Annotated in this window: 40 protein-coding genes, 1 other RNA gene and 1 pseudogene (1 of these 42 only partly in view); 26 read left to right on the forward strand and 16 right to left on the reverse strand. The window is 40.6% G+C overall.

Annotation, left to right across the window (positions count from 1 at the left end):
- Positions 1–71: 71 nt before the first annotated feature.
- Positions 72–419, reverse strand: a complete 348-nt coding sequence (locus LC608_RS21920) for a translation initiation factor (protein ID WP_109009060.1) — start codon at positions 417–419, stop codon at positions 72–74.
- Between the two features lie 232 nt (positions 420–651).
- Between LC608_RS21920 and trpB the strand changes: the two genes are divergently transcribed.
- From trpB to LC608_RS21940, 4 genes are all read left to right on the forward strand, one after another.
- Positions 652–1,887 carry a tryptophan synthase subunit beta gene (gene trpB / locus LC608_RS21925; protein WP_229555522.1) on the forward strand — a complete coding sequence of 412 codons (1,236 nt, stop codon included), beginning with the start codon at positions 652–654 and terminating at the stop codon, positions 1,885–1,887.
- Between the two features lie 846 nt (positions 1,888–2,733).
- Positions 2,734–3,258 (forward strand): CAP domain-containing protein, encoded by a 525-nt coding sequence (locus LC608_RS21930; RefSeq protein WP_229555523.1) that lies wholly within the window; start codon positions 2,734–2,736, stop codon positions 3,256–3,258.
- Between the two features lie 347 nt (positions 3,259–3,605).
- A complete protein-coding gene (locus LC608_RS21935; RefSeq protein ID WP_229555524.1) occupies positions 3,606–4,154 on the forward strand; it encodes a CAP domain-containing protein in 549 nt (182 codons plus the stop codon).
- A gap of 89 nt (positions 4,155–4,243) precedes the next feature.
- Positions 4,244–4,873, forward strand: coding sequence for a ribonuclease H-like domain-containing protein (locus LC608_RS21940; protein ID WP_229555525.1), 630 nt, complete (start codon positions 4,244–4,246; stop codon positions 4,871–4,873).
- A 443-nt stretch (positions 4,874–5,316) separates the two neighbouring features.
- On the opposite strand, the pseudogene LC608_RS21945 reads toward LC608_RS21940, so the two are convergent.
- Positions 5,317–5,763: pseudogene (locus LC608_RS21945) on the reverse strand (rhodanese-like domain-containing protein); the annotation flags it as partial.
- A 940-nt stretch (positions 5,764–6,703) separates the two neighbouring features.
- Between LC608_RS21945 and LC608_RS21950 the strand changes: the two are divergent.
- Positions 6,704–7,423, forward strand: coding sequence for a response regulator transcription factor (locus LC608_RS21950; RefSeq protein ID WP_229555602.1), 720 nt, complete (start codon positions 6,704–6,706; stop codon positions 7,421–7,423).
- A gap of 585 nt (positions 7,424–8,008) precedes the next feature.
- Here the strand turns inward: LC608_RS21950 and LC608_RS21955 are convergent.
- Together LC608_RS21955 and LC608_RS21960 are read right to left on the reverse strand one after the other, a co-directional pair.
- On the reverse strand, positions 8,009–8,605 hold the full coding sequence (locus tag LC608_RS21955) for a hypothetical protein (RefSeq protein ID WP_229555526.1): 597 nt from the start codon (positions 8,603–8,605) through the stop codon (positions 8,009–8,011).
- A 202-nt stretch (positions 8,606–8,807) separates the two neighbouring features.
- Entirely contained in the window at positions 8,808–10,157 is a 1,350-nt protein-coding gene (locus LC608_RS21960) for an OB-fold nucleic acid binding domain-containing protein (RefSeq protein WP_229555527.1), read from the reverse strand.
- A gap of 472 nt (positions 10,158–10,629) precedes the next feature.
- On the opposite strand from LC608_RS21960, the gene LC608_RS21965 reads away from it, so the two are divergent.
- Positions 10,630–11,601 (forward strand): SGNH/GDSL hydrolase family protein, encoded by a 972-nt coding sequence (locus LC608_RS21965; RefSeq protein ID WP_229555528.1) that lies wholly within the window; start codon positions 10,630–10,632, stop codon positions 11,599–11,601.
- Between the two features lie 358 nt (positions 11,602–11,959).
- On the opposite strand, the gene LC608_RS21970 is transcribed toward LC608_RS21965, so the two are convergent.
- Both LC608_RS21970 and LC608_RS21975 read right to left on the reverse strand, forming a co-directional pair.
- A complete protein-coding gene (locus tag LC608_RS21970) occupies positions 11,960–13,042 on the reverse strand; it encodes a response regulator (protein ID WP_229555529.1) in 1,083 nt (360 codons plus the stop codon).
- Positions 13,043–14,500: 1,458 nt separating this feature from the next.
- Positions 14,501–14,989: a hypothetical protein gene (locus LC608_RS21975; protein WP_229555530.1), complete on the reverse strand. Its 489-nt coding sequence runs from the start codon at positions 14,987–14,989 to the stop codon at positions 14,501–14,503.
- Between the two features lie 625 nt (positions 14,990–15,614).
- Between LC608_RS21975 and LC608_RS21980 the strand changes: the two genes are divergently transcribed.
- The 6 genes from LC608_RS21980 (at position 15,615) to LC608_RS22005 (ending at position 23,262) form a co-directional block, all read left to right on the forward strand.
- Positions 15,615–15,755 carry a hypothetical protein gene (locus LC608_RS21980; protein WP_229555531.1) on the forward strand — a complete coding sequence of 47 codons (141 nt, stop codon included), beginning with the start codon at positions 15,615–15,617 and terminating at the stop codon, positions 15,753–15,755.
- Positions 15,756–16,950: 1,195 nt separating this feature from the next.
- The gene (locus LC608_RS21985) at positions 16,951–18,180 is read left to right on the forward strand and encodes a sedoheptulose 7-phosphate cyclase (RefSeq protein WP_229555532.1); all 1,230 of its coding nucleotides are present in this window, start codon (positions 16,951–16,953) and stop codon (positions 18,178–18,180) included.
- A 4-nt stretch (positions 18,181–18,184) separates the two neighbouring features.
- Complete coding sequence (locus tag LC608_RS21990; protein ID WP_229555533.1) at positions 18,185–19,018, forward strand: O-methyltransferase; 834 nt, start codon at positions 18,185–18,187, stop codon at positions 19,016–19,018.
- 180 nt (positions 19,019–19,198) lie between these two features.
- Positions 19,199–20,227, forward strand: a complete 1,029-nt coding sequence (locus LC608_RS21995; protein ID WP_229555534.1) for a D-alanine--D-alanine ligase — start codon at positions 19,199–19,201, stop codon at positions 20,225–20,227.
- A 199-nt stretch (positions 20,228–20,426) separates the two neighbouring features.
- A complete protein-coding gene (locus LC608_RS22000) occupies positions 20,427–21,806 on the forward strand; it encodes an ATP-grasp enzyme (protein WP_229555535.1) in 1,380 nt (459 codons plus the stop codon).
- Positions 21,807–21,933: 127 nt separating this feature from the next.
- Positions 21,934–23,262 carry an ATP-grasp domain-containing protein gene (locus tag LC608_RS22005; protein WP_229555536.1) on the forward strand — a complete coding sequence of 443 codons (1,329 nt, stop codon included), beginning with the start codon at positions 21,934–21,936 and terminating at the stop codon, positions 23,260–23,262.
- A gap of 220 nt (positions 23,263–23,482) precedes the next feature.
- On the opposite strand, the gene LC608_RS22010 is transcribed toward LC608_RS22005, so the two are convergent.
- Entirely contained in the window at positions 23,483–26,068 is a 2,586-nt protein-coding gene (locus LC608_RS22010) for a GAF domain-containing protein (RefSeq protein ID WP_229555537.1), read from the reverse strand.
- A gap of 877 nt (positions 26,069–26,945) precedes the next feature.
- Between LC608_RS22010 and LC608_RS22015 the strand changes: the two genes are divergently transcribed.
- Entirely contained in the window at positions 26,946–28,289 is a 1,344-nt protein-coding gene (locus LC608_RS22015) for a calcium-binding protein (RefSeq protein ID WP_229555538.1), read from the forward strand.
- Positions 28,290–28,578: 289 nt separating this feature from the next.
- Positions 28,579–30,024: a sorbosone dehydrogenase family protein gene (locus LC608_RS22020; RefSeq protein WP_229555539.1), complete on the forward strand. Its 1,446-nt coding sequence runs from the start codon at positions 28,579–28,581 to the stop codon at positions 30,022–30,024.
- 168 nt (positions 30,025–30,192) lie between these two features.
- Here LC608_RS22020 and LC608_RS22025 read toward each other — a convergent pair whose 3' ends face one another.
- Complete coding sequence (locus LC608_RS22025) at positions 30,193–30,711, reverse strand: HAD-IIIA family hydrolase (protein ID WP_229555540.1); 519 nt, start codon at positions 30,709–30,711, stop codon at positions 30,193–30,195.
- 322 nt (positions 30,712–31,033) lie between these two features.
- Between LC608_RS22025 and gorA the strand changes: the two genes are divergently transcribed.
- The 7 genes from gorA to queF all read left to right on the forward strand — a co-directional run bounded on the left by gorA (position 31,034) and on the right by queF (position 36,201).
- Positions 31,034–32,476, forward strand: a complete 1,443-nt coding sequence (gene gorA, locus LC608_RS22030; protein WP_229555541.1) for a glutathione-disulfide reductase — start codon at positions 31,034–31,036, stop codon at positions 32,474–32,476.
- Positions 32,477–32,724: 248 nt separating this feature from the next.
- A complete protein-coding gene (locus LC608_RS22035; RefSeq protein ID WP_229555542.1) occupies positions 32,725–34,071 on the forward strand; it encodes an erythromycin esterase family protein in 1,347 nt (448 codons plus the stop codon).
- Positions 34,072–34,279: 208 nt separating this feature from the next.
- A complete protein-coding gene (locus tag LC608_RS22040; RefSeq protein WP_012412163.1) occupies positions 34,280–34,546 on the forward strand; it encodes a YciI family protein in 267 nt (88 codons plus the stop codon).
- A 38-nt stretch (positions 34,547–34,584) separates the two neighbouring features.
- Positions 34,585–34,681: signal recognition particle sRNA small type (gene ffs / locus LC608_RS22045), an RNA gene on the forward strand.
- Positions 34,682–34,706: 25 nt separating this feature from the next.
- Positions 34,707–35,093: a phasin family protein gene (locus LC608_RS22050; protein WP_229555543.1), complete on the forward strand. Its 387-nt coding sequence runs from the start codon at positions 34,707–34,709 to the stop codon at positions 35,091–35,093.
- Positions 35,094–35,249: 156 nt separating this feature from the next.
- Positions 35,250–35,648, forward strand: a complete 399-nt coding sequence (locus LC608_RS22055) for a hypothetical protein (RefSeq protein WP_229555544.1) — start codon at positions 35,250–35,252, stop codon at positions 35,646–35,648.
- 139 nt (positions 35,649–35,787) lie between these two features.
- Positions 35,788–36,201 (forward strand): preQ(1) synthase, encoded by a 414-nt coding sequence (gene queF, locus LC608_RS22060; RefSeq protein WP_229555545.1) that lies wholly within the window; start codon positions 35,788–35,790, stop codon positions 36,199–36,201.
- A gap of 285 nt (positions 36,202–36,486) precedes the next feature.
- Here queF and pstS read toward each other — a convergent pair whose 3' ends face one another.
- The 3 genes from pstS to LC608_RS22075 all read right to left on the reverse strand — a co-directional run bounded on the left by pstS (position 36,487) and on the right by LC608_RS22075 (position 39,914).
- The gene (pstS, locus tag LC608_RS22065; protein ID WP_229555546.1) at positions 36,487–37,566 is read right to left on the reverse strand and encodes a phosphate ABC transporter substrate-binding protein PstS; all 1,080 of its coding nucleotides are present in this window, start codon (positions 37,564–37,566) and stop codon (positions 36,487–36,489) included.
- Between the two features lie 179 nt (positions 37,567–37,745).
- Positions 37,746–39,143, reverse strand: a complete 1,398-nt coding sequence (locus tag LC608_RS22070; RefSeq protein WP_229555547.1) for a cytochrome c biogenesis protein — start codon at positions 39,141–39,143, stop codon at positions 37,746–37,748.
- A gap of 30 nt (positions 39,144–39,173) precedes the next feature.
- Positions 39,174–39,914: a cytochrome c biogenesis protein CcdA gene (locus LC608_RS22075; RefSeq protein WP_229555548.1), complete on the reverse strand. Its 741-nt coding sequence runs from the start codon at positions 39,912–39,914 to the stop codon at positions 39,174–39,176.
- Positions 39,915–40,097: 183 nt separating this feature from the next.
- On the opposite strand from LC608_RS22075, the gene LC608_RS22080 reads away from it, so the two are divergent.
- Positions 40,098–47,285, forward strand: coding sequence for an AAA family ATPase (locus LC608_RS22080; RefSeq protein ID WP_229555549.1), 7,188 nt, complete (start codon positions 40,098–40,100; stop codon positions 47,283–47,285).
- 199 nt (positions 47,286–47,484) lie between these two features.
- Here the strand turns inward: LC608_RS22080 and LC608_RS22085 are convergent, their stop codons facing one another.
- Positions 47,485–48,291 (reverse strand): pentapeptide repeat-containing protein, encoded by an 807-nt coding sequence (locus LC608_RS22085; RefSeq protein WP_229555550.1) that lies wholly within the window; start codon positions 48,289–48,291, stop codon positions 47,485–47,487.
- A gap of 10 nt (positions 48,292–48,301) precedes the next feature.
- Positions 48,302–48,943 carry a hypothetical protein gene (locus LC608_RS22090; protein ID WP_229555551.1) on the reverse strand — a complete coding sequence of 214 codons (642 nt, stop codon included), beginning with the start codon at positions 48,941–48,943 and terminating at the stop codon, positions 48,302–48,304.
- A gap of 480 nt (positions 48,944–49,423) precedes the next feature.
- Between LC608_RS22090 and LC608_RS22095 the strand changes: the two genes are divergently transcribed.
- A complete protein-coding gene (locus tag LC608_RS22095) occupies positions 49,424–50,419 on the forward strand; it encodes a DUF1350 family protein (protein ID WP_229555552.1) in 996 nt (331 codons plus the stop codon).
- Positions 50,420–50,622: 203 nt separating this feature from the next.
- On the opposite strand, the gene argC is transcribed toward LC608_RS22095, so the two are convergent.
- Positions 50,623–51,615 carry an N-acetyl-gamma-glutamyl-phosphate reductase gene (gene argC, locus LC608_RS22100; protein ID WP_229555603.1) on the reverse strand — a complete coding sequence of 331 codons (993 nt, stop codon included), beginning with the start codon at positions 51,613–51,615 and terminating at the stop codon, positions 50,623–50,625.
- A 969-nt stretch (positions 51,616–52,584) separates the two neighbouring features.
- Between argC and LC608_RS22105 the strand changes: the two genes are divergently transcribed.
- Both LC608_RS22105 and LC608_RS22110 read left to right on the forward strand, forming a co-directional pair.
- Entirely contained in the window at positions 52,585–53,751 is a 1,167-nt protein-coding gene (locus LC608_RS22105) for a choice-of-anchor tandem repeat GloVer-containing protein (RefSeq protein WP_229555553.1), read from the forward strand.
- A 319-nt stretch (positions 53,752–54,070) separates the two neighbouring features.
- Positions 54,071–54,271 carry a hypothetical protein gene (locus LC608_RS22110; RefSeq protein ID WP_229555554.1) on the forward strand — a complete coding sequence of 67 codons (201 nt, stop codon included), beginning with the start codon at positions 54,071–54,073 and terminating at the stop codon, positions 54,269–54,271.
- A gap of 113 nt (positions 54,272–54,384) precedes the next feature.
- Here the strand turns inward: LC608_RS22110 and glpK are convergent, their stop codons facing one another.
- The gene (gene glpK / locus LC608_RS22115; RefSeq protein ID WP_229555555.1) at positions 54,385–55,899 is read right to left on the reverse strand and encodes a glycerol kinase GlpK; all 1,515 of its coding nucleotides are present in this window, start codon (positions 55,897–55,899) and stop codon (positions 54,385–54,387) included.
- 366 nt (positions 55,900–56,265) lie between these two features.
- Between glpK and LC608_RS22120 the strand changes: the two genes are divergently transcribed.
- Positions 56,266–56,955 carry a CPBP family intramembrane glutamic endopeptidase gene (locus tag LC608_RS22120; RefSeq protein ID WP_229555556.1) on the forward strand — a complete coding sequence of 230 codons (690 nt, stop codon included), beginning with the start codon at positions 56,266–56,268 and terminating at the stop codon, positions 56,953–56,955.
- A gap of 30 nt (positions 56,956–56,985) precedes the next feature.
- On the opposite strand, the gene LC608_RS22125 is transcribed toward LC608_RS22120, so the two are convergent.
- On the reverse strand, positions 56,986–57,671 hold the 3' portion of the coding sequence (locus LC608_RS22125) for a PAS domain S-box protein (RefSeq protein ID WP_229555557.1). The gene runs 484 nt beyond the window's last position; 686 of the gene's 1,170 nt are visible here — the last part of the coding sequence; its start codon lies off the right edge, out of view; the stop codon is at positions 56,986–56,988.

Below are 57,671 nucleotides of genomic sequence, written 5' to 3' on the forward strand. Positions count from 1 at the left end.
AAGCATATTTGTACCTTTCAAAGATAACATTATCTAGATCACGGTTGAGATACGGTAAACCGCACTCAAGATTAGCCACCGCTAATTTTAGCTTTGTAACCTAGTTTGCTCAAAATCTCGACAATTTTTTGCTTGTGTTCGCCCTGAATTTCAATTTCGTTATCTTTAACTGTCCCACCTGTGCCGCACTGGGTTTTCAACTGCTTCACCAAATCAGCCAAGGTTTCTGGTTTGGCTTGAAAACCGCTAATCACTGTAACGGTTTTGCCTTTGCGTCCTTTGCGGGAAGCTTGTACTTTAAGATTTTGTTGTTGTGCGGGGAGTTCTGGAATTGGTCTTTCTGTGGCGGCGGAGTTGTCGTTGCCAAATTCGCGGTAGACAAAGCTTTTGTCAGAAGATTTGGGATTTGAAGAAGACATAAAATGAATGTTTAAGAAAAATTTCAAAGGCAGTGGAAACTTCTACGCAACCATTCTGCTGGGATATCAATTTCTAGGCTAACATCACAAATCCATTGCCAGGGATTCAAAGTAATTGGGCATTTGGCATTGGGTATCGAAGAAGAATCTAGCTTCCAGTCTCCAGATATAACCTAGATATGCCCCAGACTTTCTATAATAATTAAGTCATTCCCGTCATTGAAAACAGCCTGTGACTACTACTCCCCTATCTCCAAATTCAACTGCTCAGGTTCCAGACACGCTAGGTCGCTTTGGACGCTTCGGCGGTAAGTATGTACCTGAAACGCTGATGCCTGCTCTTACTGAACTAGAAACAGCTTATCAGCAATATCGTAATGACCCTGGTTTTCAAGCAGAATTACAGCAGTTGTTACGGGACTATGTAGGACGTGCTACACCATTATATTTCGCTGAACGTCTGACTGCTCATTACGCCCGACCCGATGGCACGGGGCCACAAATTTACTTAAAACGCGAGGATTTAAATCATACTGGCGCTCATAAAATTAATAATGCCCTTGGTCAGGTATTGTTGGCAAAGCGCATGGGTAAGCAACGGATTATTGCCGAAACGGGTGCTGGCCAACATGGAGTTGCCACAGCTACAGTTTGTGCTCGTTTTGGGCTGGAATGCGTAATATACATGGGCGTTCATGACATGGAACGTCAAGCTTTAAATGTGTTCAGAATGCGATTGATGGGGGCAGAAGTGCGTCCGGTGGAAGCGGGAACTGGAACCCTCAAGGATGCTACTTCTGAAGCAATCCGCGATTGGGTGACAAATGTAGAAACAACTCACTACATTCTCGGTTCAGTAGCAGGCCCCCATCCTTACCCGATGATGGTACGTGATTTCCATGCAGTAATCGGCCAAGAAACTCGCGCCCAAGCAATGGAAAAGTGGGGTGTATTGCCTGAGATTCTCTTGGCTTGTGTGGGTGGTGGTTCCAATGCTATGGGACTATTTTATGAGTTTATGAATGAGCCTTCTATACGGTTCATTGGGATTGAGGCAGCAGGAGAAGGTGTTAATACTGAAAAACACGCAGCAACCTTGACAAAAGGACGAGTTGGTGTATTGCATGGAGCCATGAGCTATCTTCTGCAAGATGAGGATGGGCAAATCATTGAGGCACACTCAATTAGTGCAGGTTTAGATTATCCCGGTGTGGGGCCAGAACATAGCTATTTGAAAGATATCGGTCGCGCTGAATACTATAGTGTGACGGATGCAGAAGCTTTAGCGGCATTCCAGCGATTGTCAAAATTGGAGGGGATTATCCCGGCATTAGAAACAGCCCATGCGATCGCCTACCTCGAAACCCTGTGTCCCCAACTAACCGACAGTCCTCGGATTGTAATTAACTGCTCTGGGCGTGGTGATAAGGATGTACAAACAGTAGCCAAGTTATTAATGGATGCGTAAATATACGTTAGCGACGTAGGAGTATCTGACTCACGAACGCTAACGTAATTCATAATTCGTAATGAGAAAGTCAGATTTCCTCTGGGTTTCTTTCTTTGTTATGTCCAGTCTTATTTTGGGAGAATTGGTCTTAGATGGCAAAAATAGCTAAGGGGAAACGACCTACTTAGATAATCCGCAAATTGATAAATTGTTAGCGATCGTCATGGCTTTGACTGATGAGGTGTCCGTGCTGCATGAGCGGGTAGACACCATTGAACGGTTGTTAGAGGAAAGGTATTTTATCACCTTCTGAGATTGAAGCTTACGAGCCGGATGCCAAAGTAATCAAGGAAGGGGAAGAGTGGTGTGCAGAATATATTGCGCGAGTGTTGCCTGTGGTACAGGAAGAGTTAGAAACCTTTAGCCAAGGCTAGTTGAAATCACGCAGAAATTTTACTGAATAGATCCGTGCAATCTATATCTTACACTTTGCAGCCTCAAATTTAACGATCGGTTTTTACTGTGTTTTAGACAAAAATAAAGCTATTGAATATACCTATAAACAGTAAAATAGCTGAAGTTTGAAGACAGATAAGCATAATTTAGAACAAAAAAACTCAAAAAACCTAGTAATTACACTCTGTAAGTACTTAAGTACGATATGTGGTTATCTAAAAACAATAATACTAGTGGTAGAAAATAGTTAGCCATTAAATAGTAGTATTTGTTCGTAAAATCATGAAATCAACCGCTTACTGGTAGTTTTTGCACATATAAAGGTATAATTAAAGCTATATAGACTTATAATCAATTTGTCACATTGATATTAGTTAGTTAGATTGTCTAAAAGTTTACTTTAGGCAAATGATTAAAACAATTTTTTACACTGTTGCTTTAGGCACTATGATTCTTGGTAGTGGAGCGATCGCTACTCCTGTAACAAATCCAGCTTTTATGCCAGAATCTTCAAATGTATTAAATAATACTGGCTATATTGCAGCTAGCATCAATACTGCTGCTCTAGAACAGTCAATTTTCAACAAAATTAATGATTACAGAGCTTCCCAAGGGCTAGCAAAGCTGACTCTTAATTCTGCGATCGATAATCAAGCCAGGATTCACAGTCAGAATATGGCTAATGGTAAAGTTCCCTTTGGACATACAGGATTTTCAGAACGTGTTAAAGCAATCGGTATTCCTTACAGTTCAGCTGGTGAAAATGTCGCTTACAACCAAGGATATAGCGATCCTGCGACGATAGCTGTTCAAGGCTGGCTCAAAAGTCCAGGGCATCTAGCCAATATCAGAGGTAATTTTAATAAAACGGGGATTGGTGTCGCTAGCAACAGTAGAGGCGAAATCTACTTCACACAAATTTTCCTTCGTTGATAGATGTGGTGAAATTTAGGTTTTTTCTTAAATTCCCCAGGCTTCAGCCTGCTAGCAAAGCTTTTGCTAGATGTTGAATAATGTAGTTTCAATGACATTTATCTGCTGAATACTACATTATTTTTTACTAATTCATGAAAATCCCAAATTATCAGCAAAAATAACCGTGATTTTACGATGCTGACCTATTGAAGTATTGACAATTGGAAACGATTTTTTATACTTCCTATATAAGGATGTAGCCACATTGCCAAAATTCATCAATCCTTAATAGTATCGTGCTATATATCGTCGGAACAATAGGGTAGAGTATAAGTCTTATATCTCTACATATTACGTAATTCTCCATGTTCCGACAAACTGCTTTTGGCATCGCTTTAAGTGCGCTTGTCCTTGCTAGTGGGTTAACGGCTGTTCCGATACCAAATCATCCTTCTACGAATACATCCACCCGTAATAAGCTGTTGTCGCTTTTTTCGAGTCAGGTTGCAATATCGACTCCTACTTTTAAAACTACGGAGCTAGAAAAATCCGTTTTTAAGGAAATTAATCGATATCGGGCTTCTAAAGGACTGCCAAAGTTGACCCTAAATGCAAATATCACTCGACAGGCAAGAATTCATAGTCAGAATATGGCTAAAGGTAAAACCCCATTTAGCCATCAGGGATTTGAACGGCGAGTCAATGCTATCCCTATTCGCTACAGCAGTGCGGCGGAAAATGTTGCTTTCAATCAGGGATATAGTAACCCTGTGGATGAAGCTGTTACTGGTTGGATCAAGAGTCCCGGACATCTAAAGAACCTTAAAGGAAATTACAACCTGACTGGAATTGGCGTTGCTACTAATAATCAAGGCGAAGTCTACCTTACACAGCTTTTTTTTCGCACTAGGTAGATTTAATTTCTGATTGTTTTGCACAATAATAATGTAGTGTCTGACAAGACTTATATTTGCTGGACACTGTTATTATTTTTGAACAATTCATGACATTACAAGATTTTCAGGTGAGCGATCGCGATCTGGGCGACGCAGCCCTAGTAGAGTATTTAGAATCTACAGCGATCGCAGTTGATACAGAAACGATGGGATTGCTGCCACAGCGCGATAGGTTGTGTCTTGTCCAGTTGTGCAACGAATTCGGGAAAGTGACTGCAATCCGCATAGCTAAGGGACAAGCTAATGCTCCAAACTTACAAAAACTCTTGTCGGCGACGAATGTCGTAAAAGTGTTTCACTTTGCTCGCTTTGACCTTGCCACTTTGCGAGCTAATCTGGGGATTCAGGTTAGACCTGTTTTTTGTACCAAAATTGCCAGTAAATTAGCCCGTACTTACACAAATCGCCACGGACTTAAAGATGTGGTGCAAGAGTTAGAACAAGTAGAACTGGATAAAAGTTCTCAAAGTTCTGATTGGGGTAACGCTGCTAGTTTGTCTGAAGCTCAACTGAGTTATGCTGCCAATGATGTGCGCTATTTACTTAGTGTGCAACATAAGCTAACAGAAATGCTCAAACGAGAAGAACGTTGGCAAATTGCTCAAGAATGTTTTGAATTTCTGCCAACAATAGTTTCGTTGGATTTATTGCAGTTTAAAGATTTGTTTGAACATTGAGTCAACACTAAACCTCTTGTAAAAGTTTTTGCTCTGGAGTACAAGCATTACAAGAGGAAATATTGTATCTTTTAATTCCTGAATTGTGACTTCTGTAACCATAAGAAATCAAGATTAGACCTCTTGGAAAAATTCTTTAACACCCATCCCTAAAGTTTCCCCACAAGCAAGGAGGGGAGATTTTAATATAAGCCAAAGGTAGAGTGGGGTTCTCATTATTGATTTATGCAAGAGGTCTATTGCTAATTTTCTAAGTTATTTTTCGCCTACGATCCAATATTGGAATCATCGCTGCCTTTAGGGGCCTTAGATTCACTAATGCCTTCTTTGACATTATTGACTCCCTCTTGAATGCCTTCCTTGAGATTACTGGCTCCCTCTTGAATATTATCCTTGAGGTCACTAGCTCCTTTTTTAATGGCTTCCGTCGCGCTAGGGCCTCCCTTTGGCAGATTTTCTTGGTGACTTTTTAGCCGATCTACAACATTGTACTCATCTGCACCTGGGGGAGTTGTTGATTCAATAACGCCTTCTGTTGGGCCACCGATAGCCTTCCATGCAGCAAGACCACCTTTGAGTTGCGAGACATGCTCAAATCCATTAGAACGCAGTTGTTGTGCGGCTTGGGCAGATTGTTCTTCGTTAGCACCGTAAACGTAAATATCACGGCTTTTATCTAAAGAAGGGACTGCACGCTGTACCAATTCATCTACTGGCATTGGCATAGCTCCCATAATATGGCCTTCGTTGAAGGTGTTGCGATCGCGCACATCCAGTATTGTAAAAGCTGGTTCGCCCCATTCTAGACGAGACTTCAATGTATGAGCATCAGACTGTCCTTCTACTGGTGGCTGGGGGGGAATTATGCCGCCGACTAAATTGTTAACCATAAGTATTCCTGACTTGACGATATTGATAGCAATTTAACGGACTAAACATATTGAATTACTCTTTCTTTGGGCTGAATTCACTTAAAATCACTCTTGAGGTAGAGTACCTAATTAAAATATTTTCTACCATTGAATACATTGCAAAATCAGTCATATTAGACTATTAAAAGAAAGTTGTTTTTATATTAATTATATTAAACATATTTAAAATTCGATTTGTGATATTTCATTTTTAAAAAAGATTGTGAATAAAATTGAAATATTCAGCTATTAGTACAGGAACTACGTGTATTTTCAATATCTGCGATCGCTAAGAATAACGCCTTATAGCTTTTCATAATCAAATGAGTTACATCAGAGCAAACTAGGAGCTTGCTCTAAGCTCAACTTTATCCAAAATTAAGAACTCAGTTTTCTTGATACGGCAAAAATCCTAGCTTTTTGGCAAAAACTTTTTCGATGTCACTGATTCTCGGTGAAATCGAAAAAATAAAGCTACTGTCCCACAAAGGTTTCAGCATCAGCTTAAGTGTTCCTAAAAAATAGATAAAGTCGAGCTAAGAGCATGTTTTAAAAGTCCTCAAGCCATTCTTCTTTAACCTCTTTTCTCTGTGTTCTCTGTGCCTCTGCGGTTAAATAAAAGACTTTTAAACCGCAGAGACGCTGAGGGCGCAGAGAGAAAAAAGAGATTTTATAAGTCACCTTGAAAGGGCTTTAAGTATTAAAATTTAAAATTATACAAACTTCATACAATCAATACTTCTACAATTTATTAGCATTACAATGGCTAAAGTTTTGATAAACTTCATGGAAGATTAATTGTAAACAGTTACTACAGTAGCGATCGTACTCAGCAGAGACGCGCGTGAATACACTATTAACAGAAACACGTAAAGCAAAACTGGCGCAACGAATCGCCCAATCTACAATAGGCAGCATTATGGTTATGGTTCCCGCTACTACTCCCAAAATTCTGATCGTCGATGACGACTTTAGTGTGCGAAATCTGGTCTATCGTTTTTTAAGCCGGAAATATCAGATAGAGTCCGCAGCAGATGGTAAGACTGCCTTATCGTTGTTTGAGCAATTCAACCCGGCCTTAGTGATTCTGGATTGGAATTTGCCGGATCTTAATGGTTATAGCCTCTGCCAAGAAATGCAGAGCCGTACTAATGTTTTAGTGCTGATACTGACCAGTAGGACTGACGAGGCTGATAAAATTAAAATCTTAAGCGCAGGTGCTGATGATTTCATGACTAAACCGTTTAGTCTTGCAGAAGTTGAAGTTAGAGTGGAAGCTCTTTTAAGACGGATACGCTACATCAACCCCTCCCCGACACAACGGATCATTTTTAAGCAGTTAGCAATTAACCCAGAGGGCCGGGAGGTAACACTTAACGAGAAACCTCTTGCTTTAACAGCACTGGAATTTAATATCTTACATTTTTTGGCAAGTCATCCTAATCAGGCTTGGAGTCGTCCACAACTAATTCAAAAAATTTGGGGTTGCGACTACGTGGGAGATGGCCGAGTGGTTGATGTGCATATTGGTCAGCTTCGCAAGAAAATGGAAGTCGATGCCAGCATACCGGAGTTTATTAAAACTGTGCGGGGCTATGGTTACAAGTTTGAAGTACCTGACGAAAATACTAATTCCTGAGCTTTCTGATTTCAGAAGTAGTTCATAAAAAGAATGACTCAGATAAGTGAGCATTAGTATTATTGCTGATTCAAACAGTTTTACCGAGGATTAACCGTATGACTTGTGCTAATTTGGGACGTTGATCCAAACTGATTTAGAGAAAGGCTTTATCTAGTGCTAAAACCAAAAGTGCAACTACCGCCAATTCAAAATAGGTGATTTTGCCTTGTCACCTGAGTACGTGAAAGATTTTCCTTACTTTGAAATTTACTAAATCCACCAAAAATTATTAGAGTGAATCTAACGGATTTAACCGATAGCCCACCCAATCTAAGGCAAACCATTGCGCCCTTTCTCTATCAGCGATGGGTGTGCAGATAAGCTAATGAGGATTTAAGTTGCATAAAAGCAGGTCTGTAGCCCCTACGACAACCGAATCAACCTGGAAAGATGAATAACGATTAGCTTACTATTCGATCTCGTCAAATAGACGGCTTTGGACTCTGACTTGCGTAGGCTAGCAAAAATCGCCAGGTATCGCTCCACAAATTCTACAAGGTTATCGGGGGCAAATCACCGAAAAAAGTATACTTGGGTCTTGGCTCAACCTTTCAAATTAACCTTCCCCTCAAGCTTTGACCCATCTTGATGAGATAAAAATTTTTCACTACTGTGATAGCTTCTTCGCCATTTTTCCAGATGCTCTATAGATATTGATTTAGAAATGACGTTCACGCTATTTCCTCGCCAAGCAACTTCTGCATCTGTTGTAAAAACCCCGCATTCTAATTGATCTAGCCTTATATTCCAATATTCACTAAACCGGCCTTTCAAAGTAATAACTTGCTCAAATACCTTATTTCTGTGTTTATTTCTTCTTTTTCTTTCAGTAGCTCCTGTTGCTTCTGTATCAATAAACTTGGTTTCAATTAAAAACAGGCTTCCTTTAAAGGTCTGATAGACAAAATCACACTTTCCTAAATCTGTATAATCTGAAATTGGAGATTTTTCAAATAACAGTAATTCAGCGCACGAGGGAAATAAGTCTTTAATATTCAGAAATAAATAAGCTTGCAATAAAAGTTCCTTATCATAAGGAAATAAGATAACTCCTTCAAAAAATTTTTTAATGTCCTCCTGAGTTTGGGGTTGAATGATTTTACAGTATGAAACAAATTTATGTAGCTCGTTCACGATCATCAAGTTATAACTCCTTCCCCCAGTCGCAGTCTTAAGGGTCTTAGCATAAAAATATACCATCGCCTCAGGTAAATCATCATCCGCATAAGTAACTAAAAAAACTATTGCAAGCCTGCATACTTAAGGCAATTTACTGTTGACGGTTCAGTAAAACTGATTGTTAAGCTGCTTTTCAGTATTAGTGAACTTTTCACTTCTGGCTTCAGATACCAGTCAAGGACTTGATATGAGCAGGAAAACTGGCATTTTGCAAAGCTTGAACGGTTATTCTAGAATCTTGTACGCAAAATTGCCAACCCAAGCGAACAAGTTTCCGAGAATTTTCAGTTTGTATAATTCCGATCACTGGCATTTTTGCCTTTTCTTTGTCTCCTGAGTGTTCTTGCAAAATTATTTTCAAGCGATGTAGTTCATCGATATTACCTGCTTGCTGGGGATTTAATTCCACCATTACCATTTGTACTGTTTCCACTGGCTCTGCATCTTCAAGAATAAATTGAGTTTGCTCGTCACGTCGATCTACTTTTCCCCAAATAATCAATCTAGTGTCAACTTGGAGTAGGGAGCTAATGCGTTCATAGGTTTTAGGAAAGACTACAGCTTCTGATTGTGTAGTGAGGTCTTCTATCTGCAAAATTGCCATTTGATCGCCTTTTTTAGTAACCACTTTTTTGACGTTATTCAACATGACAACTGCACAAAGCCTTATTTCTTCCCTTTGCTCTCCCAGTTGCGAAAGGTTAATTGGAGTCAAAAGTGGTGTTATTTGCCGTAAGGATTTCAATGGATGATCTGATACATAAAATCCTAATAATTCTTTCTCCATCTGCAACTTTTTCTGTGGTGGCAAGTCCATCACAGGTTTAGATTTGGGAGCAGTTTCAAAGGCATTATTTGCTCTTTTGGTGGGAGTAGAAGAAAATCCGTCGCCTAATAAATCTAAGAGATTTCCTTGACCACTAGCTCTGTCTTTAGCGCGAGATTGTGCCCAATCATACACTAATTCTAAGTCGTTAATTAACTGTTGACGGTTGGGTTCAATTTTGTCAAAGGCTCCACAGTAAATCAGCGATTCCATAGTGCGGCGGTTAACAGCACGTAAATCCACGCGATCGCAAAAATCAGCAAGGGATTTAAATCCTGTCTCATTTCTCGCTTCCAAAATACAAGCGATCGCACTCTGTCCGACGTTACGCACTGCCGAAAATCCAAACAGAATTTTTCCTGCCGTTGGCGTAAAATCAACACCAGAACGATTAATATCTGGCGGGTCTATGGAAATACCCATATTTGTACAGTTAGTAATATATCTCTGTACCTTATCGGTATCGCCACTATTAGCCGTTAACAGCGCCGCCATATATTCCAATGGGTAATTAGCTTTTAAATATGCCGTTTGATAAGTCACATAACCATAGGCAGTCGAATGGGATTTATTGAAACAATTAGAAGCTATTAACCCATTTTTGATCGCAAAATTATGGTCATGCTCAACCCCTATGTCATAGACATTTTGTTTTCCTAAATATTTGCGTGTGACTATTTTAATCATCCTAGCCTACCCCCGAAAAAATTTTGCTAACTTGATAAAATGATGACAATTGTAATTCTTGTAATACTATAATAAAAAATTATATCACTATAAAACACTGCTATACTCTTACACAAAAATAGCCAAAATATATCAAACTTTTGGCAAACCCTTAAATAGACAGTTAACAGCTATACAATTGCTGTTTTAAAGCTTATTAGACACGTTCCAATACATATTAATCCGCTTAATCAGATGCTTGGCGAGTAGGAAAGAAGCATGGGATCTCTTGGCTGGGGAGAAAAGTTTTATAAGAGAAGGCAGTTCTTGCTGGAGGAATAAAAGTATTAATGAAAATTTTAGTTGTGGATATAAAGCTTACTAGTATAAAAAGATTTATGTCGAGCGCCTCCTGCCTCCATGCCTCTATCCAATGCCCGATGCGTCAGTTACTATCGTTGAAAAGCAACTCAGTATAAGAGGGTGTAAGTAGGTGAAAGTCGCGTTGATCGTATTTTTAGTGGTGGTTGTGGGATTATTTGTGGTAGTCGAGATCGGACTGCGATCGCTTTTTGGCTTTGGTAATCCCCTGATTTACATTGCCGATGAGCAGATTGGTTATTTATTGGCTCCTAACCAGCGTACCCATCGTTTTGGTAATCGCATTGAAATTAATGAGTATTCTATGCGAGGTAGTCCGCTTAAGAAGACACCTGCACCCTCTGGGTTGCGAATTTTACTGTTAGGCGATTCTATTGCTAATGGCGGCTGGTGGACAGATCAGACTAATACAATATCCACGATGATGATGCGTTCTCTGGCATCATCCACTAATCGTAATTATCAGGAAGTAGAAGTGCTGAATGCTTCAGCTAACTCTTGGGGGCCAAGGAACGAGTTAGCTTATTTACAGAAGTTTAGCAATTTTAACGCTCAAGCAGTAGTGTTATTAATTAATACCGATGATTTGTTTGCTACTGCTCCCACTTCTTTACCGGTAGGACGCGATCGCAACTATCCCAATAGTAAACCTCCCCTAGCATTGGTGGAAGTGTGGCAACGTTATATCGTCAAGCAACAGCCAATTCCCGAAATCAAAGCAGTGCAAAATGAAGCAGGCGATCGCGTGGGGATTAATTTGGAGGCGATCGGCAAGATTCAAGCTCTGAATCGCCAAACCAATAGCCAATTTCTCCTAGCCATGACTCCCTTACTACGAGAAATTGGTGAACCGGGCCCCCGCGATTACGAAATTATTGCACGCCAGCGCTTGAACGACTATACTAAAGCCCAACAAATTAACTATATAGACTTTTTACCGATATTCAATTCAATTGCCAACCCGCAAGGTTTGTATCACGACCACATTCACCTCAACTTACAAGGTAATAAAGTTGTCAGTGAAGTTATGGAGCGATCGCTTTTGGAAATTCTAACGGAAATAGCACTTCCTCAGAGCTACTAAGGTCATTAATCCTATCCAAAAAAAAGGTTCGTAGTGAGCGATTTATTGCTCAATTTCAAATGCCCATAAGCGGTGAGTGGAATTTGTTTTGATGAAGCGAGACAATTCATATCTAATTATCCCCGGTATTACTACATCAGTAACAATCGAATTTGGTTTTTTTTAAGATTATTTCTAGAGCTTTTTTCGCACTGGTCCTTTTAATAAGATTCTAACCCTATCTATGAGATAACGACCAACTAATTTAAATTTATTCAGAGAATATTTTTAACTGAAATAGTGTAATTTAGCTAATATTAAACCTTAAATCTCCAAGAAATACCTTAACTTCTGTGGAGTTAGTTTTTATACCAATAATTTAAACAATATGTTTAAATATTATTTTTAGTAAATCTCCTTGTGTAAAAGGCTTAGTTAAATAACCTGATGCTCTTACTATCTTAGCTTTAGCTCTATCTAGAAATCCTAATTTTTCTGACACCATAATCACAGGTGTATTTTTAAAATTTGAGTGTTTACGCAGCAAAGAGCAGAGTTCATACCCATCCAAATTAGGCATTGAAATATCCAACAAAATGATGTCGGGTTTGGTGTGAACAATCTGCATTAAAGCCTTTAAAGAATCGGTGACTCCCACAACAGAAAATATTTGCTCATCTAAATAACTTTTAATAGTATTCAATATTGTAGGGCTGTCATCAATACAAAAGATCGTGTAGATTTTTTTGTCAGCAGGTGGTTTGGTGATTTGCTGACTCCTATGTTCATTGGTATTAATAGAATAGGTTGGCGGCTTATAGCCGTTTGTTGTAGACCAGTTTGGTGTACTTTTGCTTTTAGGTTTTAGCTCATTTATTTTGAACAATTCTGAAGGGTTGGATTGAGAAGTTGGCGATGTCTGACGATAAGCCGCTTCTCTTCGGGGTGTTTGACATCGTTCAACTAGTAAGCGGAGATTCAGATGACAAAACTTTGGCATATCATCGAGAAAGCTTTCAGGGATAAATTCATAGCTCCCCTCGTCTAAGTTCAAAAATGACTCCAGAACTTCTAGCGCCAATCGCTCTATCAGTATCGCCGCTTGAGAGGGACTGATATATTTCTGATTGACTAACCAACAAATAGCCAAATAATCTGGGTTCGGTATTGCCTGATTTTCAATACCAGTTTCAAATATCGCCCGCAACTGTTCGTGGATTTCATGAGGGAGAGTAGAAATTTGCTGACTCAAGCGTTGCAAATTTCTGTAGAGTGGCTCAAACATTTTCTCTGAATAGCAGGCATAAATTAGTTTACCCTCGTCTACATATATCGACCAAGAGCCTGATGTGCTAAATACCTGCAAACAACCAGTAACCGACTTACCAGTGATTTTTTTCAACAAAGATAAAGGCTGAAGCTTTTGGAAAAATCTGTATCTACTAATCGGAAGTGTCTTCATTAGGATGGTTTTGGAATAAAATTAACATTTGTTTGCACGTAAAATTAGTGAATTACCTTTTCAGAATTCACTGCGACTTTGTTGGAAGCACTATCAGATAAATATAGCGGTCACATTTGAGTTAGTACAGAGATTCCACACCCCCCAACTCTTAATTCACCAATCTCTGTTAAGCTATAAAGCACGAGTTACAAATAAACCAATCCATGTTATTGCCCAATGGCAAAATGGCCTGACTGGTTGTCAGGATATAGTATTTCAAAAATTAGATCGGTTTTCTGTATCTTTCGCTAATCTAGCCAATCTAACAGTAACTCAAGTGCAACGCATAGACCATTGGCTCTCGCCCATCAGTCACAAAAGCATCATTGGTATCCGTATTTAGCAGCCTAAAATTGTAGATACACTTTAGTTTTCGTGCCAAGGTTGTTTTGCCTCTGATACTAAAATTGAAAACGACCAAAATCTACTGTAATATAGATGAAAATGGTTCTAAATCAAGGCTTTTGAGCATTAAATCCGCGCTGACGAACAATGTTTTTGCAGTCGTGACGAAAGTCGTAAAGCACTTCTGCTTGAAGTTTATTCTTGAGGCTAACTTTTTCAAGAGAAAACGTATTATTAGAAACTAAGCATTAAAAAGTTAAATGTCTTACTTAGGTTTGTGATTGTAGAGCAACCCTTAGTCTTGGGATTGGGTAAGATTATCACTTGCACAATAAGAATGGTAAAGCTCCGACTAAGGATGAGTTAGCTGGTAATTGCCGCCCTGATGGTGTGTGGTGAGATGCAACGGGCAACCAAATCAGCAGAAGGGAATTTCTTCATAATTACTGGAGACGGTTTCTAATGTTGTGTGGGGCTAAATAGTCACTCTGCACAATTTGAAGTGATAAATTCAAGAACTTGCAGCGAAATTCTTGATTGGTAGTACATACCTGCAAAATAGCTCTTTTCTGCTAGATGGTAGATAACAAGTAAGTAACCACTAAAATTCAGATTACTATAATTTTCAAAAAAAGTTAGCATAAATATATAAACTTCATGATAAATCAGTAAAGTAAACATGAAAACTAATTAATATTATTTTTCAGTATTTATTTGCTCAGATGTCCGGGAAGGCTGAGAATGTACAGTTAAAGATAATTTTGTATGTATATAGTAGTTTTCAGTTGAGTAGGTACTGAACCCCACCTCCAAGCCAGAAAGGGGGCTAATATGTACCTCATGTGCTTAGAAAACACTGTATTAAATTACACTTATAAATGAGTGAATCATTTTATAATAGCAATTTTTCTGAAAATCTCAAGTTTTAAAAGTCACAAGTATAAGTAGAAAATTATCCGTAATCGCATTCATGCATAAGGTATATTTAGCAAAAAGACGCAAAGAATTTCTTTGCGTCTTTGGCGTGAGATTTAGAACTAGATATTCTCACTGTTATAATTCTCCATCTACTTAAACTTGCTCCCGCCAGCACCAGCTTAAAAGCGTACCACCTGCCACCAGCTTAACTATTTCCAGTACCCAATAACTGCCGTGCAGTACATTCATTGTCGATGGAATAGCAGCAGCTTCAAATAGGTTGAGTTGAACTCCTATGGCGCACATCTGCGGAGTTAAGAAATAGGTGTCAAGCACAGCTATAGTTAGCAGCAGCACAGATAAAACAATACTGCCAATACTCCAGTGATATCGGGTTTTGCTCAAAGCTAGTGCCCCAGTCAGGACTATAGCAGCAGATAATAATTCCATCCGATTGAAGTTCCAAAAAATCGTATAGCCTGCTGTCGTAAAACCAGCTTGGCTCATCATGCCAGAAAGATAAAGGCTAGGCATAATTACCCAGTCTAAAACTAAGCTAGCACTGAGCCAAAAGCCCAGAGTTAATATGATCGCGGTTTGCCAAATTGGCCGTTTGAATTCAAAGTTAGAAATAGCAGTCATAAAATAATTGCGTATGTTGTATTTCTTAGTTTGTAACTTTACTAGCAGTTTGACAAGAAATATCAACTAACCTTTACAAAGCGATCGTTCTTAATTATTAACTCAATCCACCCAAGATTTTTTAAACTTAGTTAAGAACTATTAAGATATTTTAAAAAGTAATTTACATAAATTTTGTCTGTTAGAAATACTGAATTTTTTATATCAAAAGTAACTAAGCGATCGCGGCAACTGGAATGATGAATGATAGGTTTAAGTTTAAATTGATACAAAGACAGATTGCCAAAATCCTTAATTTGTTACAGCCTTCTCTTTCTGAAGCATCCTCTGTGGATTCAGTAAGTCGGCGAGAAAATTTCAATATATGTAAACTCAATTGTTTTAAAAACCCCGGCGTTGCATAAATGCGGGATGAATTGGCGGTTGAAACCGTTGAAAATTAGTTCCAAATTGGGCGAAATCATCCCCTGATTAAGCAACGCCGTTTTAAACCCCTAAATTTATTTATGGGGTTTACCAACTGAGTCTCCAGCATAGCTGCCTGCTGCCTTCTCATGTTGGTTTTCAAAAGTTTGTGGTTTACTCAACATTGTCTGTTTTATACGCAGACATGAGTAATAGCAAGTTGTCTTTGATCGTATTATTTGCTCAAAAGCCAGTCGGAGTTGTAGAACAGTGGGATGAATTGGGGCAAGCAGGGGAATCAGGGGCAGAATTTTGGAAGTTGCTATATCATTTCGCAACTATGCAACGCCAGCTAGCCTAGTAGAGATTTTGATTCTAAAGAAGATTAATTTTGGAAATATTGTATAATGTCACGTTCAAATAAGCCAATCCCATCTTCTGTATAAAATATCTATCTTTAGACATAGTTTTTTAAAAATATATTGTTATCCAGTACACTTCGCATGGTGGATTGACTTAAATTCATTAACATATGTTATGATTTTCATTATTCTAATGTTATGATTTGTGTTGTAATTTTAATTTATCATCTGGTAAATTATTTGCTAAATTAAGCTAAAGTAGTTTAATTGAGAACTTTAAAGACAATTCAAGCGAACTTAGAAGTTTTTAACAGACAACCGTTCCTTAAATAAAGTTAAAGTTTTGTTACTATTAACTCAGATATTTTTTAATTCTGAATTTTTAGGAGTTACCGAGGTAGGTATGCTGAATACTGAGCAGTAACTTGATTGAATGAAAAAAGAATTTTACTACCATTCTGAATAGAGTGTAGTGAGTCATGCTATCTGAGAATTAATCATGCCTGGAATCTCAAATGTCAGCCTGGAGATAGACAATATGAATAGTTTACTAGGATAGTAATTTTGCAAAGTCTAATGATTGGAAAGTTGCTAGAGACAAACATAGTGGAGTTAATAAAAATTCAAATAAACTTCCTAAAAGTCCACTGTTATTCTGAAGCAAATAGAATATAGCGAGTTTAGCGATATAAGGTTTGATAGTAATGCTAAAAAACAGCGAACTAACGATTAATCAGGGTTCTAATCTCAAATTTAAGCTTGGGGATCAACGATACGATAAGTTTTCTAGGCTAGGATTTTTGCGGAATCGTACAGTTGGAAAGCCACTAAAAATTAAACAAACATAGTGGAATAAATGTCAATTAAGATAAATTTTCCTCTCAGTAAAGTCAATAATCCCGAAAGAAAGAATGCAAGTATTATGGCAAAATCTTGCTAGTGGGACTAGTTGACTAGTTTAGAGGTTATCTTAAATTAGAGACTAGCATACCTACAGAATTTACTCCAATGAATGGTGTTGTTTAATAACATTGCCAGTCATAAATTTAAGTAAGCTTTTTTCTTGAAAGCTCATTTAATGATCTCTTTAATCTCAAACGATAAAGAGCAGTATCTCCTGCTGGCACACATTAGGGTAAATCGGAATTATTACCGAAATCTCACAATTTTTTAATTGGAATAAGGTCAAGACACATGAATAAAGTTCAAGCATCATTTGAAGCTACAGAATCTGCATTTCACGTCCAAGGTTATGAAAAAATCGATTTTAGTCTTGTCTATGTGAACGGTGCATTTGATATTGAAAACAGAGAAATAGCAGATAGCTATGCAAAATTTGGTCGCTGTCTGACTGTAATTGATGCTAATGTCCATGAACTTTATGGCGATCAGATCAGGTCGTATTTTAGACACTATGACATTGAACTGACAGTGTTTCCGATCATGATTACAGAGCCAGCTAAAACCCTTGCAACGTTTGAAAAAATTGTTGACGCTTTTTCGGATTTTGGCTTAGTTCGTAAAGAACCAGTCTTAGTTGTCGGTGGTGGTTTAGTTACTGATGTGGCTGGGTTCGCTTGTGCTTCTTACCGCCGCAAGAGCAACTATATCCGCATTCCTACCACGTTAATTGGTTTGATTGATGCAGGTGTAGCGATTAAGGTAGCAGTTAATCATCGCAAGTTGAAAAATCGCTTGGGAGCATATCATGCACCTTTGAAAGTGATCCTGGATTTCTCATTTTTGAAAACCTTGCCAACGTCTCAAGTTCGTAATGGGATGGCAGAGTTGGTGAAAATTGCTGTAGTTTCTAACTCCGAAGTCTTTGAACTGCTATACCAATATGGCGAAGAACTGCTTTCCACTCACTTTGGACATGTGAATGCTACACCGGAAATTAAAGAGATTGCCCATAAAGTCAACTATGAGGCAATCAAAACCATGTTGGAGTTAGAGACTCCTAACTTGCATGAAATAGACCTCGATCGCGTCATCGCCTACGGTCACACTTGGAGTCCTACCCTAGAATTAGCACCTCAGATACCCCTATATCATGGTCATGCGGTCAATATAGATATGGCTTTGTCTGCAACCATTGCAGCACAACGGGGCTATATTCCAACAGGAGAGCGCGATCGCATCCTAGACTTGATGAGTCGTATAGGTTTATCACTCGATCATCCTCTACTAGATGGGGATTTGCTCTGGGATGCTACCCAGTCTATAAGCTTGACACGAGATGGCAAACTACGTGCAGCCATGCCTTGTCCGATTGGTGAGTGCTTCTTTGCCAATGATCTGACTCGTGAAGAACTTGATGCTGCTTTAGTTGAACACAAACGTCTTTGTGCTAAATACCCTCGTGGCGGAAAAGGTGTTGACGCATACATTGAAAGTCAAGAAGCCAAGCTAGTAGGGGTGTGAAAATATGACGAGTGTTTTAGGACGAGAAACAGCTAGGCCGATAACGCCACATAGCATCTTAGTAGCCCAGCTACAGCAAACTCTCAAATTAGCACAAGAGAACAACATTTCCGTAGAGATATTAGATTCTTTGCGGCAGGGAGTTCAATTAGCGGCGGGTTTAGATCCCTACTTGGATGATTACACCACCCCGGAATCGAGCGCATTGACAGCATTGGCGCAAAAAACAAGCATTGAAGACTGGAGCAAGCGCTTCAGTGATGGTGAAACAGTGCGTCAACTAGAGCAGGAGATGCTCTCAGGACATCTTGAAGGACAGACATTGAAAATGTTTGTTCATATCACCAAGGCAAAGCGCATTCTAGAAGTAGGAATGTTCACAGGCTATTCAGCCTTAGCAATGGCAGAAGCATTACCAAGTGATGGGCAACTTATAGGTTGCGAAGTAGATCCCTATGTTGCTGAATTTGCTGTTCGTTGCTTTAGTGAGTCTCCCCACGGCGACAAAATCGTTGTGGAAGTAGCACCAGCTCTAGAGACACTCTACAAGCTGGCTGCGAGAAAAGAAGTATTTGATCTGATCTTCATTGATGCAGATAAAAAAGAGTATGTAAAGTACTTCCAGACCATTTTGGATAGTAACTTACTGACTCCCGACGGCTTAATCTGTGTGGATAATACTTTGTTGCAGGGACAAGTTTACCTACCACCCGAACAACGTACTGCCAACGGTGAAGCGATCGCTCAGTTCAACCGTATTGTCGCCGCCGATCCTCGTGTAGAGCAAGTTCTCTTGCCCATCCGAGATGGTATAACCTTGATTAGACGGGTTGTGTAATCGAGAGATAAGGGAGATGAGCAGAGAAGTCTAAGCCAAGGCTTAGACTTCAAAGGGATGAAGAAGATAAGAAGGAATAATTTTTCGCTTGCTTCCTCATCTCCCCTCAAGCTATTTTTTGTAATCGCAGTTGTTATACAAAATACAACAGTACTTAAGAAGAACTTAAGAAGATGAATCATGCCAGTACTTCGTATCCTTCATTTAGTTGGATCTGCATACAATGATTTTTACTGTCAGTTGTCACGCAATTACGCCCAAAGCTGTCTGGTAGCTACGGCAAATCCATCGCTTTATGACTTTTTAATTGCATACATAACACTTGATGGCCAGTGGCGATTTCCTTCCTCTCTCAGTCCAGAAGATATTGCTGTCGCTAAACCGATGTCTCTATCAGATGCCATACAGTTTATAACAGCGCAAAACATTGACCTGATGTTGCCACAAATGTTTTGTCTCCCTGGAATGACTGACTACCGGGCACTATTCGACTTGCTTAAGATCCCTTATATAGGGAATACTCCAGATGTCATGGCAATCACAGCCCACAAAGCCAGAACCAAAGCAATTGTCGCAGCAGCAGGGGTCAAAGTGCCTTCTGGAGAACTGCTCCGCCAAGGAGACGTTCCGACAATTATACCTCCAGCAGTCATCAAACCCGCAAATGCCGACAACTCTTTAGGGGTGTCCTTAGTCAAAGAAAAGAGTGAGTATGACGCTGCTTTGAAGAAAGCATTTGAATTTGCAGATGAGGTAATCGTAGAAACATTCATTGAAGCCGGTCGAGAAGTCAGATGCGGCGCTATTGTCAAAGATGGGGAGCTAATCGGTTTACCCCTTGAAGAGTATCAGATAGACCCGCAAACCAGACCCATCCGCAGCTATACTGACAAATTCAAAATACCAATCGAGGGTGATTTGGATTCAACTGCTAAAAATTATGTCCCAGGTTGGATTGTAGATATTAATGACCCGATCACCCAAAAGGTTCAGCAAGAAGTTAAGAAGTGTCATTTGGCTTTGGGCTGTCGCCATTATAGTTTATTTGACTTCCGGATCGACCCACAGGGACAACCTTGGTTTTTAGAAGCCGGGTTGTTTTGTATTTTTGACCATAACGCGGTGATTGCCTGTACGGCAAACGCAGCAGGAATTCCTTTAAATGAGTTATTTATGACGGCAATCAATGAAGCATTGAGCGTGGTCTAATGTCCGGTCACCTTTTTAGCTTTCTTCTGACTTGGAATAGCACAAGGTATTCGCTAGCGATAAGTAATAGAACTCTAATGTACATGCTTGCTCAAAATAGAGCGATCGCCTGAAAATTTAATGACTTCAAGTGCGTGTGCAACACCTATTTGTACTCCCCACCAGCCAAAGGTTCCACTATCATTTCACAATTACAACTATGAGGGAGCAGATTTTTGCCATATTCCAAAATTTGGGTACTCTTGCATTACTGGCGATCGCATTTCCCTTTAACTGCACCCTCGTACTTGCATCGCTGCTGTGGAATTTTTTCAGCCGATCAGATGCTAATCTTGTGGTTTTGAACGAGAATCCTAAAAATATTTTGATCGGTGGTGGTAGAATGACCAAAACCCTTCAGCTAGCGCGATCGTTTCACGCTGCTGGGCATCGAGTCATTTTATTTGATCTTGACAAATACTGGTTTAGTGGTTATCGATTTTCTAACTCTGTGGCTGGCTTTTACACAGTTCCTGACTCGCAAGAAGACTTAGAAGGCTATACTCAAGCCGTGCGTGCGATCGCCAAAAAAGAAAACATAGATTTTTTTGTCCCGGTAGGTATTTTTGCTGCCAGCTACTTTGACTCCGAGCGCAAACCAGTGTTATCAGGGTGTTGCGAGAGTTTCCACTTCGGCGCTGATACCATGAGTATGCTGGATAACAAGTTTACCTTTGCAGAAATTGCCCGCTCACTCTCGCTATCTGTCCCGAAAACCTTCTTAATTACAGATTCCGAACAAGTTCTTAAATTCGACTTTGCCAACGAAAAGCGCAAGTACATTCTCAAAAGTATTGTCTATGACTCTGTTTTACGCTTGGATTTGACCAAGCTACCAATGGAGTCTCATGAAAAAATGGCGCTTCATGTTAAAAGTAAGCCAATTAGTAAAGATAACCCTTGGATATTGCAAGAGTTTATTCCCGGTACAGAATACTGTACTCACGATACAGTGAGAAATGGTGCATTAACGGTACATTGCTGCTGTGAATCATCTGCTTTTCAAGTCAATTACGAAAACTTTGAACACCCAGAAATTAAAGAGTGGGTGAGTCATTTTGTCAAAGAACTACAACTGACTGGACAACTTTGTTTTGACTTCATTCAGGCGGAAGATGGGGCGATTTATGCGATCGAGTGCAACGCTCGCGCTCACTCTGCAATTACAATGTATTACAACCATCCTGGTTTAGCAGATGCCTATCTTAATAAAGAGCCTCCGGCTGAACCTCTGCAACCCCTGAGTGATAGTAAGCCTACTTATTGGCTTTATCATGAACTTTGGAGACTTAATGAAATTAGATCGTTAAAGCAGTTACAAAAGTGGTTTAAAAATATTTGGCGAGGAAAGGATGCAATCTTTGAAGTTAACGACCCACTACCGTTCTTAATGGTACATCATTGGCACATTCCTTTGCTATTACTCGATAGTTTGCGCTCCTTACGAACTTGGGTGAGGATTGATTTCAACATCGGCAAACTCATACAGTTTGGAGAAGACGTAAAATATAAAACCTCTACCTCTGCAACCCCTAAGTGATAGTAAGTCTAGTTATTGGCTTTAACACGAATAGAGACTTAATCAAATTAGATCGTTAAAGCAGTTGCAATTGTTTAAAAATATTTGACGAGGAAAGGATGCAATTTTGGATGTCACAATTCTAACTATGAAAAAGCATATTTTTGTAGTGTTCCAAAACTTGGGCACTCTTGTATTACTGGCGATCGCATTTCCTTTAAACTGTATCGTCGTCTTAACATCGCTACTGTGGAGCTTTATTAAGCAACCATTCAGTAAGTCAATTGTTGTCAACCCCAATTCCAAAAATATCTTGATTGCTGGCGCTAGAATGACTAAAACTCTTCAGCTAGCGCGTTCATTTCATGCTGCTGGACATCGGGTTATTATAATTGACATTGAGAAATTCTGGTCAAGTGGTAATAAATATTCCAACTCTGTTGCAGGCTTTTATACTGTTCCCGATCCCAGCAAAGATTTAGAAGGCTACATTGAAACCCTACACGCGATCGCTAAAACAGAAAAGATCGACTTTTTTATCCCAGTAGCGATTTTTTCCGTCATCCACTACGATCAAGGCAAGCCACCATTACCAGACTGTGTAGAGTTTTTCCACTTCGATGGTGATGTCACGAAGATCCTAGATGATAAGTTTGCCTTTTCCGAAACAGCGCGATCGTTCGGTTTATCTGTCCCCAAATCCTTCAAAATTACCGATCCCGAACAAGTCCTCAACTTTGACTTTTCTCAGGAGAAGCGCAAATACATTCTTAAAAGCATCCCCTATGATCAAGTGCGTCGCTTGAATCTCACCAAGCTACCTTGCGATACACCATCACAAACAGCAGCATTTGTCAATAGTCTGCCCATCAGTGAGGATAACCCCTGGATTATGCAGGAATTCATCCCTGGAAAGGAATACTGCACTCACACTACCGCGCGAGATGGAGAGTCAAGAATGTACTGCTGCTGTGAGTCATCCGCCTTTCAAGTCAACTACGAAAACGTTGATCAGCGAGAAATTATGCAATGGGCGAGTCATTTTACCAAAGAACTGGGAAAAACCGGGCAACTTTCCTTTGACTTCATCCAGGCAGAAGACGGAACTGTTTACGCGATTGAGTGTAACCCCCGGACTCACTCCGCCATTACTATGTTTTACAATCATCCAGGAGTAGCGGATGCCTATCTTGGTAAAGAGCCTCTGGCTGAATCTTTGCAGCCTCTTGGTGATAGTAAGCCAACCTATTGGCTGTACCACGAAGTTTGGCGGCTGAATGAGATTAGATCGTTTAAGCAACTGCAAACCTGGGTAAGAAACATCAGGCGGGGGAAAGAAGCAATTTTTGAGGTGAGTGATCCCTTACCGTTCTTGATGGTACATCACTGGCAGATTCCCTTACTCATTCTCGACAATTTACGAAGACTCAAAGGTTGGATAAGAATAGATTTTAATATGGGCGAGCTTATAGAATGATACCAATCCGCATTCAAAGCGTAATCTAGTACAGCACGGCGTAAATAAACCACCCATTCCAAATCAATGAAACGCTTAGGCTGTATTCATTTTGACTTTTGACTTTTGACTTTTGACTTTTGACTTTTGACTTTTGACTTCCGCCTTGCGGTACTAGTATGCTCCACATTACCTTCTGGTTTACAAGCCCCAACCGAAAAGTCGTGGGGGAGTTAGCCAGTTATTTTTCCTGAAATGTCCAGACTCCTTCATCCCAATCTGATTCTGTTGGGGGTGATTGTAACCAATGCTGACAACGCAACAGATGCAACATAGCAGCTTTGTCATGCTTATCTGCTGCTAAAACTTTGGCAAACTCGGCTCTAGCAAAGGAAAACTGGCGCTTGAGGTAATACTCGCGCCCTTTGTGATAATGCTCAATCACTTGCAATTTTTCGCTTTCAATAGGATTGGAACGCAAACCCAGTAATTCATATATGGCTACTGGCCCATTTCTACCCTTGACACGAATGTAATCTAGTTCCCTAGCCCAAATCTGATCTTGGCATGGCTTAAAAGTGTTATGGCTAATAATAATATCGCAACCATACTGTTTACTGACACTTTCTAATCGAGAGCCAAGATTAACGCCATCGCCAATGGCGGTAAATTCCATCCGCTTACTAGAGCCGATATTCCCACTAATCACGGTATCTGAGTTGATACCAATGCCGATTTTAATTCTAGGCTTATCATCTGTATAGCGACGCTGATTAAATTCGTGCAGACGATGGCGCATTTCTAAGGATGTTTGCACTGCCATCCAAGCGTGTTCTTCCAATGGTAGGGGAGAACCAAACACAGCCATGATGGCATCGCCGATATATTTATCAAGAGTGCCTTTATGTTTAAAGACTGCCTCCACCATTGATTCAAAATATTCATTAAGCATACTCACCACTTCTTCTGCTTCTAAGTTTTCCGTCAAAGTGGTGTAGCCGCGAATATCGGAAAATAAAATCGAAACTTCTTTGCGATCGCCTCCTAATTTAGCGTCATCTAATTTCAGCAATTCTTCGGCTAATTCCTGAGTCATGTAACGGTACATCGTACTCTTGAGCCGCTTTTCATCACTGATGTCTTCCATTACTACCAGCGCCCCCCGAACTTGCTCTTGGTCGCTAGCATCAGCTATTGTGTTAATCGATAAATTGATACTGTGCTGTTCTGTACCAGTAGTTAAGAGTGTGCGATCGGGGTAATATTGCTGGCGACCTTTTAAGTCGGCTGCATGTAAAGCATCCTGATACCACTTGCTAAAGTCACCTTCTTTGATGCCGATCGCATCAGTAACTAATTTGCCTTCTAAACGGTCTTCTGGCTCCAATCCTAGCAAACGTTTGGCACTTTCATTGGCGGCGATAATTAACCCCGTTTTATCAGTGGAAACTACTCCATTGGAAAGACTACGCAAAATGTCCCGTTGCATTTGTTCTTGTTGCTTAACTGTGGCAAACAACTGAGCATTTTGCAGCGCAACTCCCGCTTGAATATTAAAAGCTTCCATAAATTCTTCATCGTTGCGGTCAAAACTAGCTTGGAAGCAGTCGGGAGCTTTGGGCCAATCTGCTGGATTATAAGGTGGAAGATCCCCACTTTTCTTTTTATTTACGAGTTGGGTAACGCCAATCAGTTGTTGATCGGCGTTAAATACTGGCATACAAAGCAAGCTACAGGTGCGATAGCCATTTTGCTGATCGAGTTGTTTGGCAGTATCAGAGTCAGGATGGTAGTACAAATCAAAGGCAATATTCAATTTCTTGCCAGAAGCCGCTACTATACCAGCAAAGCCTTTACCTACGGGGACTCGTAACTCCTTAATTGAACCATCATCTTGGGTGATTTTCGTCCATAATTCATGGCGATCGCGGTCTATTAACCATAGTGTACTGCGATCGGCATTCATCAGTTCTTTGGCTTCATCCATTACCCGCTTCAGGGTGTCTTCTAAGTCGAGACTGCTTTGAGATAAAGACTTGATCGCCTTCATCAGCGCCGCCACTGCTCTTTGTTTTTGAGTGGCTACATAAAAAGAGCGCGAGGATTCTAAAATTAGGCGAATCGAAGGGGCAAATTCTTGAAATAATTGTTCGTCACCACAGATAAAACCTTTGGTATCAATCCGCTCTGCAAGTGGAAAATCGGGATTATTCGCACATTTTAATTTATTCAGTAATTGCACTACCGCAACTAACTGTCCATGTTCATTCAATAATGGCAAAGCCAGCATGGTGTAAGTGCGGTAGCCAGTTCTTTTTTCTTGTTCTTGGGCAAAATGCGATCGCGGATCGTTATAAAAATCAAAGGGAATATTAATAACTCGCTTAAAGGTGGCGACTTCCCCAGCAATGCCTTTATCGGCGGGGATGCGAATTTCTAAAGAGCGATCGCCCTCACCCTCAGCTAGAATCGACCAGAGTTCTTGTTTTTCTTCATCCAATAAAAATATCGTCGTCCGGTCTGCCCCCAGTAATTCCCCGGTTTTCAAGGTAATCGAATGCAACATTTCTTGCAGAAGAGTTTCAAATCCCTGAGAATCCAGCATTGACAGGGTTTGATGGACAATCTGTAATTTTTGCTCGACATCCTGAACGACCTGTTTAAAAGTATCTTGAGTCAGAGGAGCAAGAAACGTAGAAAAAGTTCCTTGTCTTGTGGCAAGAGCACCCACAGGAGCAGAATTTGCTTGTAATTCGAGGTTTTCTTGGTTGTGAACACCAATCATCAAATCGGTGGTCTCCCCACAACTTCCTTGATACACTGACATAATAGGTTTTTTATATAGCAGGATGAGATTTTAGATGTAACAATGCAACTAAATTTATGTAAGTGGTGCTAAAAGGAACAATTCCTTGATGTTATCCATAGTTTAATCGCTTGTTTAGCTAGCGTCATCCTGAGAAGCAAGGTGGAAGCCAATTACTTATGACTACAGTACAGATGTAGTAATACTCAGAACCCTTGCTACCATTTACACATAAGTCTTGTGAGAATCGTCAACAGGGCTATTTCATTCTCATCACACCCTGAAAAGGCTTTTTCCGCACTCCCCACTCCCTGTATACGCAAATAATTCTAAAAATCAAAGCGGACTGTTATATAAAATTTATGTAAAGCTTAAGTGTTATTAAGCTCGAAAACGTTCTTGATAATATATAAATTTAACTTATGTATTTTTAAATGGATTTCTTTAATAGAAAAATATTGATTTTACAAAATAACAAACATATTGAAACCTAACTTAACGAGAATATTGCATTTATCTGAAAAATCTTGCAACTTTTTCTAAAAAAACAGTAAGTTTCAAAAAAGACTTAATTAAAATTTATAACTATTTTTAACAGTATTAGAAATCCAAAAGATTAAATATTTAAGATTTGGTAAAGAAGTTGACGTAATTTTTAGTTCATGATAATTAAGTAATTACAGGTAAGTTAAAGATGGGAAAATAATCAAAGCAATTACTTACCATTTGCATAATCAATAATTAACCAAATCAATAATTAATCTTTTCTAAGTAATATTTGTATTAATTAGGTTAACAAAGACATCTGTATTTAAACCTACAGTTTTAAGTAATCTACATTGAACTTATAAAAAGTTCTGTGACTGAGGCCGAAGTTAGGCATTTTAGGAATAATAATATGGCAGTTATTTTCGGCACTACAAATCCTGACACCAGAAATGGGACATCGGGAGATGATACTATATATGGTTGGGCTAATGGTGGTAATGCCAATGGTTTGTCTGGTAACGATACCCTAAATGGTGCAGATGGTAACGATAATCTATTTGGCGGGACGGGAAACGACAGTTTAATCGGTGGAATTGGCAATGACACCCTTGATGGTGGCTTGGGTAGTGACAGCTTGAATGGGGGAGTAGGCGACGATACTTACGTCATTGATAGTGCTAGCGACACCATTACCGAGGCTAATAATTCAGGTATAGATACCGTCCGATCTTCTGTCCCCTACACATTGAGTGCCAATTTGGAGAACCTGAGACTGAGGGAAGGTAGCGCCATCAACGGGACAGGTAACAGTCTTAATAACATAGTGTTTGGTAATACTGCTAACAACATTTTGAATGGGAGAGCAGGCGATGACACGCTAGATGGTAGTAATGGCAATGATACCCTCAATGGTGATAACGGCAATGATAGTCTACAAGGCGGGCCCGGCAATGACAGACTCAATGGGGGGTCTGGAAACGACATTCTCATCGGTGTTTTCCCTGGCAGTCCCCTTTCACCTGGATTAGGGGAGACTGATACTTTAAGTGGCGGCGTTGGGCTAGATACATTTGTCCTTGGGGACGCAGCAAATGTTTTCTACGACGATAAAAACACTACGAATGCTGGTTTTGGGGACTTGGCTACTATTACTGACTTCAACACTAGTGAAGATAGAATAGAACTAAAAGGCTTGCCAAAAAACTACCGGTTGCAATCTGTTGGAGCCAATACACAAATATTTTTAGACAAACCTGGAGCAGAGCCAGATGAGATCATAGGTATTGTGCAAGGAGCAGTAAACCTTAGACTTGAGAGTGACAATTTCCTTTTCTATGAGCCGGAAAATCCTGGACAAGCTACAAACAATACACTAGCCAGTGCTGAAAAATTAGGTTCTCTATCATCAGGCTTAGACGTTAATCTCTCAGGTGAGTTAGTAACAGTTCAACCGGGAGACAATCCCGATTTCGACTTTTTTACATTTTCTTTAGCAAATCCAGGAACTGTCACCATCGCTGCGGCGACAACCGATGATACAGTGATCGGACTGTTTAATAATGCTGGAATTTTACTGCAAAGTGACGATGATAGTGGTCCTGACTTTGGGTCATTAATCACCGCTTCATTGGGTACTGGAACCTACTCAATTTCAATGAGTAAATATGCTTTCTTTCCTCAAAATGGCGGAACTTTCTCTGGCTCTAGTGATAGCAACCCTGCTCCTTATACGCTAGAAGTCAGTTTGGCATAAGAACGTTGTCGACTCAAGGAAGTACTGCATAATAAGGCTAATTGAGGGATAGTTTTATTGCTAGTTAGAGAGACACAACGATGTCTCAGCGTTCTTGAATAAAAGACTATTTATAAGCTAGTACAGCATGGCAGAAATAAACATACCATTTCAAATGGCGCAAGAAGCTCGGAATACATTATGCGTGACTTTTGACTTACGCCATATTTCAACCCAGAATCTCTAAAATTGTTTCCTTTCTCAAAAATATTTAGCAACAAAATCATCTGACTCTTTTATGAACGCAATAATGAATAGCATTAACTCATCCAACCAAAAGCAACGCAGATTTATCGGTAGCTTCGCTCTCAAAACCTACTTTTTTGCTGCTAAAACGCTGTTATTTACAATAGTTCTATTAAATTATGGCGCTACTGAAGTAAATGCTGCACCTAAAGCCTTGCGCCCTGATATTCAGATTCGCAATATTACGAATACCATATCGGTTTCTGCTTCTGTTCGGATTGTAAAAGATCCACGAAACAACACCCTTTATTACCTCAAACAAAATGGTGATATTTATCAAGTCAATTTAGGCTTGTCTAATAGTAGACTTGTGTACGACTCTAGTAATCATAATCTAGGTGAGACTCAAGGTATGGCCATTGGCCCGAACGGCACAATTTATTTGGTTGGCAATGCAGACCTTGTGAATAACCAAACTAAAGGAATTATTGTTAAAGGTGAAATTAAGTCGGGTACAGAACAGCGCGTCTGGTCTGTCTTAGCTAAGAGTGCAGGCTATCCTAAAAGCAGAACAGCCTATGACCATCGCTTCAACGGCGTGGTTGTTAGCCCGGATGGTAACTTTATCTATGTGAATAGCGGTTCTCGTACTGATCACGGTGAGGTTCAGTCTGTTAATGGGCTATATCCTAATACTCGTGAAGTAGGATTAACTGCCTGTATACTCCGTCTTCCTACTACTGGCAAAAATATTTTTCTTGCAAACAATCGAGCAACTTTAAAGGCAGGTGGCTATATTTTTGCAGAAGGAACACGTAATACTTTCGATATGGCCTTTGCGCCCAATGGGGATTTATTTGGTACAGAAAATGGCCCCGATCGCGACATGTCAGAAGAATTAAATTGGCTCCGTCCAGGTGGTAATTATGGCTTTCCCTGGCGGATTGGCGGGACAGACAACCCACAACAATTTCCCAATTATGATCCTGCCAAAGACCTTTTGTTAAGCCCAAAATTTAATGCCGTCCAAAGGGGCTACTTTCGTAACGATCCAACCTTTCCTGCTCGGCCTGTAAACTTAATTGAACCAATTCCTAATTTGGGGCCGGACGCAGACAATTACCGTGATCCTGTAGATGGCAAAGTTAAAGACGCCAGTGTTCTTGGGCAACCTTTTAGCAGTTTTACATCACACCGTTCTCCTTTGGGCTTAGTTTTTGATACACAAGGAGTACTGAGTCCAGAATTCAACAGAGATGGATTCATGCTGAGTTTTACAACAGGCGATCCCACTGGCGAAACACTACCAGGCCCTTTTAAAGATTCTGGTCAAGACCTACTGCATTTAAACTTAACTAAAGTAGGAAATACCAACTATAAATTTAACGCTACCCGCATTGTTGAAGGTTTTAGTAATCCTATTGACGCTGCGATTATCGGCAATAAAATTTATGTTCTGGAATATGGTGGAAATCAAGGAATTTGGGAAATCACTATGCCGACTAGATGAAGCAGACTGAGTATTTTTGTTGTCAAACTCTAGGTAACAGTACATCTGGACATTAACAGGATGTTTGAAAAGTCGTAAAGTATACTAGAAACCCCCTCTTCCCTACAAGGGAATGGGGGCTAGGTTTCTGAGGCTTTGATCTTAATAAAAATACTTTTAAAACATCTTCTAAGAGATGATTGCTCCCTGATGTTGTTCAATCCAATCTCTTCCCCATTGGAACCGTACCCCAGCACTACGGGCGGCAGCTTCATCTTCGGGGCGATCGCCTACATAGATTGTATTTTCACGAGTATGCTCGTGGCGAACCATTGCCAGTTGCAACATTCCAGCTTTAGGTTTGCGATAGTGCCCTGACCATTTGGTTTTACTATGGTTATGGACATTGTGGCGAGTGACGCGGAAACATTTCTTGCCTTCAAAGTCAGGGCAAAAGTAGATTTCTCTTAATTCTGGAAATAGTTCAAGCGTATACTGCTGTTCGGTGATGCACTGTTGAATAGACTTGTGCCCTGCGGCAACACCACCTTGATTTGTAATGCCGACAATAATCCAATTATCTTTGTAAGTGCCAATAGCAACTTCAGCACCCGAAATAATTTTCTGGTCTTGAGGATGTTGAAAGTATTGCTTGCCGCTAAGTGGTTCTCGAATTGTGCCGTCTAAATCCAGCAATAATAGGCTCATCGTTTCTGTGTAGAACTTTCCCCTCATATTCGACATCGTAAGCTGGTAATCATTACTTATCCTCTAGCTATCGGAAGGCGCTATTCGAGTGGCTGATCCTCCTCCAGATTGAATTGTAGATGTGATGGGTTAGTTAGAATACAACAATAATAGAAATAGTGACAGGTTTCCTAAATAGCTGCCCCTTCTACGCAAAGGGAAGCGGTTGTTACATATACACTTAATACGAATCCGTTGCTTTAGATAGAGAGTGAATGAAATAGAAATAGCTACGCTTTAAGTGAAACCTAGTTGAGTGACGATATCCAAGTCATTAGACCTCGTGGATAAGTCTTTTTTGTTTCACATTTTGCGATCGCCAAAGGGCTGGACAGGGCCAAAAGAAGTAGATAGCAAAGAAGAACCACTGAGAGCAGCATTTATGAACTTTGATTACGACCTTTTAATTATTGGTGCAGGTTCAGCAGGACTTGCTGCTGCTAAACGAGCTACTTCTTATGGTGTCCATGTAGGAATTGCAGAACAAGCAGACGTAGGTGGCGCTTGTATAAATTACGGCTGTATTCCTGAAAAGCTAATGGCTTATGCTGCTAATTTTTCCAGCATTTTTTCTAATGCAATATCTTATGGATGGAGCGAATTTCATAGCAGCTTTGACTGGTCGAAATTTATAGCAGCTAAAGACCAGAAAGTTGAACAACTCCATCAATTACACATGAAATATCTTAAAGAATCAGGAGTAGATTTTATTAGAGGTCGTGCTAGTTTCCTAGATGCTCATACCTTGGACATCGACGGAAAGCAAATAACAGCAGATAAAATTTTGATTGCGGTAGGTGCACAACCTTTCAAGCCAAATATACCTGGGATAGAACATACTATAACTCCAAAAGAACTCTTTCAAATGAAAACATTACCCAAACACATCGCTATTATTGGAGGAGATTATACTGCTGTAAAAACTGCTGGTAGTTTGAATGAGTTAGGTGCTAAAGCCACTTTAATTACTGATTTACCTCAAATATTGCCAGCTTGTGACCAAGATTTGAGCTTCTGTATTACAGATATCATGAGTCAGCATGGTATTGAAATTTTGACTAATACTAAAGTAGATATAATTAAAAAAATAGCAGATAAAGTAGATTTATTTTGTTCTAATTATGAAACAAATACTTTAAGCTGTGATACAATTTTATATTTAACATTTCTGTCACCATATTTAAATAACCTGTATTTGAATAAAGCTGGTATTGAGGTGTCTCAAAAAGGTGCAATTGTGGTTGATGAGTACAGATGCACTACACAAGCTAATATTTTTGCTGTAGGTGATTGTATTGATAGGGTACAACTTACACCTGTTGCTATTGCTGAAGCTCGTGCACTTGTTGATACTGTATTTGGTAATAAACCTCAAATTTTGAGTTATGAATTAGTGCCCATCTCCGTTTCTTGCATACCTGAAGCTGCTACAGTTGGTCTGACAGAAGCTCAAGCACGGGAAAAATTTGGTGAATCGGTGCAGTGTTACCGTGGAGAATTTCAACCACTTTTTCATAGCCTGAATGGGCAAGATGAAAAAACCTTAATTAAATTAGTAGTAGAAGGTAAATCAGAGCGAGTTTTGGGCGCTCACATGGTAGGTGAATCAGCATCAGAAATTATTCAAAGCATTGCTGTAGCTATGAAATTAGGTGCTACCAAAAATGACTTTAATAATAATATTGGTATTCATCCATCGAGTGCGGAAGAGCTTTTTTGTTTATAAGTATTAATGCCTAATTGTAGTGATATTTACACCTAAAATTCAAACTTGATTAAACCTTTTGGCAAGCTTACAGTCTAAATTACACAACTATAGTTAGAGAATAATAAACTTAGTCAATTTTAAGATGGAAGTATAATACAGGAATTTGAAAGCTTAGATTTATTATCTGCTATTTTGCTAAAAGTGCCGCTCATTTGAGGGCATCTAAAATCATAGTCAAGAACACAAACTTGTAAGAACTAATTATCATGTCAGATGCAACAGCAACACAGCTAATCGATGCATTGCATGAAGCGGCTCATCCATTAACAGGTACCGCCCAAGATTACGATCCACTCATGGATTTAATTGGTAATGCCCGCTTTGTGCTGATTGGCGAAGCGTCTCACGGCACCCATGAATTTTATGAACAACGGGCTGAAATTACTAAACGCTTGATTCAAGAAAAAGGCTTTACGGCTATAGCAGTGGAGGCAGACTGGCCGGATGCCTACCGTGTTAATCGATATGTACGGGGAATTAATGATATTCCTACTCCTGCTGAAGCGATCGCAGGTTTCGAGGATTTTCCAGCTTGGATGTGGCGCAACACGGATGTAGTGAACTTCATCGGTTGGCTACGTCAGTATAATGATGCATTACCGCAGGATAGAAACAAAGTTGGCTTTTACGGGCTTGACCTTTACAGTATGTATACCTCCATAAGCGAGGTTATTGCTTACCTAGACAAAGTTGACCCAGAAGCCGCACAACAGGCACGCTGTCGATATTCTTGCTTAGAACACTTTGAAGAAGATACCAAAGCTTATGGGTATGCGGCTGCTTTTGGTCTGAGCGAGTCTTGTGAGAAAGAAGTTATTAATCAATTGATGGAATTGCAACGCCGGATTGTAGACTATGCAGGGCGTGATGGTCAGGTTGCACAAGACGAGTTTTTCTATGCCCAACAGAACGCGCGACTGGTGAAGAATGCCGAGGAATACTACCGCTCAATGTTTCAGGGACAAGTGTTGTCTTGGAACATACGCGATCGCCACATGGCAGAAACCCTAGATCACCTTGCCAATCATTTAGATAAGCAAGGAAACCGCTCAAAGATTGTGGTTTGGGCGCACAATACGCACCTGGGCTATGTGCGAGCAACCGATATGGGAATTGCGGGTGAACTCAACGTCGGGCAATTGGTACGAGATAAATATGGTGATGATACCGTACTTATAGGCTTTACAACTTATACGGGTACAGTTACGGCTGCTTCTGATTGGGGTGGTGTACCTGAACTTAAACAAGTTCGTCCAGCATTATCTGACAGTTACGAAGCTTTATTCCATGAGGTAGGTTTACCTCAATTTTTACTGAATTTACGACAAGAAAATCTAGCAGTTACAGGACTAGAAAAACCGCGATTAGAACGAGCGATCGGCGTAATTTATCAGCCCGAAACTGAGCGTAAGAGCCACTACTTCTGTGCTCGACTACCCGACCAGTTTGATGCTGTAATCCACATTGATGACAGTAGGGGAGTACAACCACTAGATCGCACTTCTCATCTAGATACAACTGAACTGCCAGAGACATTTCCTTTCGCTGTCTAAATCAATAGTTAGTTCTAGTAGTCCGTCAAGCCAACTTTGCGGAGTTTATGGTAATAAAATCAAGTTCTTTTCTTCTCCTTATACTGCAACCCGAACGTGGTTGAGGCAGAATGCCCAGATTTTTGATTAAATTGGTACTCAAATGCTACTCAAAATAGTAATAAATAACTTGAGTAGGAAGTCCTTTGTAATGAGAGATGACAAGCAGATGCCGTGGTTTGTAAAAATTGAAGAAGGGAAAGTCGATAAACCTACCTTTGACCAATATGTACCTGCCCACAAAGCCTACATTCAGGACTTGATTGCTAAAGGACACAAAGCGCGAACAGGCTATTGGGCAGAGCAAAGAGGCGGGATGTTGCTGTTTGAGGCAGCCTCAAAGGAAGAAGCAGAAGCGATTGTAGCTGATGACCCGTTGGTTAAACACGGCTGCGTCAACTATCAGCTTTATGAATGGCGGATTGTTATGGAATAACACACACATTACTGACTTTTAGTGTTATGCTTTTAGAAGACCTGGATCTATGCGATCGCAACACCCAAATCTTGTCAGAACCGGAAGGTAGCAGCAACACGGGAGGCTTGTGATAGGCGTAGTCTCCGGGTCGCCCTATTTGTAGGAGCGGTCAGGGAGAATGGCTGGTTTTGGAGATATTGTTCAAAAAGCTTTTTACCTCGGTGTTGGATTAGCTTCTTACGCTGGTGAGAAAGCAGGGGGAAAATTAGCCGAAGTGCGATCGCAAGTCCAAAAACTGGCAGATGAAATGGTCGCAAAGGGCGAAATGAACACAGAAGAAGCCCGCCGCTTCGTTGAAGATATGATGAAGCAAGCCCAACAATCCCAACCATCTGCTGAAACCTCTGAGAAAAGGCCTCCTTCTGAACCTCGCCGCATTGAAATTTTAGAGGAAGATGAAGAACCAACGGTGAAAGAGGCATCAAGTGATGATAACGCAGAAAAATTACGGCAAGAAGTGCTAGACCTGCAAAACGAGTTAAAAAGATTGCAACGCGATCAATAAAAAGAATTGTTTGATCAAAATATTAGTAAGAAGTGGCACTTTGACATGGCACTTCAGATAGAAACTTGATAAGATACATTGCTTAGTGGGTACTCTAGTCCTTCAAGCCAGAAAACACAAAGCGTCCTGTTTATAGCCTGCAAAGGTGTCAAGTTTATGGAACAGTGGCAAAAAGATTTAGTAGAGATCGTTGAAACAGTGGCTGATGAAGTAGAGCGTTTCTTCCTGGGAATGAGTGAAATGGTAGACGCTTTTTTTGAGCTAACGGAAGAAATCACCGAGCAAGTCCCTAACATTGCCATTGAAGTCGATCAGTATTTACAGGATTTGACTGAACCAATGTTTGAAGCTTACTGGGAACTGGAAGAGATTGTAACAGATATAGATCCAGGTTTTCCTTATTCAGTTGAACCCACAGCCGAAAAAAATCCTGCCTGTATAGGTTGTACTCACTACCACGGTCAAGTTTATAGTGGTAATTTGTTAGTTTGTGCCATGCATCCCCACGGTTGTGAAGATGAGAATTGTCCAGACTGGGAGAAGGGAGAGTATTGAGTTAAGAGTTAGGAGTTAAGAGTTAGGAGCTAAGAGTTAAGAGTTAAGAGTTAGGAGTTAGGAATAAAATTACTAAAAGGACGTAAAGATAAGTAAAATAACCAATGACAAATGACTAATAACAAATAACAAATAACAAATGACAACTGACAAATTATCTGAAAGTGTAACCCAGGCAAGCCAAGAAATGAAGTATGGCGAACGCGATATTGCGGAAGGTAAACTAATTACCTTTCCTAATCCGCGTGTGGGGAGGCGATATGACATTAATATTACTTTGCCGGAATTTACTTGTAAATGTCCTTTTTCTGGTTATCCTGACTTTGCGACAATTTACGTTACATATATACCTGATGAACGGGTAGTGGAATTGAAGGCGCTTAAACTTTACATTAACAGTTACCGCGATCGCTACATTTCCCACGAAGAATCTGCCAATCAAATTTTGGATGATTTTGTAGCTGCTTGCGATCCGTTGGAAGCCACTGTAAAAGCAGATTTTACGCCTCGCGGTAATGTACATACCGTGGTTGAAGTGCGTCATCATAAGTAACCATAATAAAAACTTTGGCTTGTAGTGAGGACTAAAGTCCTCACTACAAGACGCTAGGCTAATAAAATCAGGACTTTTTACTTAGGTTGATTAAGCGGACACGATATAATTTCTTATTATCAAATAACGCCGTCACCCTATCTCAAACTAAAAACTATTTAGGGACTTCCAGAAAAGAAATTATCCAATTTACTCAGATAATAATATTTTTCTTTCTCCCCCTGCTCCCTGCCCCCTGCCCCCCTGCCTACACCGCGATAAGATATTTTTTTAGTTGGAAGTCCCTTATTCTCCAATCTTCTTTGCAGCAGATTGCACTTGAATCACAACTTTTTTAGACAAAGGGATATATCCGAGTTCCAAACTGGATTTTTGCCCGTCAACCACAGCCCAATCAATAAAGTTTTTCAGTGCTTGAGCTTTGACTCGGTTTGGATATTGGTGATAAGTTAAAAGCCAGGTGTAAGTAACGATGGGATAAGACTGGGCACCTATAGGATCGGTGATAAAAGCAATCAAGTTATCGGCGGGTAATTTCACTGCCTCTAAGGTTTGAGCTACAGATTTTGGTGTCGGTGTAACATAATTACCAAATTTATTTTCCAAAGCAGCCATAGGGAGTTTATTTTGTTTGGCGTAGACGTATTCTACATAGCCAATAGCTCCTGGAATCTGTTGAATTAAGGCGGTAACACCTTCGTTACCCTTTCCACCAATTCCTACTGGCCATGGTACAGCTTTACCAGATGCAACTTTGCTTTTCCATTCTGGACTTATCGCACTTAGATGTTGCGTAAATACGCTTGTAGTCCCACTACCATCAGTTCGGTGTACAACCTGAATCGGTAAATTGGGCAAATTTACCCCTGGATTAGCTGCGGCTATTTTGGGATGATTCCAATTCGTAATTTTTCCGAGGAAGATATCTACGTAGACTTGGCGTGATAGCTTTAAAGCAGTTGGCACATTGACTTGAGATGACTGGCGGACGACTGGCGCGAGGTTGTAAGCTAGCACAATAGAACCAGCAGTTATGGGTAAAGCGATCGCTCCCCGTTTTATCTTGGCTGCTTGTTCATTTGTAATTCCTACGTCGCTAGCTGCAAAGTCCACAGTACCTTCAATGAGTTGTTGCACTCCAGCACTGCTTCCTATCGCTTGATAGTTAATTTCTACATTGGGATTTTGCTGGTTGTAATCTGAAAGCCAGCGTTCGTACAAAGGTGCGGGAAAACTTGCCCCAGCACCTACAAGAGAAACACGGTTGATGTTTCGATTATTTGTAGTGCAAGAAGCAATATTCAACAAGATAGCGATTAATGGTACAAGGTAAACGCGTCCCTTGGATTGAAGTTGAGCAGGCATAGAAATCTTTTGTTCCAATGTTTAATAAATACCTCTAGTAATTTTCCAATTTGTAGCCGTGGAAGTAGCGTAATTAATTGTAAATAACTTTGAAATGCAAGGTAAGCAGAGGTTAACGCAAAGGAACGCAAAGTAATCCTCTGCGTTCCTATGCGATTTACTTTGCGCCCCTGAAGCCTTTAAACTTCAATCGCCGCCTCTTTCTCCTCACTTTTTAGCTGTGAAGTCAGCCGATCTAAAATCTCTAAAACCTCTTGTTCAAAAGCAACTTGGGCGCGATTAGTTTTGCCACCCACATACAAGCGATCGCCTTTTTGTAATGCCCATATTTGCGAATGAGAAAAGTAACTCATCACCACACCCAGCATTAGTAAACCAAACCCTGAGTAAACAATTGGTATACCCGGATCGGCTTTAATTTGTAAGCCAGTGCTGCCAATGATATCCAAAATTTTCAGCTTCACGCCATTAACTTGGGTAGACATCCCAGCGCGGACAGTATCAACGAGTTTGCCTGTGGGATCATAAATTAATACCATCCCTTGCAAATCTTTGGCTAACAGGGAGACACCCTCACTCAAATCCGGTTTCGTAGGAACCCACGTTCCCCAAATGCGCCCTTGTCCATTGGTGTTCAATTGCGCCATTGGTAGCTGAAAAATCGGGCTGTTGTTAAATTGGACGCGAACACCCGCAATTCCCCAATCAGTTTGATAGAAAGTGATGCCATGATAGCGCAGAGGCTCATTGACAAAAATCTTCTTATGGTCAACTTCCTCTCCCTGCTTATTCAAAACAGACATATCCGAATAAAATTGATCAATGCCGCCAGATGGTGTGTAGTCAATCCAAAAACGATTAACTCGCACAGACCAATCTTTCGGGATTTTTGCTGCTAAAGGGCCAGCATCAACAATATTTGTCACTTGAAATGTATCGCCACTGGCAACCATTTCCTGAGCCAAAAAACCAGTCATCGCCCCCCAAATTCCCCCGATCAGAATAGCGACGATGCCAATATGAACAATAATTGGGCCGATGCGTCCGATTATTCCTTTGCGGGCGTAAAGGAGATTTTCTTTTTCTTGATCTTGATAAATTTTATAGCGGCGTTTCTGTAATATTTGGCTGAGAGAATCCAAGGAACCAGTATCTAGTTCTGCACTTAAAGCTAACTTTTGAAATTGCCGTGGTTCGTCGTAATATTTCCAGCGTTGGGCAGCTTTTAAGGCTGGTAACTGTCGGGTAAAAGAACAAGCAGTTAAGCTAGTACCAAATAAAATGAGTAATGCTAAAAACCACCAAGTACGATATACATGGTCTAACCCAACTACCTGAATTACCTTCCAAGTTAAGAAACCAAATAAAGCTGGATGTTCTGGGTAGTTAGCCTGGTAAAATGCGGGTGATTGACCTTGCTCAATTACAGTACCGGTGGAGCTAAAGATTGCAATCAATAGCAGTAGTGCGATCGCTAGTCGTAAGTTGGTCAGTACAGGCAAAAGCTCTTGCCGTAAGAACTGCCCAGGTACTGCCCACCATTTTAATTCTTTCGACGCTGAATCTTCTAAAGTCATTATGTGTAAAATCTAACCAAAGTGTTGATATTAAAAACTGCCAAGGGGAATTCGAGAAATTAAAGAAAATACACCGAATCCTACCAACAGCGCCCCGCTAACTGGGTTAATCCAACCAGACCAGCGACGCAATTCTAGTAACTTTTTAATTGAAGCTGTAAAAGTACCCGCCAAAATCAATGGTGCTACATAACCGGCTGTATAAGAAAGAAGCAAAACAGCCCCTAAAATTAAGTCTTGTGTATTGGCAATCCAACCCAACAAACTAGCTAAAACAGGCGTGCTACAAGGGGAGGCGACTAAGCCGAAAGTCAGCCCCAGCAAATAAGAACGCAATCCTGCTGGTAAATCTTGCGAAATCCAATTCGTTTCGCCCAAGGATGGAAATTGCAAAGGTAGCGCTTCTAATAAGTTCAGCCCCATGAGAATGGCGATAATGCTGACGATAATCGGCAAACCAATTCCTACTTGACCGTAGACTTTTCCAACAAAAGCTGCTATAATACCAAGCCCTGCCAAGGTAGTTGCTAATCCTAAAGCAAACCAAGTTGATTGGGCAGCTGCTTGGAGGCGGCTTTTAGCTTCATAACCGCCAATGTAACCAATGGTAATTGGCAGCATAGAAAGCATACAGGGTGTAAGACTGGTAAGCAAGCCAGCCGCAAATATGATACCAATGCTCACCACGCTAAGGTGTGTCAGTTGGTTAGAAACAAGGCTGTTGGCAAATTGTTCTAATTGGTAAATTTGGGTTTGCAGGTTATCAAGCATGGGGAGTTTATGAGCGGGAAATGCTTACTCTGCTTGAATTTTAGCTTATTTCTCGTTTGGGAGTTAGCAGAACGTAAATTATCGAAACTTAATATCATCTAAATTTCATCTGCCCAAGGAAATGTATCTAAAATACAATTAAGCTCGAACTATATTTGAAGAAGCACGCCTGGAGTATTTGGCATGATGATTGCATTACCCGGATTTCACATTGTCACTTTGTTAAAAGCAGGGGTAAAAGCAGCCATATACCGTGGAATTAGGGTTAAAGATAATTGTCCGGTAATTATCAAAGGGCTACGTCCAGAACAGTGTACACCCAATAATATTGAACAGATCAAACATGAGTATGCGATCGCTCAAAGGTTAAACACCGTAGCCGTAGTTAAAGCTTACACCTTAGAGATGCACCAGGGAATCCCTTATTTAATTATGGAGGATTTTGAGGCGCGATCGCTCGATCAGTTGCTAGACCAATTTCAACAGCCTGTTCCGTTTCTAAAGATTGCTATTGAAATCACTAGCAAACTTGCACAAATTCACACTCATCACATTGTCCACAAGGATATTAAGCCGCAAAATATCTTAATTAACCTCGAAACTAATCAGGTCAAAATTGCTGATTTTGGAATTGCTACCTTCATTCCATACCAGCAGCAAATAGTTAGCAGTTCCAGCCGAATTGAAGGCAGTCTACCATATTTGTCACCTGAACAAACCGGGCGGATGAATCGAGGAATTGACCATCGCAGCGATTTGTATTCTCTGGGAGTCACCTTTTATGAGATGCTGACAGGTCAGCTACCATTTAAAGGCAAAGATCCCTTAGAGTGGGTGCATTGTCATATTGCAAAATCTCCGCCATCCCCGAAAAAGCTAAACTCTGATATTCCCCAAATCCTCTGCGATATCATTATCAAATTGCTGTCGAAGGTTGCAGAACAGAGGTATCAGAGCGCTTTAGGTTTGCAATTTGATCTGGAACGGTGCTTAAAGCAATTGGAGACAACCAAAGACATCCAATCTTTTGTTTTGGGTGAGCAAGATATCTCAGAGCGCTTTCAAATTCCTCAAAAATTATATGGGCGAGAGCCAGAGATTGGCAAGCTTTTACAAGCATTTGAGCGAGTTGTTAACCAAGGTAAACCAGAACTCGTTTTAGTTTCTGGCTATGCTGGGGTTGGTAAATCTTCTTTAGTAAAAGAGATTCACAAACCTATTGTGCGAGAACGCGGAGTTTTTATCTCTGGTAAGTTCGATCAGTACAAACGAGATATTCCTTACTCTACTATTGTTCAAGCTTTTCAAACACTTGTTAGACAAATTTTAACGCAGCCCGAAGCTGAACTTGCTAGTTGGAAAAAGCGAATACAAGCAGCATTAGGGAACAATGGTAGACTAATCACAGATGTAATTCCAGAAGTTGAATTAATCGTTGGAGAACAGCCTCCTATACCAGAGTTGGGACCTGCCGAATCTCAAAACCGATTCAATTTGGTGTTTCAGAATTTTATTAGCGTCTTTGCTCAAAAAGAGCATCCGCTCACTGTTTTTTTAGATGATATGCAGTGGGCAGACAGCGCTACTTTAAATTTAATTCAAACCGTCATTACTGGGTCTAGTATCCAATATCTCTGCTTCATTTTGGCTTTTCGAGATAATGAAGTAGATGTTGTCCATCCCTTTAGTTTAATGATGGAGAAGGTTCGCCAGTATGGAGCAAGAATAACTGAAATTATTCTTACGCCGTTGAATCTTGTTTATGTAAATCAGTTAATTGCTGATACCTTGCATAGTTCTGTAGAACAAGTAGAACCTCTTGCTCAATTGATTATCCAAAAAACTGACGGCAATCCTTTTTTTGTCAATGAGTTTCTGAAAACACTACATCAAGAAAATCTGCTGATTTTTGACCCCCCTCAATCCCACGCCAGATGGTTCAAGTCGGCAGAGCCGCCCAACGCACTGACTCCCCTTGCTAAGGGGGGAAGTAAAGGGGGGTGGCAATGGAATTTAACTCAAATTGAAGCCCAAGGGATTACAGATAATATTGTTAGCTTGATGATTGGGCGGCTGCAAAAACTGCCAGCAGCAACTCAACAAGTGCTTAAGTTAGCCTCCTGTATTGGTAATCGTTTTGATTTAGAAGTTTTAGCGATCGTTGGTGAACAATCTATTGAAGAAACAGCGAATGCACTTGTTGATGCAATTTTAAGAGGATTAATTATCCCCATAGAGTCAGATGAAACTGTCCAGAAAAACTATCGTTTCTATCATGACCGAGTTCAGCAAGCTGCATACTCCTTAATTACTGATGAATTAAAGTCGGCAGTTCACCTGACAATTGGACGGCTTTTGCTAAAAAATGCTAGTCCTGAGCAAGTGAACGAGCAAATATTTGATTTAGCCAATCAACTCAACTTTGCTGTGGATCTAATTATTGAGCAGACAGAAAAAGATGAATTGCTACGGTTGAATTTAATTGCTGCTAAGAAAGCAAAAGCTTCCACAGCCTACACTCCTGCTAAAAAGTTTTTTAGCGTTGCCATGAATCTTTTAGCTGAAAATGCCTGGATTGAACAATATGAACAAACATTTAATTTATTCAGAGAGCTAGCTGAGTGTGAATTCTTAACAGGGAATTTAGAACAAGCAGAAAAATTATTTGAATTACTATTTATGAAAGCAGGGTCTTATGTAGATAAATCTAATATTTATATGCTGCAAATCAGACTCTATCAAGTTGCAGGGAGGTATGAAGAGGCGCTGACATTGGGATTAGAAGCTTTAAAACTTTTTGGGGTGACATTCCCTAATACAAACGATGAAGTGCAAGCTGCGATCGCAATTGAAAAAAATCAAGTATTAACCAATCTAGGTAATAGACAAGTCTCTGATATAATTAATGCTATAGTAATCGAAGATCCAAATATTAAAACAGTGATTAGTCTGTTGACGACTTTGGGGCCACCTACTTATCTAGGTAGACCTGATCTCTTTCCCTTAGTCGTACTTAAAGCAGTTAACTACTCACTCAAGTTTGGTAATACAGAAGATTCCTGTTTTGCCTACAGCATGTATGCCATGTTGTTGGTTTCCATCTTCCATGATATTCCTACAGGATACGCATTCTCTGAGATGACAATTCAATTAAATGAAAAGTTGCATGACTTGAAACTTAGAGGAGTTGTTCTGCACATTCATGGAAGTCATATTAACGTTTGGTGTAACCATATTTTTACCGATATTCAATTTTTAGAGCGGGGATTTATCGGCTGTATGGAAGCTGGTGATGTGACGATGGCTAACTACAATGGTTATCAAGCCTCGTGGCAAATTATCCAGCTAGGTTTTCCACTTACAGAAACATACAAATCTCTAGAAAAATATACTGCATTCGCCCGCCAATCTAAACATGAGACTGTCTATCAGACAATCAAACTACAGCAGATGTTACTGATGAATCTGCGCGGACTGACTCACCAAACTTTGACTCTAAGTAATGATGAATTTGATGAATCATCAGCTTTGTCTATTATTACAGATGCAGGTTTTGTCAGTGGAATTATTTTTTATCATATTATTAAAATAATTATATTTTTTACTTATGGACAATATACTGAAGCATTTAGTTATGCCTTAAAATTGTCTAATTCGCCAGTTACAACACTGGCATTACCAATTGAGACAGAATACATTTTATATTACTCACTGACTCTTACGGCTCTTTATTCAACAGTATCTTATCAAGAGCAAGAACAGTTTTTACAAACCTTAAAATTCCATCAGCAGCAATTGCAATACTGGGCTAACCATTGCCCTGCAAATTTCTTACACAAGTCTCAATTAGTAGCGGCTGAAATAGCTCGACTTGAAAATCGGGACTTGGAAGCCATGCGCTTGTATGAGCAATCAATTGCTTCAGCCTGTGAGCAGGGATTTGTGCAATATGAAGCTTTGGCTAATGAGCTATGCGCTAAATTTTATCTAGAACGGAAGTTTGAATTAATTGCCAAAACCTACTTGCAAGAAGCTAAAAATGCTTATGTACGTTGGGAGGCATATGCTAAAGTTAAACACCTCGAAGAATCCTATCCTCAGCTATTGCCACAACAGCTTATCTCTAATGGAACATTTTTCAGCACAGGTGAACAGCTAGATTTTTTATCGGTCGTTAAAGCGTCTCAAACCATATCTAGTGAAATTGTGTTTTCGCAGTTGTTGAAGACATTAATGCAAATTGTTCTTGAGCAAGCAGGAGCAGAAATTGGTTATTTATTGCTTGAATACGAGCAAAACTTGGTGATCGAAGTAGAAGCTAAATTTAATCTCCAAGCAGAAAAGCTCAATGTTTATCGACCTGTATTAGAGGGTGAAGTTTCACAGGTTATTCCGCAATCAATGCTGAATTATGTTCAGCGAACTCAAGAAACAGTGATTTTGCGAAATGCCACTGAGCAAAATCTGTTTTCCAAAGACGAGTATATAATCCGAAAGCAACCTAAATCTGTACTTTGTTTACCGATCGCGCTTCAGTCAAAATTAATTGGTATTTTATATTTAGAAAATAATCTTATTTCCAGCGCCTTTACACAGGACAAGCTTTCCGTACTGGAAATATTGACAGTTCAAATTGCTATTTCTCTAGAAAATGCTCGTCTTTATCAAAGTCTAGAAAATAGTCAAGAAAAACTCAATCTGGCGTTAAAATCTGCCCAAATTGGTGTTTGGAGTTGGGATATTGTCAACGATCAGTTTACCTGGGATGAGCAGATTTATCAACTATTTGGGTTAACACCTGAAACTTTTGTTGCCACATCCGAAGCAATTTTAGCTCGTCTGCATCCAGATGATCGAGGATTGCTAGCTCAATCGTTGAGCCGAGCGATTAACCAAGGTGTGGAGCATGATTTAGAATATCGAATTATTCGAGATGACAGCAGTATTCGCTACCTAGCCTGCCGAGGAAAAGCCTTTTTCAACGAAGCAGGTAAAGCCACACACATGAGTGGTGTTGTGCTTGATATTACAGATCGTAAACAATCTGAAGCTGAACGTATCCAACTGATTCAAGAGCAAACTGCCCGACAAGAAGCAGAAGCAGATCAGCAACGGGCAACATTCTTAGCTCAAATCAGTGCAACCTTAGCCTCTTCCCTCGATTACGAAAGCACATTAGCAAGTGTGGCAAAGCTGGCTGTGCCTTACTTCGCTGATTGGTGCGGCGTCGATCTGCTGCAAGACAACCAATCAATTAATCGGGTAGCAGTTGCTCACCGAGATCCAGAGAAAGTGAAACTTGGTTGGGAACTGTATCAGCGTTATCCTAGAAAGTTGGATGCACCTGAAGGTGTGCCTAAAGTGCTGCGTACTGGACTTGCAGAAATGGTAGCTGAAATTTCAGATGCAGCTTTAGCAGAAGCTATCCAAGATCCAGAACATCTGCGGATTCTGCGTGAACTTGGTTTAAAGTCATGTATTATCTTGCCATTGATGGCACGCGAAAGGATTTTTGGGTCAATTTCCTTTGTGACTGCTGAATCAGAACGTCGTTACAGCACAGCTGACTTGTCATTAGCTGAAGATGTTGCCCATCGAGCTGCGATCGCTATTGATAATGCTCGTCTTTACCAAGAAGCACAGCAAGCACAAAAAACAGCAGAACGAGCGTTAGAGCGCATTGCCCGTCTTCAATCCATCACGGCTGCCCTTTCAGAATCGCTGACACCAGCCCAAGTATCTGAAGTCATTGTAGAGCAGAGCATCGCTGCTTTGGGAGCCAGTTGTGCCCTTGTCGCCTTGGTGAATGAAAGTAAAACTGAACTAGAAATTGTGCGTGCGGTTGGCTATAACCAAGATTTGGTAGAAACTTGGCGTCATTTTGCCATTGATTCCCCTTCTCCCTTAGCAGAAGCCGTGCGGACTGGGCAACCTATTTGGGCTGAATCAACAGAAAATCGGGTAGCTCGTTATCCTCATCTAGCCCAAATTTACGCCCAATATGACCTTAATACCTGGATTTCTATTCCATTGATGGTGGAAGGTTGGGCAGTTGGTGGTATAACCTTGGGATTTGCCAAGCTCCAACTACTTAATGAGGAAGATCAAGCCTTTATCTTAGCCCTTGCTCAACAGTGCGCCCAAGCGATCGCTCGCGCCCATCTTTACGAAGCCGAACAAACGGCACGAAGCGCTGCTGAATCAGCAAATCGCATCAAAGATGAATTTCTCGCTGTGCTGTCCCATGAATTGAGAACACCGCTTAACCCAATTCTGGGTTGGACAAAACTGATGCGAACCCGCAAACTTGATCAAGCAACAAGCGATCGCGCCCTCGAAACCATTGAGCGCAACGCCAAGTTACAAACCCAATTGATTGAAGATTTACTTGATGTCTCCCGCATCCTTCAGGGTAAACTTAACCTCAACTTTAGCCCCATTAATTTAATATCAGTCATTGAAGCTGCGATCGAGACAGTGCGTTTATCAGCACAGGCTAAGTCTATCGAGATTCAGACAATTATTGAATCTAGTTTAGGGCCAGTTTTAGCCGATGCCAATCGATTGCAACAAGTATTTTGGAATATCCTTTCTAATGCCATTAAGTTTACTCCCACTGGGGGACAAGTAAAAATTAAATTAGAGCAAATTGGCTCACAGGTACAAATCTGCATCACTGACACAGGGAAGGGGATTGCACCTGAGTTCTTACCTTATGTCTTTGATTATTTCCGTCAAGCAGATAGTGCCACAACTCGAAAATTTGGCGGTTTAGGTTTAGGATTAGCGATCGTCCGGCATCTTGTAGAACTTCACGGGGGAACTGTTCAAGCCCAAAGCCTGGGCGAAGAACAAGGAGCAACTTTCACCGTCAGGCTTCCATGCTTACAGAATGAAAACAAAGGAATCAAGGATGCAAAAGATAACTTTTCAGTTGTCGAAGATCAGTCCTTACCCTTGTCTGGCTTAAAGATTCTCGTGGTGGATGATGACGCAGATATGCGAGAATTTTTGCCTTTCATGCTGGAGCAATATGGTGCAACTGTGACTGCTGTAGCCTCAGCCATTGAAGCTTTAACTGCAATGAGTCAATTCCAGCCAAATTTGCTCATAAGCGATATCGGGATGCCAGAAATGGATGGTTACATGCTGATGCGACAAATAAGGAGTTTGCAACTAGAGCAAGGTGGGACAATTACAGCGATCGCTTTAACAGCTTATGCTAGTGAGATAGATCATCAGCAAGCGATCGCTGCTGGATTTCAACAGCATATTTCCAAGCCTGTAGATCCAGAAGAATTGGTGAAGGCGATCGTATCATTAGACTTATTGAAACAGAATAAAGGCGTCACTCGTTATAATTCACCATGAATTCTGTATAAGTCGCGGATCTGAATCCCCACATTCTTGGGAACTTCAAAATTACTTTTTTTGTTAAGGGAACTCCAAAAAATACATTATCCAATTTCTGAACTTCACTACGACTTTCCCTCCCCCTGCTCCCTGCTCCCTGCTCCCTGCCCCCTGCCCCCTGCCCTCTGCCCCCTGCCCTGCCTTTTGAAGTCCCTAATTAATCGTGCCTTGAAGCGTCAGGCATAATTGCCTCCTGAAGATTTACGCCCTTGAGGTTAGCTCCCCTAATGTCGGCTCCTCTGAGGTTAGCACCTCTGAGATTCGCACCTGCTAAATTCGCGCCTCTAAGGTTAGTCCAACTCAAGTCAGCTTCACTTAAGTTAGCTTCACTTAAGTTAGCCCGCAACAGGTAAGCACCACTGAGGTGAGCCTTGTTTAGATTAGCTTTGTACAGTTCAGCTTTATAAAGATAAGCCCCCAATATTTCTGCCTCATACAAACTTGCCTCGCTGAGGTCAGCCGCAATCAAGTTAGCTTCAATTAGGTTAGCAAAAGAGAGATTAGTCCGCATTAGCTTCGCTGCACCTAAATCGGCATCTCTCAAGTTAGCGCCTCTTAAGTCGGTTCCAATTAGATTAGCATGAGCGATCGCAGCGCCTCTAAGATTCGTCTCACTCAAGTCTGCTCCAATAAAATTAGCATGACTCAAATCTGCCTGCGTAAGTATAGCACCACTCAAGTTAGCAACAGTGAAGTTAGCATCACTCAAGTTAGCTTCAATAAGCAAGGCTTTGTAGAGGTTGGCACTACTCAAGTCAGCACCACTGAGGTTTGCTCGCACCAGTAAAGCATTACCCAAATCTACCTTGCTCAAATTTACCCCCTGGAGATTCGCGCCTCTGAGGTTATCCCCTTGCAGGTTTGCGGCGCTGAGGTCTGGTTCAATCTGAGGATTTTTCTCTCTCCACTCAATCCATCTAACTGCACCTGCTTTGAGTAAAGCTAGATGCTCTCGATTTGCCATTTTCTCTCCTTTACTCCTGACGCATACCCAGAGGATTTGCCCGACCAGCTACACTTTCTATTGCCGTTAATGCTCCCGCCGCACCCGCTAAAATATCTTGTTCTTTTCCACCTAAGTAAAGCCGTCCAAAACTACCTACAGCTTGCACCTCAAGGATGTTAATCGATGCCGCTTTCTCAGCTTCATTCGCAGCCAGTGCGGCGTAAGCAGCAGGTTCCACTTCTAATACATACAGCGTTTGCCCTGCTAGTAATAGCTGGCCCCGTCGCGTGCGATTAATAAGTTGTGTTTGATAAGCATCGATGTTACGAATAATCTGGCTAGAAACAACACGCGGTTTGAGACATTCCTCTCTTCGGACTCCCAATGCAGCCAAAATTGCTTGCCCAGCAGCTCGCGTTTCCCCTTGGGAGCTAGAATGAACTTCTAATAGTCCGTACAGTCGTTCAACTATCTGTACTCCCGGACGGACAGAGGCAGCTTTCAGGGCTATATCCGTAATTTTATTAATTTCGATACCAGGAGAGATTTCAATCCACAGTGATGTATCCCCTGGTAATGGTAAGAAGCCTTGAGCTACTGTTCCCATATATGCTGCATGTTGAGGTTGCAGGCTGTCGAGAAATACGAAACTGCGTAGTTCTATTCCCAAGATTTTGCTCTCCAGTCATAAGGGTAAAAGTTATCTATTGCAAGATAGAAGCGCCTAAGTTGGGGCATTTTTGCCACAAGTGCAGGATAGAAAAACACAAAGTAGAAAAATTTTGCTGTCGATAAATTTTACGCCTGAGAAGTATTCTGGCGGGAAAAACCGCCTTGATAATTGTACAAGCTTTATTACACACAAATCGCTGTCTGCAATGCCCAACTGGTCTTGATTTACTGATAAAGTTGATGTTACAAAAAAGTATTTACCTAAACTGAAGCGGGAAAAATCCACTGGACTTCTGCGGATATCTTCTAAATGCTGCCAAAATCGCAGCCAATCAAACTCATAGGGCTAGGATTTATACATTGACAAAGTAGGCAAGTAGTGGTTTTGGTGGAAACAAGGAAATATCCGAAAATCAGCAACTTCAGTTTGGAGATTAAGTATACACCTACCAAAATGAGATGCACTCATTGCTAAATCATGGTATATACAAATTTAAAACTAAGATTTAAACCCGTTTCTCACAGTTGGGTTGCTCTGCATCCACAACCTAAAGGAGTAATTCAATTTATTGCAGGGGCTTTCTTTGGTACATTTGGCCCCATGATTTTTTATCGCTATCTGCTTCAATGCCTATATGAGCAGGGATATACAATTATTCTTTTGCCGTTTAATTTCACTTTTAACCATTATGTAGAAGCTGGTTTTCTCATGAGAGAGCAGTATGAAATTCTGCCAGAGCTTGTGAGGATGGCAAGTGTTGAAGGATATGATTATGAAGCCTATCTAGATGATAAAAACTTTTCTTGGATTGGACATAGCCTTGGCTGTAAATATATCTCCTTGTTAGAAGGATTTAGTGCTTTACCTCCAGAGCCTCAAGATAGAGAAAAGTTTATTCGGAATCTGCTATCTTATACTTCGGATAAGTCACAGATAGAAAGTGTTATTGCAGACATTAACATTCTCTTTGAAGAACTTAAACGAAAAATTGTAGAAGATCGTAAACTAATTTACAGTTACGTAAATCGGGAAATAAAAATTAACAGTGTCTTCATTAAAGGGCAGACTTCTGTCCTATTAGCACCTGCTATTGCTGACACAGGGAGCGCAATTCGTCCTCAGTTTTTAGCGAATATCATCGATAATCTGGGTTGGGGTGTGAAACCAACCGTCGAAGAAACCCATAACTTAATCAAGGATAGTGGTTTATTTAATATCATGGGTTTAGTTTGTTTTCAATCTGATAATATTGCTAAAGTAACTTGTGAGTGGTTTACTAATATTCTGAAAAAACCACCAAAAGAATTTCTACAATCTGTAAAAGGTGGACATTTAAAACCTTTAGGTATTCAACTAGGCAAGTTTGTAATTAATCTTTTTAATCGACCTTTTATTGAATCAGTGCAAGAGCGAAATAGGGGCTTTGAATCTCATGTAATTCAATTAATTGAGGAACTAAAAAAGAAGAAATAAAAAAAGTAGTGAAAGTTCCAAAATCATTAAGTTAATAATATAGCGATTCTTAAGCAAAAAGACAGATTGTTTTCTCAATTTGCCTTTTTGCTTTTTAAAATGAGCAATTTACCCACTCATAATAGTTATTGCTATCTTGTACAAGCCATTAGCCATTGAGCATGAAGTAAATTACTGCTTTTTCTCTATTGCCTAACCCTCTTTCATAGCAATCCTAACTCTTCTGGAAAGCCTAGCATAATGTTTAAGTTTTGGATTGCGGCTCCCGATGCGCCTTTGCCCAAGTTGTCGAGACGAGCAACTAGCAATGCTTCTTTGGTAGCGTCATTGGCGAATACAAACACCTGAACAATATTGGTGCCGTTGATTGCGTTGGCGTAGCCCGTTGTAGACATCGCATCCAAAAATATTCCGTCTCGCAGCAGTGTAGAATCTTGGTATGGAGCAACCTGGACAAATTTTTCACTTTGGTAGTAGTTAGCGATCGCTTGATGAATAACCTCACCTGATGGTGGATTATCCAAAGTTCCTAACGGCAAAGGTATCTGAACCAGCATCCCTTGCTCAAAATCTCCTACTGCTGGTACGAATAGCGGCGGCGATGCTAACTCTGAGTAATGATGCATTTCCTTGACATGCTTATGTCCAAACTGCAAACCGTAGATAGCATAAGGATGGAGCGACTCTCCTCCAGCCTCCTGTTCATGGAAGGTATGGTATTGTTTGATCAGATTCTTTCCGCCACCAGAGTAACCTGACACTGCATTAACGGTGATGGGAAAATTACTCTTTAAAATTTCCTTGGCAATCAACGGACGGATACAGGCTAAAAATCCTGTGGGATAACAGCCTGGATTGCTGACAAACTGAGCGCTGGCGATTTTCTCTCGCTGTCCTGGATTTAGTTCAGGAAAACCATATACCCAGTTATTAGCTGTCCGATAGGCACTACTAGCATCAAGGATCTTAACCGTAGTACTACTTACTAAGCTAACAGCTTCGCGGGCTGCATCATCAGGTAGGCAGAGAATCACAACATCAACGGCGTTGATTAATTTAGCTCGCTCAGTTGCATCCTTACGTTTAGATGCCTCAATGCTAACTAACTCGATATCATCCCGTTGATTGAGGCGTGAGTAAATATGTAAGCCTGTGGTTCCTGATTCCCCATCAATAAAAATCTTAGGTTTAGTAATCATGCGTCCAGCATCCTGATCTGTGAGTAGTATTATGCAGTAAATCAATTCATGCTGGTCAAATTGCTTGTTTTTGCTCAGTCAGGAGTTGATTTAGGGAGGAAGCCAGGGCAAACGCATCTAAAGTATAAGAATCCTTTAACAAGGTTAAGGCGTTTAATTCCCCTGTCTAAAAAGGGTAGCACGTTCAGGGTAAGCGCGTTTCAAATAGCAGCGATCGCTTGATTAAACCAAGTCTAAACCTGCCCATAAAGTGTAGGATGATTGGCTTTAAGTGCTAAGACGTAATCTGCGGAAGCATCATATATTATATTTGAGCCGCAATTGCTGTTTGTGAACGCAAAATACGTGCGTTTACCCTGGCATTCTGCCTTAGTTTTTTTCAAAAATAAAATCTGATTGCTATAGCAGAGGTAAAAGTTAAATTGAAACTTTTTGTGTTGCTCACGACATCTAAAAAATAATGAGTATGTTATGTTACTGAGCGACATCATTAATGATCTCATTTTCAGCAATTAATTTAAGTGTGAATACAGCCATTACGGTATAGCCAGCCAGAGGATTTATAAATCCTTCCTAGCCAAGACTATACTAAAATTTCTGGTGATTTCTCACTAAAAGCTAGTTATGAATAACGAATCTATAGTACTTTACTTCACAACGATTTTGTGAAACAAAGTACTATAAAATTCCTTATTTTAAGCCATTCAAGCTGTTTTCAATTGTATGGAATAGATATTTCTTAAGGAGTGCAAAGTATTGCGCCCCATAGAGGATTGCATCCATACGAGAATCGCTATACCCAGTCTGAGGAAGATCCATAAAAATAAATCTCCAATCTTATTAAAACGAATAACCGACTACGCCCACATTGAAACCACCTTCGGCGGAGCAGTTCTCAAAAAGTAGGTTGGAGATTTATTTCGGGTTCGTGTCTAAGCAAATTTTTTTAGGAGTTAAGTGAACAAGATGAAACTGTGCAAACAACGTCAAAGAAAAAATAGCGTATTGATTTTAACTTCTCTGGCTGTGTTGGCTTCTCCATTAGTATTGCCTTTGCCACAAGCCTTTGCACAAACATTAACGACCGTTGTAAATTTCAACGGTACTAATGGAGCCAACCCAAAAGCAGGTGTGCTTCCAGGGAAGGATGGCAATCTTTATGGAACCACTTCCGCAGGTGGTTCGCAAGATAAAGGAACAGCATTCAAGTTAACTGGTTCTAATTTTAGTACTGTGACTACACTAGTTAACTTCACTGGAACCAATGGAACTAACCCAATTGCTAGATTATTCCAAGCAAATGATGACAATCTATATGGTGCGACCTTTACAGGCGGTACAAATAACCTTGGTACGTTGTTTCAGTTGCAAAAAACAACTTTTACAAACTTGACAACTCTTTTAAATTTCAATGGCACTAATGGAGCCAACCCAGCAGGGCGATTGATTTCAGATAGTGATGGCAAATTCTTGTGGGGGATAACTTCTGCTGGTGGGGTCAACAAGAAAGGAACTGTATTTAAGATTCCTCTGACTGGTGGTGTCCCCACTGTCGTAGTTAACTTCAACGATACTAATGGAGCAACTCCATTAGCAAGGTTGCAATTAGCTAGTGACAAAAACTATTATGGCACCGCCTCAGCAGGTGGAGCGACTAATAAAGGTGTGGTATTCAAGTTAACTCCCACAGGAGTAATAACTTCATATAGCTTTAGTGGTGCTAATGGGCAAAGTCCTCAGTCTGGATTAATTGAATCTGATAAATTTATTTATGGCACGACTTCTCTGGGTGGAGCCAATAATAAAGGAGCTATATTCAAGGTTCCGCTCGGTGGCGGTACACCGGTTTTAGTTGCCAGTTTTAATGGCACCAATGGGGCTAACCCCACAGCTGCACTCACAAAAGGAAAAGACGGTAACTTCTACGGTACGACTTCTACAGGTGGTGCAAATAATAAAGGAGCCATCTATCGGTTGACTGGAGGAACCATCACTTTGTTATTTAGTTTTAATGGCAAGAATGGGGCAACGCCGGAGTCTACCCTAATTCAACTTGCTAATGGTGCATTTTACGGTACCGCCTCTACTGGTGGCACTTCTGAAAAAGGAACCGTGTTTAAATTTACACCATAGCTTCAAATACAATCTACCTACCAAATAAATGGTAGAACGTAGATTAGAAAAATGTAGATTTTTCCACTTTCAGATAGTTACGCTTACTGACTATCTGAAAGTGGAAAAGACATTCGCAGATAACCAAATAGCTTCATGATGGAGCCAAACAATTAATCAGATTATGTCCGCCTGATTAGTTATTAAACCCGAAGAACCCCACCCCGCCAAAGCTACGCTTCGTTTCCCCTCCCCGCTTGCGGCTACGGTGTATACACAAATCTGTTGATTTGCACCTTTGTTGTATCGACCTGCACCTTTGTTGTATTGACCTGCACCTTTGTTGCATCGACCTGCACCTTTGTTGTATCGACCTGCACCTTTGTTGCATCGACCTGCACCTTTGTTGCATCGACCTGCACCTTTGTTGTATCGATTTACACCTTTGTTGTATCGACCTGCACCTTTGTTGCATCGACCTGCACCTTTGTTGCATCGACCTACAAAAATTAACCCACCCTACGTTACACAGCAACTTTAAAAGACTTGTGTGTACACTGTACGCAAGCGGGGAGGGGTTCTTTATTTTTGATTTATGCAAGAGGTCTGATGACAATTGCAAGTGTTTCCAGCGTTAATTGTTCAGGTGAACGGCTACTCCTCCCAAGCGAGAGTGCGTTTCACCGCCTTTTGCCAAGTAGCAAAGTTGGACAATGCAGCATCGCTCCCCGGCTCAAACACACGTTCAATTTGCCGTTGTTCCACCAGTGCTTTATAGCTCTGCCAAAATCCTACAGCTAAACCTGCTGCAAATGCTGCACCTTGAACAGTGGTATCGCGCATTCTCGGACGTTCAACTGGAATACCTAATACATCAGCTTGGAACTGCATCAGAAAATTATTCTCGCAAGCTCCACCATCTACCGTTAATCGCCCAACTGGAGTACTACTAGAGGCATTAATCGCCTGTACTACTTCCAGAACTTGATAAGCGATCGCTTCCAACACGGCGCGAACTAGATGCTCTGGTTGTACACTGGCGGTAATGCCGAAAAAGGCTCCCCTCGCGCTCATATCCCAGTAAGGTGCGCCTAGCCCACTAAATGCAGGCACAAAGTAGACTCCGCCATTATCTGTTACCTGATTTGCCATCGCTTCACTTTCAGCAGCAGTTTTAATCAGCTTCAGGCGATCGCGTAACCATTGAATACAAGCTCCACTAGTAAACATACTACCTTCTAAGGCATAGCCCACATCTAAAGTTCCCTTCGGATTTGCTTGTGTCCATGCCACTGTAGAAATAAGTTGATGGTGGGAGCGCACAATTTGCTCACCTGTATGAGCAACTAAAAAGCTACCAGTACCGTAAGTACATTTCATCAAACCGGGGCGATCGCAGCCATGACCGAATAGAGCAGCTTGTTGATCCCCCAAAATCGCAGTAATGGGAATCTCAGCGCCCAACAAAGTAGCATCAGTGACTCCAAATACTCCTAAACTCGGCTGAATTTGGGGCAAAATATGCGCCGGAATCTGAAATAGTTCAAGTAAGTTCTCATCCCACTCAAAAGTTTTGAGATTCATCAACATTGTCCGGCTGGCGTTGCTGTGGTCAGTAGCATGGACTTTGCCACCTGTGAGGTTCCACAGCACCCAGGTATCAATAGTGCCTGCTAAGACATTGTTCAGGTCAATATCTGTAAACTTGTCTAATAGCCACCTGAACTTAGTAGCAGAAAAGTAGGCATCGATGATTAATCCGGTGCGATCGTAAATTTCATTAGCGTAGCCTTGCTCTTGTAATTGGTGGCAAAGAGGAGCAGTACGCCGATCTTGCCAGACGATCGCTCTATGGAGTGGTTTACCAGTAGTTTTGTCCCAAATCAAACAGGTTTCACGCTGTACAGTTAGCCCCAAGGCTGCGATCTCTGATGGAGCAATCTGGGCATTGCCAATTGCGGTTTGCATCACCCAACACGTATCCTGCCAGATTTGTTGAGGGTCATGTTCTAACCATCCGGGCTGAGGATAATACTGAGTTAGTTCTTTGTATGCTTGTCCAACAATCTTGCCGTCTGCGTTAAAAACAAAGGCGCGGTTGCCTGTTGTACCTAAGTCCAGTGCTAAAATGTAGCCCAATGATTGAGTTGTGTTGCCAAGTGTGTGCATAACTGCTTTGACATGCTGCGTAGGCGATTTTAGCAATACACGTCAAATTAGATATACATTATTTTGGGTATCTTTTGAATTCTTTGTTGGGATAGCATTGGGCTTACATCCCAGATCCTTTACAACGTTGCAAGACGCTGTGCATTTTAATTATGTGTAAGTAGAGCGGCACAAAAAATCATTATATAAATCCTGCGATCGAGGGAATATTACACACAACTTCATACTAGTTTTAGTATTAAATTTTTGTGACATCGTACAAAGTGTCACTTTATTCAAGCCTGATTACGATATTAAAGTTTTATACTTCGCATATCAAAAGTAATAGTAAAAGTTAAAAGCCTCAAAATATAACAAAACTTTCGCATGTTCAAACTTAACCCAAATAAAAATGCACTACTAGCTCTGTTATTGCTTGTGCCAGTTCCGAGCATTGGTGTTGCAACTCAACTATATATGCTCCCCGGCTTGAAAGGAAATTTAGTAGCTTTATTATCTAAAATTTGGATGTTCGTACTACCTATTATTTGGTTGTTATTTGTCGATAAAGATAATTTAAAAGTTCAATATCCTAAAAGACGCGATTTGTTAGCTGGAGTCGGATTAGGGCTACTGATGCTATGTATCATGTTGATTGTTTATTGGCTGCTGGGGGCAAAGTGGATAGATGTTAAATATGTTCGTGATAGAGCAACGCAAGTTGGATTGGACAGTTTTGTGGTTTACTTAGTAGGTTCAGCGTACTGGATATTTGTCAATTCTTTACTTGAGGAATTTGTCTGGCGTTGGTTTGTCTATCGCAAATGTGAAATGTTGGTATCGAGTCCTTTAGCTGTAGTACTGTCTGCACTGTTTTTTACGATTCATCACATTGTTGGTTTAGCAGCTTACTTCGACTGGCGTGCGACAACATTATGCTCATTGGGCGTGTTCCTAGCAGGGGCGATTTGGTCATGGTGCTACTTAACTTATTGCTCAATCTGGCCTGGATATATCAGCCATATTTTTGCAGATATAGCAATTTTCCTAATTGGCTGGCAACTTATTTTTGCTTAACAAAGATGTCATTAATCTACAGCAAAGTAATTAATCAAAATCTTTCAATATCATGTGTTTTTTTAAGTCAAAACTGATTACACCTTCTTCTTGTAATTTGCCGATCAATCGTGTAATTGTTACCCTGGTAGTACAGCAGGCGCTAGCAATATCTTCGTGAGTAAAGCGAACACTTAGGCGAGTTCCCTCCGGCACAGTTTCACCAACTTCCCGTTTCAAAAGTTGTAATAGATGGTGCAAGCGCTCTTGTACCCGTCGTCTTCCAGAAATGACTAAAAAAGATTCTGTTTGGCGTAAGCGCTGATTAATTTTTGGTAAAAGGATATGGCTCAGGTTGGGGGAAGCTGCTATCTCTGCTGCATAAATTGACACCAACTCAACATCAGAGAGGGCTGTTGCTTGGTAAATGTTTAAAGATGTTAAACTAGAACCAAAAACCATTTCTGCTGTTGCCAATCCTGTTAAAACTTCTTCACCCGTTTCACAATAAGTACTAAGTTTGACCAAACCCTGACAAACATACAAAATTACTAATGGGTTAAGGGGAATAGTTTCTCCTTTAGAATATTTCTGCACAGGACGATCATACAAGAGGTTGCTATCGTCTTTGACTACTGCTGATTCTACCCCTTTCCGTTCAGAAATATTACGTAACACCCAGCGCAAAGAGGTTGCCTTACCCTGCGGATTCCGGGCAACTGCCACTGTCAAAGCTG

Origin of the sequence: Nostoc sp. XA010 (genome assembly GCF_020829625.1) — a bacterium.
Taxonomy (GTDB): Bacteria; Cyanobacteriota; Cyanobacteriia; order Cyanobacteriales; family Nostocaceae; genus Nostoc.

Coding starts and splice junctions, on each gene's coding strand:
- LC608_RS21975 (WP_229555530.1), bottom strand. CDS start 14,989: ATGACTGCTATTTCTAACTTTGAATTCAAACGGCCAATTTGGCAAACC.
- LC608_RS22005 (WP_229555536.1), top strand. CDS start 21,934: ATGAAAAAGCATATTTTTGTAGTGTTCCAAAACTTGGGCACTCTTGTA.
- LC608_RS21955 (WP_229555526.1), bottom strand. CDS start 8,605: ATGATCGTGAACGAGCTACATAAATTTGTTTCATACTGTAAAATCATT.
- glpK (WP_229555555.1), bottom strand. CDS start 55,899: ATGCACACACTTGGCAACACAACTCAATCATTGGGCTACATTTTAGCA.
- LC608_RS21960 (WP_229555527.1), bottom strand. CDS start 10,157: ATGATTAAAATAGTCACACGCAAATATTTAGGAAAACAAAATGTCTAT.
- LC608_RS21950 (WP_229555602.1), top strand. CDS start 6,704: ATGGTTATGGTTCCCGCTACTACTCCCAAAATTCTGATCGTCGATGAC.
- LC608_RS21940 (WP_229555525.1), top strand. CDS start 4,244: ATGACATTACAAGATTTTCAGGTGAGCGATCGCGATCTGGGCGACGCA.
- LC608_RS22010 (WP_229555537.1), bottom strand. CDS start 26,068: ATGTCAGTGTATCAAGGAAGTTGTGGGGAGACCACCGATTTGATGATT.
- LC608_RS22055 (WP_229555544.1), top strand. CDS start 35,250: ATGGAACAGTGGCAAAAAGATTTAGTAGAGATCGTTGAAACAGTGGCT.
- pstS (WP_229555546.1), bottom strand. CDS start 37,566: ATGCCTGCTCAACTTCAATCCAAGGGACGCGTTTACCTTGTACCATTA.
- LC608_RS22000 (WP_229555535.1), top strand. CDS start 20,427: ATGAGGGAGCAGATTTTTGCCATATTCCAAAATTTGGGTACTCTTGCA.
- LC608_RS22015 (WP_229555538.1), top strand. CDS start 26,946: ATGGCAGTTATTTTCGGCACTACAAATCCTGACACCAGAAATGGGACA.
- LC608_RS22070 (WP_229555547.1), bottom strand. CDS start 39,143: ATGACTTTAGAAGATTCAGCGTCGAAAGAATTAAAATGGTGGGCAGTA.
- LC608_RS22050 (WP_229555543.1), top strand. CDS start 34,707: ATGGCTGGTTTTGGAGATATTGTTCAAAAAGCTTTTTACCTCGGTGTT.
- LC608_RS22025 (WP_229555540.1), bottom strand. CDS start 30,711: ATGAGCCTATTATTGCTGGATTTAGACGGCACAATTCGAGAACCACTT.
- LC608_RS21995 (WP_229555534.1), top strand. CDS start 19,199: ATGCCAGTACTTCGTATCCTTCATTTAGTTGGATCTGCATACAATGAT.
- LC608_RS22075 (WP_229555548.1), bottom strand. CDS start 39,914: ATGCTTGATAACCTGCAAACCCAAATTTACCAATTAGAACAATTTGCC.
- LC608_RS22120 (WP_229555556.1), top strand. CDS start 56,266: ATGTTCAAACTTAACCCAAATAAAAATGCACTACTAGCTCTGTTATTG.
- LC608_RS22080 (WP_229555549.1), top strand. CDS start 40,098: ATGATGATTGCATTACCCGGATTTCACATTGTCACTTTGTTAAAAGCA.
- LC608_RS21930 (WP_229555523.1), top strand. CDS start 2,734: ATGATTAAAACAATTTTTTACACTGTTGCTTTAGGCACTATGATTCTT.
- LC608_RS21990 (WP_229555533.1), top strand. CDS start 18,185: ATGACGAGTGTTTTAGGACGAGAAACAGCTAGGCCGATAACGCCACAT.
- LC608_RS22035 (WP_229555542.1), top strand. CDS start 32,725: ATGTCAGATGCAACAGCAACACAGCTAATCGATGCATTGCATGAAGCG.
- LC608_RS21985 (WP_229555532.1), top strand. CDS start 16,951: ATGAATAAAGTTCAAGCATCATTTGAAGCTACAGAATCTGCATTTCAC.
- LC608_RS22040 (WP_012412163.1), top strand. CDS start 34,280: ATGCCGTGGTTTGTAAAAATTGAAGAAGGGAAAGTCGATAAACCTACC.
- LC608_RS22105 (WP_229555553.1), top strand. CDS start 52,585: ATGAAACTGTGCAAACAACGTCAAAGAAAAAATAGCGTATTGATTTTA.
- LC608_RS22085 (WP_229555550.1), bottom strand. CDS start 48,291: ATGGCAAATCGAGAGCATCTAGCTTTACTCAAAGCAGGTGCAGTTAGA.
- LC608_RS22020 (WP_229555539.1), top strand. CDS start 28,579: ATGAATAGCATTAACTCATCCAACCAAAAGCAACGCAGATTTATCGGT.
- LC608_RS21935 (WP_229555524.1), top strand. CDS start 3,606: ATGTTCCGACAAACTGCTTTTGGCATCGCTTTAAGTGCGCTTGTCCTT.
- LC608_RS21970 (WP_229555529.1), bottom strand. CDS start 13,042: ATGAAGACACTTCCGATTAGTAGATACAGATTTTTCCAAAAGCTTCAG.
- LC608_RS21920 (WP_109009060.1), bottom strand. CDS start 419: ATGTCTTCTTCAAATCCCAAATCTTCTGACAAAAGCTTTGTCTACCGC.
- queF (WP_229555545.1), top strand. CDS start 35,788: ATGACAACTGACAAATTATCTGAAAGTGTAACCCAGGCAAGCCAAGAA.
- LC608_RS22095 (WP_229555552.1), top strand. CDS start 49,424: ATGGTATATACAAATTTAAAACTAAGATTTAAACCCGTTTCTCACAGT.